This window comes from Nostoc sp. JL34, assembly GCF_017114945.1.
Lineage (GTDB): Bacteria > Cyanobacteriota > Cyanobacteriia > Cyanobacteriales > Nostocaceae > Nostoc.
On the sequence record NZ_JABXKQ010000057.1, the window covers coordinates 1 to 57,671 of the forward strand.

Sequence of the window (57,671 nt, forward strand, 5' to 3'; positions counted from 1 at the left end):
CGGTTGATGGTTAAGAGGCTTGCTGCACCTTCTTAGATGTCAAATGGGTTCTATAGTATGCGATCCTAATTTCTTGATAAAATTTCCATGTTCAGCAGACTGCAAACCTGCTTGTAAAACCTTCAAGACACCCTGCATATTACCTGCTAATAACTCCGTCGCCGCTAACCACAACCCTGGAAATACCCGACTTTGCAAAACGCCTTCATTATCAGGTATTAATTCCAAATATTCACCCTGTTCAAGAAAAAACCAAGTCAATTTTTGGTCTAAAACTTGCCAAACAATATATTCTTTGACACCGTTGCGACGATAAGCCTGTTTTTTGCCATGAAGATCGATAGCCGCACTACTAGCAGCAATTTCCACAACTAACTCTGGCGCACCTTCAATATAATCATCTTCACTCAGCCGCGTTTGACCACCTGCTTCCGGTAGAATCAACAGAACAACATCGGGTTGAGGTTCGTTGTCTAAGTCTAAGCGGACGGTAGGTTCAATTCCCAACGCTACACCAGGAGTTGCAGCTTCGTAAGTACCAAGGCATGTCAAAATCCAAGCATGCGGTTGACCGTGACTTCGGAAACGCAAAGCAGCAGGCATAATATAGACAATCCCTTCAGTTAATTCAGCTTTTTTCAGGTTAGGGGTGGCATTATAGCGACGCTCAAATTCGTAGCGGGTGAGTTTGTCGCCATTTTCCAAAGGAGGAATTGTCCAAAGCTGGGAGGGTGTCTTCACCATAATTGTTGTGAAAATGAGCTTGTGTACATCTTAGCGAATTAGGTAAAAACGCAACCGACTAGGGAATCAGGGACTTCTGACCTCCTAAAAGGAGAGAGGCTTTGAATCTTACTCCCCAACGCTAGCAGGGAAGGGGCTGGGGGTTAGGTCTAATTTACCGGAACATTAAGATTTTTTTACAAAATCACCAGCAATGTTGTTGAAATTGATAGCTGTATCCTAAGCAGTAAAAAGGTTTCAGTCATATCGCCTCCCCTAAAACCCGCAACAAACCTTATTTTTTTTCAGCCAGCAGGTTTGAGAAAATCAGAAACGATTTAATAATCAAGCACTTATAAGTAAATGGGCTGAATTAAAGATAATACCTCTCTCCAAACCTCTCCCCTTCTCTACCAACGACACGCTGGGCGATGCCTAGGGCGGTAAACTAGGCACTGAAGGGGTTGATGGTAAGCTCTATCTTATATTTTTTACGCCCACTTACTTAGTTATTTGAGTTTAAAAGGGAGACACAAACATGAAATTGGCTTACTGGATGTATGCTGGCCCAGCCCACATCGGCACTCTGCGAATCGCTAGTTCTTTTAAAAATGTTCATGCGATCATGCACGCCCCCATTGGCGATGACTACTTTAACGTCATGCGCTCTATGCTATCGCGGGAGAGGGATTTTACTCCGGTGACAACCAGTGTCGTCGATCGCAACGTTTTGGCACGCGGCTCCCAAGAGAAGGTGGTAGATAACATCGTCCGCAAGGATGCCGAGGAACACCCAGATTTGATTGTGTTAACTCCCACCTGCACCTCCAGTATTTTGCAAGAGGATTTGCACAACTTTGTCGAACGGGCGCAGTTGGAAGCGAAAGGAGATGTAATGCTGGCGGATGTGAACCACTACCGCTACAACGAACTGCAAGCCGCCGATCGCACTTTGGATCAAATCGTCCAATACTACATTGAAAAAGCTCGGAAGCGCGGCGAATTGGCTGAGGGCAAAACAGCAAAGCCTTCGGTGAACATTATCGGTACTACCACCCTCGGTTTCCACAATAATCATGACTGCACCGAACTCAAACGGCTGATGGCTGACTTAGGAATTGAGGTAAATACCTTAATTCCTGAAGGTGCTTCGGTAAATGACTTGAAAAAGATGTCCCAAGCCTGGTTTAACCTGGTGCCTTACCGTGAACTCGGTTTGACTACAGCCCGTTACCTGGAAGAACAATTTGGCACACCTTATATAGACATTACTCCAATGGGTGTAGTGGAAACTGCCCGTTGTATTCGTAAGATTCAGCAGGTAATTAACGCTCAAGGTGCAGAAGTTGACTACGAAAACTTCATCAATGAGCAAACCCTCCATGTCTCTCAGGCTGCTTGGTTCTCCCGTTCGATTGACTGTCAAAACTTGACTGGCAAAAAAGCTGTGGTTTTTGGTGACAATACCCACGCCGCCGCCATTACCAAGATTCTGGCACGAGAAATGGGGATTCATGTTGTTTGGGCTGGAACCTACTGTAAATATGATGCCGATTGGTTCCGCGAACAGGTGAGCGAGTATTGCGATGAAGTGCTAATCTCTGAAGATCATGGTGCAATTGGAGATGCGATCGCTCGTGTCGAACCCTCTGCCATTTTCGGTACGCAAATGGAACGCCACGTTGGTAAGCGCTTAGATATTCCCTGCGGCGTAATTGCTGCACCAATCCACGTGCAAAACTTCCCCATTGGTTACAAACCATTTATGGGTTACGAAGGCACAAATCAGATTACAGATTTGATCTACAATTCCTTCACTTTGGGAATGGAAGATCACCTGTTAGAAATCTTTGGCGGTCATGATACCAAAGAAGTTATTACTAGAGGAATTTCTGCTGATTCTGATTTGAATTGGACAAAAGATGGTCAAGCAGAATTGAATAAGATTCCGGGATTTGTTCGCGGCAAAGTGAAGCGTAATACTGAAAAATTTGCCCGCGATCGCGGTTTCAAAGAAATCAACGCTGAGGTGTTGTACGCCGCGAAGGAAGCTGTTGGGGCTTAGTTTCACGATTATCTATCACTAAAAATAAAGGACACTCATTATGAGTGTCTTTTTTATTAATAATAATTTTCCAAAATCAATATCATAAATAAATACGTATATTCTCGGTTACGTATTAATCCAGATATTACTTACAACAAAAATATTAATTGATAATAGCACTATGCTGATAAAGTTTGAATCATTATTTACTCGATATAAAGGTCAAAATCCCAAAACGGCTTTTGCCTTTTTCCGATACCCTCTCGTAGAAACATGGGAAAAGCCTTTTGAAGAACTAGCTCGTTTAGCAAAACCTGAACAATGGGGATTTGAACGTTCTGAGTTTAAGGAGCAAAAATATAGCAACCAACGATTTCCTATACTCACAAATTATCTCAATTATACATTTCTTCGAGTTCAGGAGCTTGGTTTGATAGCTTATTCTGAAGATGAAGACAAAGCTTGTTTTAATACAGGACTCTTAACCCCAGAAGAAAAAGAAATTTTCGCGACATTTTTTGCCAACAAACAGTGTGATGAAAAAAACAATCCCCTTGGACTTTCTATACTTTTGCAGAGTCTTATTCATTTAAATTAGAATCTTTTCCAAATCGACCTAAGATTAATAGTTATGTAACAGATCCTAGTACTTTAGTTTTTGATACGAACTTAGAACTAGATGTAAATTATGAGCATATAATCAAAGAAAATTCAGATCGGCTTCCAATTCAAATTCAAGACAACCCAAGACTAGCACTCACATCTATTAAAGGAGCAGTTGAATCCCTCAGAGATAAGGTTGCAAGAAACTATAAACTTGCGATACCCCATTGGTATGAAAATAGAATACAACTACTACTTCCTCTGCACTTAACTAGCGATATTCAAGCTGATTTAGCATTGGTTGTTGATAAGGATAAAAGCAGAGGTATGTATCTTGCTCGAACTGTATTAACAATGGATATGGCCTACATAGATGCAAGATTAATTACACGTCCTGACAGAGATTGGTTGAATCCATAAATCTACTGTTCTTACTTATCTGATTACAATTGGACGAAAAAAGTATAAAATCAGAGATTACAAAACTTTATTTTTAAATTGTAATTATTTTATCTTTACTTTTGTTGAATAAAGTATAAGGAAGTAATTGGCTTGTTGTAATATCAAGGACTAATTATGCGCTGAAGTCCAGTCAAGACAGGTTCATACTCGTCAGGTGTCAAACTCCCCCGATAATCAACAATACGGTTAACATCTAAAACTCTGACCTGATCTAATAAAGCAATAGATGGCGAACTTAATCCAGCAACTCCTGCTGCAAAACGTGGATATAAATCTGGTGAGGCGATTGCCCACATTTGCCCTTTATCAGTAGTCATGGGAATTACAACTATTAATGAAAAGCGAGGTATTCCCAAGCGGTTTGGGAACCCTACAACAATTGCAGGTCTATAACCTTCTTGCTCACGACCTTGAGGGTTTTGTTGAGGAAAACGTGCTGTTACAACATCCCCAAACTGTAAAGAACGAGTTGTCATTCTTCAACAATCATTACTCCCATCCCAGGAACATATTTAATAGGCAAACCCTTATCTAGTTCGCCTGGTTGCCAATCATAAGGTTCATAGCTACCCAAATTTGATAAGTCAGTCCCTAGCCATCCTGCATCAGATTCTTCATCTAATTCTTCACTGACTACAGGTAACTGAGATTTTTGACAATTCTCCTTTCGCCATTCTAGAAACTGTACGAAATCTAGAACTTCCTGCTGTGCATTGTCTGGAAGGCGTTCTAGTTTTTTCAAAATCTTTTCTTTGAGAGAATCCATGCTTGCAGCCACGATGTTTACTGAACAGTGTAACTCATAGCCCCTATCTTTCAGAATAGGCTTTTTTGCCAGTTTTGAATTAGGCATGACTTGACAGATAATTTTAGTTACTTTTATTACATTGGCGAAAGAACGCTTGCGCCTCCAACCAGTCAAGCTATTATGTACTATAAAGCCTACAGCATTAGGAAATATCCCACCATGTCGAACCAGACAAACTTGACTGATGCTCGTAACAATCTAGCCGAACTCTGCGCTCAAGTGGTTGCAGATAGAGGAGTGGTAATTATTAACCGACAAGAAGGCAAAAGCGTCGCCCTAATTGCTGTTGATGAACTAGATAGTTTACTAAAAACATCTCATTTACTTCGTTCACCTAAAAATGCAGTTCGTCTATTAACTGCTTTGGAAAGAGCCAAAGCTAGAACTTTAAAATCTCAAAATATTAACGAACTAAGTTAAGAATTGGGAATTGACGAAGGAGGATGAAACCTAACCCAAAAAAATAAACTTTGAGATGCTGTATTTCATCCAGAATTTGGTTAATAACTACCTAAATTTGATGTCTATCTATTGTAAAAACTTAGTGCGATCGCTTGTATTTTTCTAACAATTGCAACAATTAATCATAGCCGTCCACATCAATAAATTTAATAATGTTAGTTCGGTTTTGTCATAAGACTGAAAAGCTTCTTTCTTTTCAGTCCGTGATAATTTGTTGTACAGTTGGGTTAACTGAAGCTTAATTTAGTTTTTGTTTTTGGATTTGTTCCCATTCCCGTTGAATACTTTGTAATGCCTTCAAGGTGCGATTTAAACGGGTTTTCTTTAACTCAGGAGTCTCTTTTTGGAATAAACTCGGAGAATTTATTACTTTATGTAGTTCAGATTGAGTGGAATGCAAGCGATCGCTCAAACAGCGTTCAAAGATTTCACCATTACCACTGCTCACATTTTCTACTAGTTGACGAAATATATACTCTTTAGAACTGATTTGACCATTGAGGACGGTATTAACAATTTCCTCGATTAACTTGTGGTAGGAGTCAGATAAGGAATCAGATAGTGCGCCTGGCGTAGGTTCTGCGGCTAGATTAGTTGTTTCAGAAGTAGAGGGATCGGATATTTCTTCTTTAGTTGGCGTTACGAAAGTTTCCTCAGAACTAGGGGATTCTTCTTTAGTTGGTGTTGGTAAAGTTTTCCGAGAATTTGTAGGTGAAGAATTTGCTTTAGAATTAGATAAGTAATAATCTGCTAAAGAACCGCAGAGAAACTCTTCACGAAAGCGGTTTATTTTGGCAAGTGACTGGATTTTGTGGTAACGACGTTTCTGATACCATAAACCAGAAATTAGTAAGCCTGCGATGACTCCTATGCCAACTCCTGTCATAGCAACCTTGGCATCTTCTAAAGCTTGATTTTGTTGCCCAGATTCGACAGTCGGATTGGAAGATGCACTTTGAGCAATAGCATAGTTACTCGCTGAATTTAGTTGCACGCTAGTGGCGATCGCCGCAACCGACAGTATAAATCTAAATATTAACTTTGATTTCCACATAATTTGACAGTTTAAAAATATGTTGTCTATTTCTGGAGACTAATGCCTCCCCAAGGAGTGAATAGTTAATAATCAAACTAATTAGATCCCTCTTTTACTAAAGAAGTTCCACTCCAGTTATATAAAAAATAAACTTTGTCAACAGTAGTTTGCGGAAGATGTTCTTATTTTTTAACATTATTTATGCGTTTAGGAATCTTGACAAAGCCATATTTAATCCCATTTCTCAAACTATCTGCATCAGGTATTTCATAAAATGGTTATGATTTATAGCGATCGCATAATCAAGCATAATCGAGTTCGGTAGGCAATAGTCGAGGATGTGCGATCGCTGCTAGGCTCTCGTTGCGATCGCATATTGCTGGGCATAAGGTCTATGATGACATGAAACAGAGGTCACCTCCCAAACATGAGGCGTAGTAACAGGTGGATGCTCAGTGTAAAGTCTTTGCAGAAGTAGATGAAGATATTACCTTATAACGATGCCTGTGGCGATCGCATTCTTTCGCGCAGAAATTTACTGATAAATAAAAATTAAAACCGAACAAATATCACAATACAAAATTATTACTTCGGGGATCTAATAGGCAGAATAACCCACTAGAGCTTTAACCGATGTGTCTCCGGCAACGAAGTAAAAAAAGCATCATAAAAGCCTCGCAATCTCGCGTATTAAAAAAAAGCAGATGCATGTTACTGTTTTAATCTCATTGTCTTCCCTTCGCGCCTTTCCCTATGCATCTGCACTATTTACACCCCCAACACCTTGAAGAATTAGTCAAGAGTAGTGGTATAGACTTACACTTAGTGCATCTCAATTTTAGATCGCTCCAAGGCGTAACAGCTTATGAGTACCTGTTAATTTCTGAGCTACTTCCCCGCACCAATACCGGAATGGTGAAAAGTAGTTGGTTGCAGCGTTACGCTCATATTACTGAAGGTGGTTGGTGGTGTTCAGGACTAGACCCTCTGAATAATTGGCAAATGATGGAATGGGGATGTTTTAAGCCAAACCAACCCCGACAAAATCACAATGGTAAGTCCATCAAGTACGAGCATCCCCCCAGCACGCCAACACGAGTATTTTGTTTGCGGGTAACATTGCAAGTATGGCAGCAAGTCGCTGGGCGTTACAATCTGGTCATGCCTGAGAATATTACCATTACTCCTGATGGTGAGGCTGGAGGCTTTTGGCAATGGGTGATGCAACAGAACATTCCTCTCGTCATCTGCGAGGGTGTAAAGAAAGCAGCTACCTTGTTGACGCAAGGATATGTAGCTATTGCCATTCCCGGAATTACTAGTGGTTATCGGGTTGTTAAAGATGAATTTGGCAAAGTTACCCGTCGTCAGCTAATTCCCGATTTAGCCGCGTTTGCGATTACAAAGCGTAGCTTTTACATTTGCTTTGATTTTGAAACTCAACCCAAGACAATCACTGCTGTAAATAATGCTATTTCTCAACTTGGTTGTTTATTTCAGCAAAAAAATTGCACTGTTAAAGTCATAGAACTTCCAGGAATAGAAAAAGGGGTTGATGAGTTTATTGTTGCTAAAGGTGCAAGTAGTTTCGATAAACTTTATCGCCAAAGTGTTGATTTAGAAATCTATCTTGCTCAAACTAAACCCCACACCGAGTTAAGCATTCCTGCTGCACTCACTTTCAACCGTCCTTATATAGGTGAAATACCTTTCCCCTCCTCTGGATTAGTAGGAGTAAAATCAGCGAAAGGAACGGGAAAAACTACAGCATTACAAGGCGTTGTTCAGCAAGCAAAAATTAGAAAACAACCTGTTTTATTAATTACTCACAGAATTCTCTTAGGAAAATTTTTGTGTGAAAAAATTGGTATTCAATGGGGAACATATAAAGAAGATGCTGAGAAAAGGATTGATAAAACACTTACTCCTGCTCCTCCCATTCTCCGTTCTCCCTTTCCTCAGCCCTCCCTTGGCTTGTGTGTTGATTCAATTTGGAAACTTAACCCGGAAAATTGGCGTGGGGCAATAGTAATTTTAGATGAAGTAGAGCAATCTTTATGGCATCTGTTAAACAGTAATACTTGTAAGCACAAGCGGGTAAAAATATTAAAGTTATTCCAGCAACTAATTGCTACAGTTTTAACCAGTGGGGGGTTAGTAATTGCCCAAGATGCTGATTTATCAGACGTTTCACTTGAATATTTACAGGGATTGGCAGGAATTAAATTAACACCTTGGGTAGTTCTCAACCAGTGGAAACCTCAGCATGGTTGGGACGTGACTTTTTACGATTCACCAAATCCTACACCGCTAATTCACCAACTGGAGTTAGATTTACTTGCTGGACGTAAATGTTATGTTACAACTGATAGTCGGGCTGGGCGTTATAGTTGTGAAACAATTGAACGTTATCTGAAAGAGCGGCTACAAAAGTTACGGCGACAATTTCCTAAAACTCTGGTAGTTAGTAGTCACACTACAAATACACCTGGTCACGCAGCAGTTGATTTTATCGCAGCCATTAATCAAAAAATATCTGAATATGACGGTGTTTTTGTTACCCCTAGCCTTGGTACGGGAATTAGTATTGATGTCCAACATTTCGACCGAGTTTATGGTATTTTTCAAGGGGTAATTCCTGACTCGGAAGCAAGACAAGCATTAGCAAGAGTCAGGGATGATGTGCCGCGTGTTGTCTGGTGTGCTAAACGAGGTATTGGTTTAATTGGTAGTGGTAGTACAAATTACCGCTTGCTATCTGATTGGTATCAGGAAAATCAAAAAGAAAACTTAGCTTTACTTAGTCCCCTACATAAAATAGATGTGGATTTACCTTTAGTTTATGACCCAATTCATTTACGAACTTGGGCAAAGTTATCTGCAAGGGTAAATGCTTCTATTCGCCTCTACCGACAATCAATGCAAGATGGTTTGATTGCTGATGGACATCAAATTCAGGTGCGGAGTAACGCAGTTCACAATAATATTATTCGAGATTTACGCCTAGCCTTTTTAGCAACTGATGCCGATGATTTAGCAACCCGTAGAAGATTAATTGTAGAAATTGTCAAAGTTCAAAAAGATTGGGCACAAAGCCGTCAAAAAGCTAAAGAAATTAAACGTAAAATTAAAGAAATTAAGCAGCAAAATCAACTATCAGTAGCAGCTGCCGTAGCCAATGCTAAAGATATCGATTATGTGGAATATGAGCAACTATTAGTGAAGCATTCCCTAACAGATGGAGAACGCAACCAAATCAACAAATATGTTCTTAGACAAAGGTATGGTGTAGAAGTTACTCCTTGGCTAAAATTGCAGGATGACCAAGGATATTATCCTCAACTTTTAATTCACTATTATTTAACTCACGAAAGCGAGTATTTTCACGTTAGAGACGAGCAAGAGTGGCATCAGCAATTGTCTTGGGGTGAAGGAAAAGTTTTTCTCCCAGATTTAAAGACTTACACGCTCAAAGTTGAAGCTATGAGAGCTTTAGGAATGCTTCAGTTTCTCGAAGCAAAACGGAAATTGACTGAGAATGATCCAGATTTGATATTGCTAAAAAATGTTGCTTTTCAGCATAGTAAGCATATTAAAAGAGCGCTCGGTATTAATTTAGTCGGAGAGAAAGAGCAGGTTTCGGCAATAAAAATACTCAGCCGACTGTTAAATTTGTTGGGTTTGAAGCTGAAGCGAGTTAATGAGATTTATCAAATTGATTTAGAAACTCTATATGATGGCAGGGAGAAAATATTTGCTGTTTGGCATCAACGAGATGAATTGATGTTGGCTCATGTTAAGAGTGTTGGCTATGAGTTGTCTGATTATTCTTCAGATTGGAAGTTTGAAATTATGCAAACGAAGTCTGAAAAGTCAAACTATATGGTGTATGTCCCTACTCTTCCGTTAGCAAAAGTACCTAACGACTGAAGTCGCAGCTATAAAAACAAAGTCCGCGTTTGCGGACTCGCTAACACTGCACTATCTTAGACTTCTCTTTGCGTCCCAACGTCTCTTTTTCTTCGATCAATCTTTCGTTGTTTATGTCGCTTAACTCAGGAGTTCTCCTGTTTCTTGCAGGGAGTGCAAGCGGCGGTAAATACCCTCGTGACGCAAAAGTTCATTGTGGCTACCCACTTCTACAATCTTTCCTTGCTCCAGAACTACAATTTTATCGGCTTCCCGCACTGTACTTAAACGGTGGGCAATGACAATAGTGGTACAAGTACCCTGAATCGATCGCATCGCTAGCTGAATTGAACGCTCAGACTCATAATCTAAACTAGAAGTAGCTTCATCAAAAATTAGCACATCTGGTTCCACTAACAACGCCCTAGCAATTCCCAAGCGTTGTCTTTGTCCTCCAGATAGCCTGACACCTCGTTCGCCCACGATGGTGTAATAACCTTGGGGTAAGTGCTGCACTACTTCATCGACTCTGGCAATTCTACAGGCTTCCTGAACCTGCTCCAAACTGGCATTCGTTCTACCATAAGTCAGGTTATCCAATATAGTACCGTTGAAAACGTCTACTTCTTGGTGAACGATCGCTAGCCTTCGTCTATATTTACCCACATTCAAAGTGCGAATATCTTGACCATCAATCAGAATTCGACCTTCTTGAGGTTCAAAATATCGCAACAGCAATTTCACTAAAGTAGACTTACCAGAACCGGAACGCCCCACTAATGCCACTGTTTGGTATGGCTCAATCAACAAGTTGATATCTTGCAAAACTTGACGGTTGGCATCATATCCAAAACGGACGTGAGACAATTCAACTTTTCCAGTAAATTTATAAGGTGATTCTGTCTGGTTGCTCTCTTCTAAAAGACTAGCTGAATCAGATGCAGTTGGCTCTTGGAGAAATTCGTGAAACCGCAGCATAGAAGAATAACGACGGGCAAAAACTTCTGCCAAAGTACTAATAGGTTCTAATTCGGCATATGCCATGCTGGAAAGAGTTAAGGTCATGACAAAATGACCAAGAGAAATTCTCCCATTTACTGTTGCTGCTAAAGTCAAACCCAGGATAGTAAACATGCAAAACTGAATTACAGTTCTTTGCCAAGTACCCAGTTTTGTATAACCTTTGTGGATGCGATAATTAAGCACCATTAGTTCACGATTTAAACGTTGTTTTTGCCGTTTATGTTCTCTAGCTTCTGTAGCAAATGCTTTCACTGTTTTGATATTGGTGATCAGTTCAGAATTGCGGCTTTCGGTGTTCTCTGCATATTTATTCAGACGACTTTCGGAGCGAATCAATTGCTGTAAATTCTTCAAGCTGAAGCTGAGAATAATAACAAAGGAAATTAGATATAAAATCGCAATTCGCCACTCAATCACCAAAATAAACACAAAAATTCCCAGTACACGAGCCAGTTTAGGAATCAACTGTCCGGCGATTTCGGGATATGCCCAAGTGTGGTTTTCAACACCCCTAGCTACTCTTCCAGCAATGCGTCCGGGGTTATTTTCATCATAAAATTCCAGTGGGAGAGTAAGAATTTTGGCGATGGCTGCTTCGGTTTGATCTCGACGCGACCTGAAAGCTATATCCCAGTGAAACCAACCAGTCAGCCAAGGTTGAGTTGGCGCTCTCACTACGGTGACAACGAAAATTAAACCCAGTAATAAACTCAAAGATAGAGTTTTATCAACTGGGTAATTGGTGATGTCAGAAAAAGTTGCGATCGCACTTTGAAGTGGTTTATCCAAAGGTTGAGCAGACAAAACGTTTAAAATCTGCCCGATCGCATAAGGAACAACCAAATCAATAATTTCATAAACGCTGGATGCAGCGATACTAAAGAGACTCAGCTTCCAATCAGAGCGAAAATAAGTGACAATATCTTGAAATTTGGCCATGATGCACACCGTCCAAGAGCGCGATCGTAAACTTGGAATTTATATACTACAAACGTATTACAGGTTAGTCAAGAGCTAGATGACAAATCACTCTTTGGGACTAGTTGATAGTTCTTGAGGGATAAATTCTAGGCGATAGCGGTAGAGAGCAACTGGTCGAGAACCAGCTTTAAAGTAATCTGGGTCTTGTGGTGAAAGATAGACAGCAGTAACTTGATCTGCCTCAATTACTGGATTAGATGTAGGAAGTTTATGATAAGCGGTGGTAGATTCTACAGAGTTTAAATAAGGGCGTGAACCACCTTTAAATAGTTGTTGAAACACTTCTGTGGTAATGAACTTGCTATCAAAGGTAGTTTCTGTAGCCCGTGCAGTCACAATGGAAACTAGTTGGCGACTGCTACGCAAAAACGTAATCTGACGATTAGGTGAATCTGGATCTACTTTGACTAATAACACTGCTTCATCCCCTAAATAAGCCCTTGCCAAATTCAAGCTATTAAATGCTCTATCTGCTACTAAGATGGGGGATTTGTAATCTATCTGAGGAAATATTTTGAACCCGGAAATATGTGGTTGCTGTTTCACAAATCTTACTACAAAACTCACAGGCTGATTTAATTGTCGGCGATTACCTTCAAACCCTGGTGTTACGATCTCTGGTGCTAAAGGCGCAGCTAAATCTACTAATGTACTTGTAAGTTTCCAACTACCAGCCATCCATTCTGGGTAAACTAAATCACCTGAAGCCGGTTGCACTGAAGTTAATTTTTCCCATTGAGGAAAATTTGCTAACCGTTCAGACAACTCTCCTGCAAAAGCTTCACCACTCCACAATAGGACAAAAATCAGTAAGCAAAAACTCCAAATTCTCTTCATTACAAGCATCAGCAGTTTTGTATTTAACGTTTATTATTTCTCGATTAAAAATTAAGTAATTTTGTATAAAAAACTAAAACTTTGTAGTAAGATACTTAACCCTACAATGCCAAATTTATCGTGACAGCATGACATTAGCACTAGGCATGATTGAAGTTTATGGCGTTCCCACAGCAGTAGAAGTGGGAGATGCTATGTGTAAAGCTGCCCGTGTGACCCTTGTGGGTTATGAAAACACTGATTTGGGACGAATTACCGTGTTAATTCGAGGAGCTATAGGCGAGGTGAATGTAGCAGTGACAGCAGGATTAAAAGCAGTGCTGCGAGTTGACGGTGGCGAGGTACTTTCTGATCACATTATTCCCCGCCCCCACGAAAATTTAGAATATATTTTACCGATTCATCGCAGCGTTAATATCGAGCAGTTCAGTGCAGATATCCGATTTCCTCCACCCTTATCAGTTTAGCTGTATTAAATTTCTGCTGGCAAAGGTTGCCAAACTTCCCCATACTTCTCTTTTAAAGTTTGCCAAGCTTCCACTTGTCCTGGTTCATATTCTCCCGGTTTACCCCATTGTAAAAAGAGGCTTAAAGCAGACTCCTGTTTATCATCTAAAAATCGGATGGCATAGGTTGTAAAGTTACCCCTCTTCGCTTCACCTGTTTCAAATTTAACCTGAGTGATTTTATCCATATTCAAGTGAAACTCAAAGCCTTCAGTATGCATATTCGCATATTTACCTTTAGGCAATTCTGCATAAAATAACTTTTCTATTTTTCCTCGTGCTTCTAACACAGCAGCACTACTAGTAACAATTAAACGCAAAGTTCCCAAAGTCTCGCAAGCTTCTAAAAATTCTTTCAATGTTGTGGTCATTTGTTATTTGTCCTTTGTCATTTGTCATTGGTTAAACGATGATTCCTAACTAATGCCCCATGCCCATTCCCAATCCCTATTTTTCGTATTGTTCATAAGCAGCGACAATACGCTGAACTAGAGGATGGCGCACGACATCTTTTTGGGAAAATTCGCAAAAGGCAATGCCTTCAACATGTTTTAAAATTTGTAAAGCCGCTCCTAAACCCGATTGTTGGTGAAGTGGTAAATCAGTTTGTGTCATGTCGCCTGTAATCACCATCCGCGAACGGAAACCCAAACGAGTCAAAACCATTTTCATCTGAGCGGGTGTAGTATTTTGAGCTTCATCGACAATTATAAAAGCGTTATTGAGAGTGCGTCCCCGCATATAGGCGAGTGGTGCGACTTCAATCACACCGCGTTCCATTAAACTGGGTATTTTTTCTGGGTCGATGAATTCATAAATAGCATCGTAAAGTGGGCGAAGATAGGGATTAACTTTCTGCTGTAAATCTCCAGGCAAAAAACCGAGTTTTTCACCGGCTTCGACGGCAGGGCGAGTTAAAATTAGCTTTTCCACTTGGTTGGCAAGGAGTGCTTGGACGGCGACAACAACAGCGAGATAAGTTTTACCAGTTCCAGCAGGCCCAATCCCAAAGGTGAGATCGCGTTTACGGAGTGCGTCGATATATTGGCGCTGGCGAAAGGTTTTGGCACGGACTTCTTCACCCCGGCGACTTTTGGCGAGAATATCTCGTTGTAAATCTTGCAGTTCCCCTTGCCGATCGCTATCTATGGCTTGACGGGCTGTTAAAATATCGGCACTGGAGATAGTATTGCCTTTAATCCAGAGGTCTTCAAGCGATCGCACTAATCGAGAAGCCAAATCAATTTGCTTTTCAGTACCAGAAATCACTAATTCCTGTCCGCGTAGCACTAAAGTGGCCCCTGTTTGCCGAGATAGGATTTTGAGATTTTCTTCTCCATCTCCGGCTAGAGCGATCGCACTGGTAACATTCGGCAGCTGAATTGTTAAGGCACCTGCCATAGTATTTCTTAATTGGTGAGGATCTGTTTTTGACAAAAGTTAATGTTTTCTCGCTAACGGCGAAATTACGCTTTTATTACTTACATTTTGAAAAATCTTTGCCACAAATTAATCGCCTATTAGGGCGTACAGATGTACATTGGTGTCAAATTAACGTTAACAGGGCGGTTATAAACCGCGTCTACACAAGCAAAACCCACCTGCGTGGGTTTCAAAATCTCAATTTCTCCTTAGTCCGCGGAGGCGGACTACCCTACGGGAAGCCGCAGAGCGTCTATGTTTGTGTAGCTGCGAATTCTATTCGCCTTTTTGACTTTCCATCTTTACAAAAATTCTGAGCGGAGGTAACAACAACCGCTCAGACTTGCTCTCTAGTTTCAACCTAGCGGAGGCGCGGTTTAACGATGGGTTTAGGCCCATCATTTGCACGCGGTTCTCTCTTAGTCGGCGGTGGCGATCGCTCTTCTGTGTCTTCATCAAAAGACATACCCTCGCGGCCCGGAGTGGTGCTGCCGTAGATATCCAGGTATGTTGATTGCCCAGCTGCGGCGGCGGCGGCGGCAATTACTGTACGAATCGCCTGAATATTGCGTCCCCCTCGACCAAACACTTTTCCTTTATCTGTGCTTTCAAAGGCGATGCGAACCCAAACCCGGTTGAGGGGCTGAGAAATTTCACAATCGACGCTTAATGTCTCTGGAGATTCCAAAAACGGCTGCACCAAAAACCGAACCAGCTCAACATAGTTGGGGCTAGCTGTTGGGAGTTTTGTTCCGAAATTATGATGCGGCTGTTGCACTGACCTGCTCAAAAACATTAGCTTTTACTAGAATGCGACGAACGGTGTCAGTGGGTTGAGCGCCTTGTTGTAGTCGCTTGACGATACCGGGAACGTCTAGTCGCACTTCATCAGTTCTGGGGTTATAAAAACCCAATTCTTCTAAGGGACGGCCATCGCGGCGAGCGAGGTTGTTAATGGCGACAATGCGGTAACTTGCTTCCCGCTTTTTACCGAATCGTTTCAAGCGCAGTTTGATCATGGTTGAAGAATCATTCTCCTGTTGTTAGATATTAGTTAGCAACTAATTGGTGAGGAAGTAACTTAAATCTGGCTATTGCCAAGAAATTGAGAGTTAGTTTCCTCTGCTGATAAATTCTGAGGTCGAAATGCTAATTTTAGCACTGCCTAGCATTTGCTGCTATTTGTCATTAGTCATTAGTCATTAGTCATTAGCAAATTACCGATGCCCCATGCCCAATAACTAAAGATTGCCAAAGCCTTTTTTCTTTTTATCTTTGGGTTTTTTCTTTTTCGTGACTGGGGCGCCATCATAACCTCGCCATCCGGGGGCTGTGGGACGATTACCAGCACCTGCGAAGGCATTACCCATGCCGCCACCGCCGAACATTCCCGGCATTCCACCAGGGAAGCCACCTTGACCCATTTGCTGCATGAGCGATCGCATTTTTTGGAAATCACCCACCAGTTTCGTTACATCTGACTCTCTATACCCTGAACCAGAAGCAATCCGCCGCCGCCGACTGGGAGAACTGGCTAATAAATCGGGGTCATGGCGTTCTTGGCGAGTCATGGAGTTAATCATCGCCTCACAGCGCTTTAACTGCGTTTCTCCCTGTTTGAGTTGATCGTCTGAAAGCTTGTTCATCCCTGGAATCATCTTGATCAAGCCTCCCAGAGAACCCATGTTCTTCAGCATCCGTAACTGCTTGAGAAAGTCAGTAAAGTCAAACTTTGCTGACAAAATTTTCTCCTGCATTTTCTCAGCATCGGCTAAGTCAAACTCTTCTTGGGCTTTTTCTACCAGGGTCAACACATCGCCCATCCCCAGAATTCGCGATGCCATGCGATCGGGATAAAACGGTTGCAGTGCCTCGACTTTCTCCCCCACACCCACAAATTTAATCGGCGCTCCCGAAATCTTTCGCACTGAAAGCGCTGCACCACCACGGCTATCACCATCCATCTTGGTGAGAATCGCCCCAGTAATTCCAATCTGGTCATGGAAGGTGCGGGTAAGATTAGCCGCCTCTTGACCAGTCATCGCGTCCACTACCAACAGAGTTTCATGGGGTTGGACAGTTGCTTTGATGCGGGCTAATTCCGCCATCATATCTTCGTCAATTTGCAGGCGTCCAGCAGTATCAATAATTACTGTGTTGACACCTTCTGCCCTAGCGCGTTCTACACCTTGTCGGGCAATTTCTACAGGATCGGCGTCACTTCCTAGTTCAAATACTGGTACGTCAATTTGCTTACCCAACGTTAGCAACTGATCGATCGCTGCTGGGCGATATACGTCTGTCGCCACTAACAAGCAGCTACGCTCTAATTTTCTCAGATGTAAGGCTAACTTAGCAGTCGCTGTAGTTTTACCAGTCCCTTGCAACCCAGCCATGAGAATAATCGTAGGCTGTTCCGGGGCTTCCGCTATGGGAACATTTTCTTCTCCCATCACCTGCACCAATTCATCATGAACAATTTTGATGAACTGTTGGTCAGGTCGCACGCCAGCAATCACCTCGGCTCCTTGTGCCTTGGCTTCGACTTCGCTAATAAAATCTTTGACTACCTGGAGATTGACATCTGCTTCCAACAAGGCGCGGCGCACTTCGCGCAATGCATCTTGAATGTTGGATTGAGAAATTTTGTCCTGTCCCCGCAGTTTTTTCCAGGCGGATTCTAAACGGTCAGATAGAGCATCAAACATAATGTAATTACAGGTAGTTCGCCAATGGAGAATTCTAAACCGCCGATGAATGCGATTCCGAACTTCCGCTAAAGTTTAAACGTGCTATCTACCAGCTTAGTATTTTTCACTGCGACTGTAGCAACCAGATACGGATTGGGGATTGGGGAAGAAGCAGGGGAGCAGGGGAGCAGGGGAGCAGGGGAGCAGGGGAGCAGAGGAGCAGGGGAGCAGAGGAGCAGAGGAGAAGTTGCAGTAAGTTTTTCCCTAAGCAAGAACAGCACCCCGCCCCTCTGCCTCTTTTCTATAGTGGGAATTGGGGACTCTGATGATTGAATATTGGCTACTGCTGCGATCGCTAATTCGTAATATTATCAGTTAGGTAGCTACAGTAGCCAAGATGTCGCAGCGAATCAAAGTATACTCGTACTCGATATACCATTCGTCAAATTCATATATTGGTATTGCTCTTGCCGAAAAAGCATTGCAGGGTTTACCTGTTGATATTGAACGACGACCAATTTACATACCAAAGGAGCGTGGGATAAAGGTAGCCGACTTACAAGGACGAAGTGAAAACGCCCTTTTATCGTCCTATCACAAAGAAGATTGTCTGCGGTGGGCGAAAAAGTACGGCATTGAAATTCGGCTCAAGGAATTTGAAGAATTTGGTAGGTGGGTGAAGCGCTGGGAGAAAATGAAGTTTGGTCGCGAAGAACTTCCCGCGAGAGCGTATTACGCTGCTTGTGGAACTGGGAAGGAGCATCTGCTTGATGCCGCGTTCTTTCGAGCGACGTACATTGACCAACTTGATGTCAACGATGAGTCTGTGATTAGAAAAGTTGCAAATGATGTTGGGCTGAATGGCGATCGCATTCTTGAGTTAATCTACGGGGAAGCAGCAAAACTTGCAGCAGTGGCAGCTTTGGCAGAATACGAACAATTTGGCTGTCCCGGAGTCCCGACTTGGGTAGTGGAAGGCGAGAGATTTTGGGGAAAGGATCGTGTCGATTGGGTAACAGAAAAGGTAAAAGAATTAACACTGCCGTAACCAGAATAGCATTAGGGACGCACATCTGTGCATAGGTGTCAACTTAATGTGAAACCCTTGTCAATACGTGATATTGAGTTCATTCACTTACCATTACTCACCACGTCACCCCACCCCAGTTTTGTCTAAATCCAAAACCGCCCCTCCCCTTGGTAAGGGACTTCCAACAAATAAATTACCCAATCTTGTGGGGTGGGCATCTTGCCCCCCCTATATGTATGGGCTCTCGTGTCGCCCACCCCACAATAAGTAGTTGAGTATTTTTTTATTTGTCAGTCCCTAAGGGGAGGAGTAAAGCGTATGTGGGATAAGCGTTTGAGCTTAAGTTGACACCAATGACATCTGTGCGCCCCTAATCACCTATATTCCACCCTGCGAAAGTTTCGGGTTATGAAATCTACATTACTTAGTAATGATTTAGGTTAATGCCAGCTTCTTTTGCCATTGCTTCTAACCCATTAATTTGTAGGGTTTTGATTGCTTTGGTAGACAGCTTTAATTTTACCCAGCGATTTCCGCCTTCCCACCAAACACGCTTGTTTTGCAGATTAGCGTGCTGAAGGCGTTTAGTACGGCGGTGGGAGTGGGAAACAGCAAAAGCGTTATTTGCCTTTTTACCAGTTAATTCACAGCGACGGGACATAACAAGTATCTCCAGATTGTTATTTTAATACAGCCTTTCCATTTTAGGTCTTAGGCAACAGAAGTGGAGAAAGGAGTGAGGGGGAGCAGGGAAAAGTGAAGTTGCAGTAAGTTTTTCCCCTCTGCCTCTTGTGCCCAATTCCCCATGCCCAATGCCCAATACCCCACTCAACACTATTTACTCGCTTGTTCTGTCAGCTTGGTAAGTACCTCATTTGATCGCTCGACGAAGGATTTCATTCCCTCAGCGTCAAATCCTTTCTGAGACATCAGCGCTAAATCGTAGACGTGTTGGCAAATCAAGTTGACTAACTGATCTGTAGGCGATTCACCGTCACCTTGAATGATAGTACCTTGGTTAATATTTACCAGATTTTGAATCAGCGGGTGAGCAGTATTCACCAACAAAATGTGGTCTTCAGGAAAATCTGCTGTTTGCTGCTGCATCATGGCGCTCATTTCCCGCATCCGGCGAAGAATCTCTGGTAGAAGAACGATCGCAGGTGGTGTTCCTTGAGGATCATCTGATTTCAAAGCTTCAGTACGGATGTTGAGTTTGGGTTTGTTGAGGGATTTCTCAAATAACTCTTTGATCATCTCACTGCGAGTTTTGTTCGTCTTGGGATCAACAATTTCCGTAGCTTTGTCTTGTTCCAGCAGAGTATTATCTAAGTCTGAGTCTACCCGCGTAAACTTGACATCCTGATATTCCCGCTCTAGGAAGTTGATAAAGTGGGTATCGATGAAGGAGTCCATAAACAGGACTTCCAAACCTTGATTTTTGTGCAGTTCTATGTATGTAGCTTGGGTTGCTCCATCGGTGCTGTAGAAAACTCGATTTTCGTTGCGTTCTTTGTTACGCTCTAGATACTCTTTCAGCGTAGTATAGGGAGCGCTGGGGGCTGAGTTTTCAGAACTGGGTGAAGGAGTGACATCTTGCCAAGCATCCCCGTCTGAAGACTGGACTTCAACCACTGGAGTTTCAGCAGCGACTTTTTCTGTCAGCTTGGCGGTGGTGCGGAAGACGATGATATCTTCGATTTGTTTTTTGAATTTCTCGTCGTTGAGAACGCCGAATTTGACAAAAGTGCCGAGGTCTTTCCAGGCGCTAATGTATTGTTCACGATTATCGCGGAAAAGCTCTTTGAGGCGATCGCCTACTTTTTTGGCAATGTAATCACCAATTCTCCGCACGGTGCGATCGCCTTGCAAGGCACTCCGCGATACGTTTAGGGGAATATCGGTGCTATCAATCACACCCCGCATCGGCATCAGAAATTGCGGGATAATTTCTTCGCAGTTATCGCTGACAAAAACTTGATTGCAAAATAGCTTGATCTGCCCTTTAGTAACATCGACATCCGGCCTCATTTTCGGGAAATACAAAATCCCGTTGATGATAAAGGGATAGTCAGTATTGAGATGTACCCACAACAGGGGTTCTTCTTGAAAAGGATATAGGTAGCGGTAAAACTCTAAATAATCTTCTTGAGTTAGGTTACTTGGAGACTCTCGCCACGGTGCTTTTTGTTTATTTACTACTTCACCATCTAGCTTAATTGGGACTGGCAAGAAGTCGCAGTAAGTCTTGACAAGATTTTTAATTCGTGCTGCTTCGAGAAATTCCTCTTCTTCTCCTTGCAGGCTGAGAATAATAGTAGTGCCGCGAGTTGTTCGGGAAGATTCTTCGAGAGTGAAAGCTGGAGAACCATCGCAAGACCAGTGAACCGCCTGCGCCCCTTCTTGGTAGGATAGGGTATCAATTTCTACCTTTTGCGCCACCATGAAGGAAGAGTAGAAACCGAGACCGAAGTGGCCGATTATCGGTTGATCTGATTTGCCTTCATACTTATGAATAAATTCTTCAGCACTAGAGAAGGCAACTTGATTGATATATTTCTTAACTTCTTCTGCGGTCATCCCGATACCGTTATCGGAGATGGATAGAGTTTTCTTATCTTTGTCAATGGCAAGTTCAATTTCTGGTTCGCCGATGTCTCCAGCGTAGTCTCCGGCGCGGGATACCATTTTTAGCTTTTGGATGGCGTCTACAGCGTTGGATACCAGTTCCCGCAAGAAGATTTGGTGATCTGAGTAAAGCGACTTCTTGATGATCGGGAAAATATTCTCAGTATGAATACTGATAGTGCCTTGTTCTAGCATAATTGGTAGTTTTCGATGTTAGTATCTGAAATGATGATAGTGGCTAATACAGCCTATCCCTCTGTTTTCCAGGATAAACCCGGAGAACACAGAAGGGCATGATACCAATTAGGATTTTAAAAGCATAGCTTAGGCGATCGCTCCTTTTTTAAGCATTGTTTGCCCCCATTCTCTGATTCGGATTTCCCTACCCGCACCTCCCGATTTTGACCGGAGGTCTATTAGTCTAGTTGAGACTGCTGTCTAAGTATTACTAAAATTCTTCTCCAACACCAAAAAATAGTGGTACGGATAACTGGGGTCGATAAATTCTTGTTTGACAGTTAACCCAGCTTTCGCAACAGAGTTTAAAATCCGCTTTTTGGGATATCCTTTCAAACCCATTTCCCAGTAGTGTTCGTCACAGACTGGCTTTGTACTCCAGAATTTTGGCATATTGAGTAATAAATGCCTTGGTCTGCCTGAGAAAGAGGTTTTCACCTGAAATGCGAGGTATTGGGTGCAATAGGGAATCGAAATCACCAAAAATTTCTTGGTTGCAATGGCAAGTTTTCTTAATGCTTCTTCTGATTGTTCGTAGGGGAAGTGTTCCAGCACTTGAAACAGGACGATTGCATCAAATTTATCTTTTGGTAATGAAAAATCTGTGGTCAAATCCAAAATTATTTCTGGCTTTAAGTTGGGATCAACATCAGCGGTGGAGACGTTGTATCCATTATTCTTGAGGATGTCTGTTAACAGAGAATTAAAAATCCCAATTTCCAGAACGTTTTTTACCTGATTACCCAGCGAAAAAATTAGACGCAACTGGTGATGGTAACTGATGAGGCGATTTTTGGATAAATATTCTGAATTTCTAATATCTAAGGAGGTAATGAGTTGCATAAATAAGCCTACCTAATCTGATGGACTGACAAATGTGGTGGGTATACAACTACAGGATTCCCGGAAAAATTGTGAAAGTAACAGTACCTTGACCCGACGACAGATTGATAAACAGGAACACACTAGGGCAAATTAAAGTTGTTTGGGCTACCAGGGTAATGTTATTTATCCCTGCCTGAGCTTCCACAATCTTATTTACTATGATTGGAAGAATATATTGATTTTTGAGCGATCGCTATGAAACTTGATTGGCAAAGTATACTTAAAAGGCGATCGCTAACCTTAACCAAAAACTCACACTTAAAGTCAGAGGCTGACAGGTGTGGAGATAATCAAAAATTAACCTTCATAATAATCCCTCCAATTCTGCGAATTTACGCAAACGCGGTAGACACTGACGCTGATAAAAACTGCTTAATGTCGGAATTGACAGCCCAAATTCCTCAGATAATTCTCTCCAGCTAACTTCCGGGGGTAGGCGTTTGAGAATTAACACCTGACAATTCACATCTGGACGCCCTTTAATGTAAGTACCGCACAGTTCTCCATCAGAATCTGTCTGCGCCCATATCTCCAAGTCTTCCAGAATCGGAGGTGCTTGGGGGCTAGCTGGGAGATTATCTACAGGATCAATGATTTCACTTGTTCCACCCGATGTAGACTGACGAATTCTCAGAGGGACTGTTGTGGCTTGTTCTCGATTCTGATTCAGGTAAAAGTCTTGTAGTCTCCTTTTTAGGTAAGCATTCAGCCAGGTAATGACACTACCATAATTGGGATCATAGATTTGGCCTGTCAAACCTTCACAAACATTGCGACAGAAATACAACCAAGTTTGTTGTAGTGCGTCTTGATAGTAGGGAGTACTTTCCCTCCAGAGTCTATTTGCTGTCAAGCGAATAATTTGCGTGAGCAGCTTTTGACGCTGAGGGCTTCCAGGTGAGTGTTGGCAGGCTTCTGTAACTAAGCAGCGTAGCTGTTCATCGAATTGAACCATGACAATCTATCTTGGCGAAGAAAGCAAGAATATCTTAGTATTGCGTATAACAACGCGCTAAAGAGTTACCTTTCGTCAAGATACCGGATCTTTTTTCAAAGGAAATGGTGGATGGGGAAGGTGGGGCCCTCTCTGGGGATAAAGGGTAATGGGCATTGGAAGGTAAGATTCCTGCCCTATAAGAATCTATTTTGTGCGATCGCAATATTTACTCAATTAGCCACAGTTTCACCATGTATTGATTTGACTTTAGCTTAATCTAGGTTCCGGGGGGTTAGGTGAGGAGTATTTCCAGCAATACCCCCACTCCCATACTCTCCTGAATTATAATCTCAGCCAAGATAGGAAACTTTCCCACCAAGAATATCTCAGATTACCTACACTCAACTTCATTTTGTTGCGAATATCTTGGATTTTCCAGTTGGTTAGTTTAGCTAGAGTTTGCGCCTCTTGTTCAAAACGCTTGGGCAAAGATCGTTTATATTCTCTACCCGCTTGACATTTAAGTTCGCCTTGGAACGGATGTTGCAAAACATAACGTCCTTGGAAAGATTCACTGTTGGCAGTTTGTTGAAATATCAAGTCTTCAGGGAATTTATCGCGGGTGTAGCGGACATGCAAGCGGGAGATGAAGACGTTACTTCTCGGAAGGGGACGACGAAAGCCTGGGCGTACTGGCACATCACTTGCAGAATTATCATCTAGCCAAAATACCCCTGCTTGCTTGAGTTCCTCTGAAGTCAGGGGTTCAGCGGAACAAGGATCGCAACTACCCATATCCCAAGCGTATTCCAAAAAACCAACTTTCCTGTCTTCTTTGGTGTAAGCAGTTTGAAACATGGATTTGTAAAATTCACCAAATTCATTTTTGACAAACAAGGGAATATTTGCGTCGGAGGGAATTTTCACCGTCCGATAGTTAGTGATTTCTGCCTGTCCTTGAGGCGAGAGGATGTAGACAATCAAATCCTGCTCTGTCGTAGCATTGATCATGCCCAAACGAATTGGCAGCATGAATTTAGGCGATTGGTAGGAAATTTGTAGCGGACGGAGAAATTGGTAGCCAGATTGCTCGAATTTATCCAAGTTGACTTTGGCAACAAAGAATTTCATTGAGGAGCGAATGTAAGGCTGAAGTAACTGTTTCGCACCTCTGGGGATTTTGTAGCCACTGCGTTTGAGCCAAGTTTCCAGTCCGCCAGATTCTTTAGCGCTGAGGATCACAATGTCGTATTCGCCAACGTTAAAACGTGCTTCGACTGTTACACCCAAACTAGCATCGTCCCTTGCACTCCCCGCCTCACTTCTAGCTGCTGCCGGCGCTGGTGCTGCTGATAACTCATTAGGGTAAGCTGGGGCACAAGGATCTGGGTCAAAATATTCTACCAATCGCGGCGCACTAAAAGCATCTAGGCGCTCGATAATCTTGGCTTGGGTGACGCGAACTTGCTCTTTTTGCAGCACCGTTGGCACTGGTACTACCATTGCAAAATCTTTGACTTCGCCTTGAAAGTCGTTTGCCATTGTTAGGATAGTGCGATCGCCATCCCGTGCTATTACCACCTGAGAAGCTTTGTTATACAGTTTTGTATCAGCTTTGGCTACATAAAATCCACAAAATGCCCAAGCTGCGGGGGCAAAGCACAAAACAGCTACAATTGCTAACAATAATGGTGTTAAAAGTCGAAAAAACTTCATTATTTTATACCTCTATCTTTTTTAGTGCTAGAGACTAGAGACGCGATGAATCGCGTCTGTACAAGAGTTAGGAGTGCTGAGTAAGAAGTTCTTCCCCTGCTTCCCGATCTTTCTCTTGCCAAGCAAACCTTGGGGCTAACCAGAGAACATCTAGTAAGATGCTCAATGGTGCAAGGGCAAACAGCGCCCAGAAAACTGCTGTGGAAACAAAGAAATAATTTCGCAGGATAAAAGTTAATCCGGCGATGCAGATTGCCCAAACTACACGCCCAATTCGGGAATTGGGAATTGATCGCGGATCGGTAATCATAAATAGGGCGAACAGCAGCAAAGATCCACTCATCAATCGATGCCAGTAAACATCCCAAGTCCAACCTAGCCAGAGGTTGCGAATGGCTTCCAGCAAAGAGTAGGAACCTAAAAAAGCTGCTGTGGTGTCCCAGCGACCGATGCGCTGCAAAATCATGCCACCAGTGCCGAGGAATAATAGCCCATACCACCACTCTTCACCCCATTGTCCCGGCGAAACCCAAGCATCGGGGGTCAAAATCAAGGCAGATATGATGCCAAAATTGGCAGGATTGAAAAAATGCTTATCGCCGACTTGAAAGATAAATTTGCTGGCGATCGCAAGTGCTGCGGCTATTGCCATTGTCGTCCAATGGTCAGCCCGCAACAGTAAACTCAGTCCCAGTGAGGTAATTAAAGCACTGCGAAGATTTGGGCTTTGTTCTTTGTTGTTTGCTAATGACCAATAACCAATGACTAATGACAATATCCATTGAGTTGCTACACTTGTGGCGATCGCTACCCCAATCAATTCTGGTCGCAGCGTCCAATCTCGTGTACCGATTCCCAAGACTAGGAACAAGCTGAGAAATAGAATCTGATAATCTCGTATATCTTTGAGCAACATTAATCCTTAAACTCCGGGATTACCCGTAGATTTCTCATCAATTTAGACGAGAGATAGCTCAAATAGTATTGCTGTTACAGATTTTGTTACAAAGCGTCCCTGCTCTCCGCATCTTCTTGGTAAACGGGAGAGAGGTTTGGTATAAAAGGATGTCACAAGCTCATGAACTCAAATCAGCCCAGCATCAAACACACTTACAGCTAATCCTATGCTTATCGATATTGTGGAGATGGGATTAATCAAGATCATTTCACTCTGATGAGAACTGCCGAAAGATATTTTGTGCTTCCTTGCCCCTCCTGTGGCAATCGCTTACCAAGGCATCCAATTTGGCTAGAATATTGAGGCATTGTATGCGGTGCGATGTCTACGACGGGCTACGCCTACGCAGTTTCCTAAGCAACACCTACAAAAAGTTGTCAGCAGCAGATAAACGCAAAATGCAACTAGCTCCCCTGTTCCCAATTTTCTACCGTATTCTCCAACCGAATTTTCCCAACTGCCTTTGGGGTGGAAATTCTCATACGAAAGCGATCGCACTCACATTCGATGATGGGCCCCATCCTCAATACACGCCCGAAGTCTTGGCAGTGTTAGATCGTTACAAGATTACAGCGAGTTTTTTTTGGTTGGGTGTTTGCGTCAACCGTTCACCAGCTATTGCTAAAGCCGTTAGCGATCGCGGACACTGGATCGGATTGCATGGCTACGATCATCGCTCTTTTCCCATGCTTTCCCCAAATGACTTGAAGGACAGTTTAGAAAAAACCCAAGCTGCCATTTATAATGCCTGCAACCTGCGACCTCAACAAGTGCGAGATGTCCGCCCACCTAATGGTTTCTTTACACCTGCTACTTTAAATTTTTTTTCTCAGTGGAATTACCGCCCAGTTATGTGGAGTGTCGTACCAGAAGATTGGGTATGTCCAGGTGTCACCACCGTGGTACAGCGAATTATGCAGCAGATCAAAAATGGTTCAATAATTGTTTTGCATGATGGTGCTTGCGGTGGAGAAGATGTTGCTGCCACTATTCAAATTCTCATTCCACAACTGCTACAACAGGGTTATGAGTTTGTAACTGTTGATACTCTATGGCAGCAAGCTCAGGCTAACTAAAGTATTAGCCTGTCAAGTTAAATAAAAATGTGGTGCTGGTGTGTTTAGTACTCAAACCTAGCGATCGCTTATTTACATATTTTGCATAATTTGGCAAATGTTTATCTGCGATTACGACATTGTAGTGGATAGCGCTTACCCCGCCATGTCGTCCAACCATCTGCTATTTTAGTACTACTGTTGTATTTGAGATACCAGTTATCTTGTTCTGCACCTAAATAACGAATACCTAAATCCTGTCTTTGTGTGCTGGAAAAACGTTTTCCTAGAGGAACCCACGCACTACCGTTATCACTAAACCGCCCGACGAGACGGACACCAGAACTAGTAGAGCAAACATCACCGTTACAACTAGTTTGTGGATCATCGACTACTTTCCACTGCATTTTCGCTGGTCTACCGTCAATATTACAATCCCAGAGACCAAAGAACCACTCACCAGCAATTTGACTGGCTTTAACATGACTAGATGCCAATACCAAACTTGCAGGAACAATCGCCAAACCCAAAAGCCATTTTGTGATGTTTTTCATAATGCTTCACCAATACCTTAAGCTAATCTAAAGTTTCTATTCACTTATACTTTCTATTCACTTATAGATATCAGTATTACTGTTTATGCAGATAATAAAAATGTAAAGATTTAATATTTTTTGTGCATAGACTGCGACACCTTCCTGTTTGTACAACTGAACGGATTAATCAATTACAAACGGGTGAACTGTTGCAGATTTCAAGGAAAGTGAGGTACACAACTATTCGTCTGTTACCCAGGTATAAAGAGTGTTTTGTATTTAACTAACGAATTTTAAAATCTATCTGACCTGAGTGCATTTCTCTTATGCAGTGAGGATAATTCAGAACTTCTAAAAGTAAAAATTGAGCACGTTAACCTAGTACCGACACTTCTCCATCTGCGTTTATTGTTTAATATGACCGCAGAATGCATGAAGATTTTCGTACATTTTCTGGGAGTATCAGCGACCAAAGGCTGATATCCCAGTAACTGATGCTAGTTCCTAGAGTTGATGTGCGGCTAGAAAAGCTTCGACTTCAGCAGCAGTAGGTTGAGAAGCGATCGCACCTGCTTTAATAGTAGTCAGCGCTCCAACAGCACTGGCATAAGTGACAATGCGTTTTGCTGTTTCTGCATCCCGCAAGCTGTGGATACCATACTGACTCAGTTGATGGATGAATCCTGCCAAAAAGCTATCTCCTGCACCAGTTGTATCAACTACAGGGATGGAAAACGAGGGTAATTTGCCTTCGTTCTCACCCAGACAATAAGTGCAGCCGTTTTCCCCATCTGTCACTAGTACTCCCTCAATCGAAGCGAGACGATAAGTGATAGCTCCGGGATCTGCGGTTTCAAATAGCCATTCAGCTTCTTCTTTGGAGAGTTTGAGGAAATCAACTCGCTTAAATAATTCTGGAATTTTTTGATGGGCGATGTTTGGTTCATCCCAAAATACAGGACGCCAGTTAACATCCAACACAATTTTTAAGTCATAATGTTCTGCTAACTCTAAAGCGCGGTTTATTGCCGCTTCACTTTCAGGATAGGCTAATTCCAAAGTACCCAAAACTAGAAAATCTGCCTGTTGAAACAGCGAATCTGACAATTGTTTAGCTTGCAGGCGAGTATCGGCAAATTCTGCGGTATCGTACTGACCAAATCCGGCAAAGGTGCGATCGCCAGCCAGATCCCGTGTAACATAAACTTGCCGCGTTGGTGCTGTGGGATGGCGTTGTACTCCTGTCGTATCTACACCTACATCTTGTAATAGCTTGACCAGTGAATTCCCAGGCTCATCTTCGCCAACGGCTCCGATAAATCCTGCTGACATTCCCAGCTTGACTAAAGCACAGGCTACATTAGCTGGTGCCCCTCCTGGGTAGGGAGTCCAAGATTTCACTTCTTCCAGCTTTAGCCCTAATTGATCGGCTAAACAATCAAACAAAATTTCACCAAGGCACAAAACACGGGGATTGCTCATCTCATTTTAAATTTTAAATTTCGATTTGGGATTAGGAATTTACAGTATAAAATCTACAATAGTTTCTACTAATCTGTCGCCAGTCCTTCATAGAATTAAATAGCAATTTTTACTACTTCTATAGCCTGTATATGCTTCTAATCTTCGATTATTTGGGCTAAGTGCTTAGGGGACATATTTATCAAAATGAGCTATATTTATTACTTAAAATGTCGCGTAGTTTAAATCTTTGCAAACTTGAAATCCAAAGAAAATATTGACAATCATATTACTGCTAACACTTGAAACCCCTACCAAGAAAAGAATCTTCTAGAATTAGAAAGAGCGATTAAGTACATATACCAAGGGAGGATAGAAATAGTCATGGCTGGTGGCAAGTCTGAGACCCCCGTTAGTCTGTCAGACAGAGAACTGCAAATTATCGACCTAGTGGCCGCTGGCTTAACTAACCAAGAGATTGCAGGAAAACTGGAGATTAGCAAGCGTACAGTTGATAACCATATCAGTAATATTCTCACCAAGACCGAGACAGATAATCGAGTAGCTCTTGTCCGCTGGGCTTTACAGTGGGGCAAAGTCTGTTTGAATGATGTCAATTGCTGTACTCTACCGAAGCAGATCGAATGAACAATTTACTAGTAGAAGTGTAATTGCTTTGGTCTGGTAAATTACAAGCCAATTTCAAGTTTTACTGATTGTTCCCCTCCTTACGCCTAAGTTTTCAGTGTGAACACTCTACCAAAAGTTCCGAGTCCTTCACTCAGCCGGAGTTTATGTTAGTGGAGCCAGCTGACCCTCGGACTCGGAAACTATCAAAGATTAGAATTCTTTTGCAAATTGACTGGGGACTGGAGACTGGGGACTGGGGACTGGGGACTGGGATGGGAGAACAATCTAAAATGCCCCATGCCCCATGCCCCAGCTAAACAATCATCTACAAAAATTAGCAACAATTCAGTGGTGCAAGCGTTACATTTGAAAGAAATCTATGTTGCCCCATCGGCTTTGGGAGTAGTGTTTCAATGAATACTTCCGCTTCTTTTCAGGGTAGCTCGTCTCCCTTTCAATTTTTTAACTTTGATTTTACGACACCTGTATCTGAGAAACTTCCGAGTATTGAAGACCAATTTTCAGACTTTCCGCAACCCACACAAGATGCCGACTTACTCAGACAGCTATCATTTATTCCAAGGTTGAAAGAAATTTTGATGCTGCGGCAGGTTCACGCCTTAGAACACGCGACTGTTTGGGTTCTTAGCGAATCAAAAAGTGCCTATCCTGCCACAGGAGAATCCACTAAAGTTCAACTAGATAATGAACTATTAAGCGGTTTGTCTACTGAGCAGGGTTTCTACCTCTATGGTGAGGTAAATATTAGTGATTTGCGGCGTGCAGTCACACTTGCTCGACATCGCATCACCAGTGGAGAATGGGATTTGGCTGTACATCCCCGTTGCGGCACAAATTTATCAGTAGCAATGCTCTTAACGGCTGGACTAGCTGTCGGTGTGCATCTGTTGCTACCATTTCGACCAATCGAGCAACTCATAGGTTTGGGGTTAGCAGCAACGACAGCCGCTGAACTCGCACCTGATTTAGGTTCTATGGCACAGCGTTATCTAACAACTGCCATTCCTTTTAACCTAGCAGTTGAAAATATTACCCGTACACGCGACGTTTGGAGGCGTGAGGCACATTTTGTTAAAGTGGGCTGGCAAGAGTAGGTATGAGGAGAATGAGGGAGATGAAGATGATATTGCTCCCCCATTTCCCCATTCCCTACTCCCTACTCTCCACTTCCCTAAAAAAATTATGAGAAAAATTTATTTCTTACTCCCCGGTACAGATAGCAAATTTGCCTGTGGTGGTCTTTGGGCTGAATTAAAAGCGCTTAGTCTGGCTCAGAATTTCTGTAGTGCTGATGTTGTAACTTACCGTCAACGGGAAAAAGATAAGCTTTTTATTGATGATTTGCTAAAAGATAAAAATTTAAATGATGTAATTTTTGTCATCAGTTGGGGATTTGATATAGCTCAACTCGTGGCTAAACTTAAGCAATACAATGTGGTTTACCATGCACATAGTCCAGGTTATCCATTTAGGCTACCTGCAAGTATTCCAATCATGACCGTTAGCCGCTATACAATGGGATATTGGGGAGAAAAATCACCCAATTCTCTGATTTATTATTTGCCCAATCAAATTTCTGATGAGTTTCAAAATTTAGGTTTGGAACGGGATATTGATGTTTTAGTTCAGGCTCGAAAGTCTTCTGAATATTTAATTAAAGAATTGATTCCAGCGTTGCAAAAACGTTGTAAAGTATTGGTTGTTGATTCATACATAGAGGATTTACCTGGACTATTCAATCGAGCTAAAGTTTATCTATATGATTCCGCTGAGTACTGGGCACAACAGCGCCTTAGTGAAGGATTCGGTCTACAACCAATGGAAGCTCTTGCCTGTGGCTGTCAAGTATTTTCTAGTGTCAACGGTGGACTAGCTGATTACTTAGATCCGGGATTTAATTGTTATAAAATTGCTGGATATTCTCAAGAATATGATGTCCAACGTATTCTGAAGGTAATTGATTCTTCAGTAGCTCTTAGCTTACCTGAAGATTTTTTATTTGAGCATCGGACTGAAAACATTATTAAGCGCTTCCAAGTTATTCTGGATGAGTTAAATGAGTTTTTTGACCATAAAATACAGCAGCCATCTAATATTAAGAGTTTGACTAAAATACGGATGGCAAAGTTACTCGCTCAGAAGATATATGGAAAGCTGAAGAAGAAATATTTTAAGTAATAAAAACGAACCGCAGAGGCGCTGAGAATATAGAGAAAAGAGAGGAAATTGGATGAGTCGGCGGTTATTAGTTACTGGGGGTGCGGGATTTATTGGGGCGAATTTTGTGCATCACTGGTGTCAGGTTTATCCAGACGATCGCGTGGTGGTGTTAGATGCTCTGACATACGCGGGGAATCGTCTGAACTTGGCGCTGGTTGAGGGAAGAGAGAATTTTCGGTTTGTGCAGGGGGATATTTGCGATCGCACCATCATAGACAACCTATTATCAACGGAAAATATTGATACCATCGCCCATTTTGCCGCTGAATCTCATGTCGATCGTTCGATTCTTGGGCCGGCGGCTTTTGTGCAAACTAATGTAGTGGGAACTTTCACCCTACTAGAAGCTTTTCGGCAATATTGGGAGACAAAAGCACAGCCATCTAATTATCGTTTCCTGCACGTTTCTACTGATGAAGTCTACGGTAGTCTGAGCGCAGATGACCCAGCTTTTTCTGAAACGACACCCTACGCGCCCAATAGTCCCTATTCAGCTTCAAAAGCGGGTAGCGATCATTTAGTGCGTGCTTATTATCATACTTATCAACTTCCAACTATTATCACAAATTGCTCTAATAACTACGGCCCTTATCAGTTCCCCGAAAAGCTAATTCCCCTAATGTGTATCAACACTTTGATCGGGAAACCATTACCTGTTTATGGCGATGGTAAAAATGTGCGGGATTGGCTTTATGTGGGCGATCATTGTCTTGCTCTGGATGTGGTAATCAATCATGGACAACCAGGAGAAACATACAATATTGGTGGCAATAATGAGGTGGAAAATCTCAACTTGGTGCAACTTTTGTGTCAAATGATGGATGAATTAGCACCTGATTTACCAGTGCGTCCAGCAAAGGAGTTGATTACTTTTGTTAAGGATAGAAAGGGACACGACAGGAGATATGCAATTAATGCAAACAAAATTAAAACTCACCTTGGTTGGATGCCTTCAGTAACAATTGCGGAGGGTTTACATTTAACAGTTGAATGGTATCTCAATCATCGTCATTGGTGGGGGCCTCTGCTATCTGCGGAATATCAAGCTTACTATCGCAAAAATTATCTGTAGAATGACCTAAAACTCGGCTAACTTTAACGAGTAATGGTCTCAAATTTTTATGGGGAACTAATTTGTCATAATGTAAGCGACCAATAATTATGCCTGGATGTCTATTTTGATTTTGAGCGAATTCTTCAACCACCTTACGAGAAAAGACTTTTTTATTCGTAATAATAAATTCATTTAATGTCTGAGGATTTATTAACCAGTCAGCTGCTTTTTCGTTAGCTGCTCTTTCCTCATCATTCTCTTCTAACGCATCCAAGTTGTCTAAATAAGCTCCTTGATGTCCTAAAACAATATGTGCTAACTCATGCATGAGTGTGAACCAAAATGAATCTATCCGGTCATATCTCAATGTCAACGCGATAACGGGATTACTATTTAAATAAAAGGCTGCTCCATCCAAGTATGTTTTGCTTAAATGCGGCACAATTATAAAATGTACACCTAAATCTGCCAGCAATTGAGGAATCTGCACAATACTTTCTACTTGTTTAGCACAAGCAAGAATTTCAGGGATAGCAGCCTCAAGTTTTTTGCGTTCAAAACTAGCAATTTCTTGTTGTTTCGCTAGGTTTTCAACTCGTTTTAACCAAGCTATGCGAGAAGTTTCCTCTGGCTCTCGATGCTCGGAACAACGAAAATTAACATCTAGCTGGAGTGTTTCATCTAAAGAAGATATGCCGAAAAAATCACATACTTGCTGTTCTAAGTCATCAATTGAATTTGCTGCTTGAATCCACTTATTTTTGATTAGTTCAGAGATGGGAGCAATTGTATACAATCGACTTTTACGAGCTATATCTTGCTCTTTTTTTTCTTTTCCTACTAGATGAAGCCGATACTTTGCTTCAAGATTTGTCCAGAACTCTGGAGAAGTACCCAAGGCTTGAGAGAGTTCGATAGCTGTTTCAGGTGTAATTTGCTTGCTTCCCCGAATGATTTCATTGATGGTTTGAACTGGACGCCCCATAATTTCTGCTAAATCTTTTTGTGTCCAGCCACGGGCTTCTAATTCTCGACTTAAAATTTTTCCTGGTGTTGGTACTCTTGCTGGTGCTAGCTTCTGGCTCATATTGCTGTCTCCCCTGCTGACGAAAGTTAGTGGTAGTCTTCGATATCGATTATTGTGAGATAATTTCCCTGCTCATCCTCATCCACTGTCACAATTAGACGCCACTGATTATTCAAACGTAGAGAACGCTGTCCTTGTTTTCCTCGTTTTCCTGACAACTTCTCAAATCTCAATCCTTTTTGAGCATATAAGTCTCGCTCGTCTACAGCAGCATCAATAATCGCCATGACTTCAAAAAAGTCATCAACCACACCTGGGTATTTATGAGCATCTTTTTCTGCTGTGTAAAGTGCTTCGAGTTTCTTTTTTTTAAACTGAAAACGCAAAGCTTCCCCCAAGTTAAATGCACTGGATTCTGCATTATATAACAACTGGCTTCAGCCTTGGGGTGAATGACTGATACTTTAATTATAAATCTTATTGTGACAAGAGATTTAAGCAGTTTGTAAAGTTTGTTAGATAATCTTGAAAGTTAAGGCAAACCTATTCTGTAAAGGGCTTTGCTATTTTCCTCCAACAACATATCTTGCTTGAGCTTGATCGTCTTCCTATCACTATTAATAGTACGATTATACTATACAATCTAACTAAAGGCAAGTTATGCAAAGCGTCTTGTCCATCCCAGTTACGCAAATCAAATGCACAACAGCTTACTAAGACAGTCAGGGATTGCTGCCACAGTTTCTGTAGATAATGACTATCCTTGAATATAAGGGAATCAGATCAACGTAAATTGCCAGCAGGTGTAAGATGCTGCAACCAGAACAGATATTACAAGATCGTTATCAAATTCAACGCCAACTCGGCAACAATGGAATTCGTCAAACTTGGCTAGCAAAAGATTTACAAGCCTCTGATGGCGAAAATTCCACTGTTGTGGTCAAACTTTTGGCCTTTGGCGGTACTGTGCAGTGGGATGACCTGAAACTTTTTGAGAGGGAAGCACAAATTCTTAAACAGCTAAATCATCCCCGCATCCCTCGATATATTGATTATTTTTGTATCGACGATCGCACACTCTGGTTTGGCTTAATACAAGAATATATTCCTGGTGAGTCGCTTAAGGAAAAACTTGCTGTTGGCAAAAGGTTTAGTGAAAAGCGAGCGAGAAAAATTGCTGTTGAGGTTTTAAATATTCTCATCTATCTACATGAATTGAATCCAGGGGTGTTGCATAGAGATATTAAACCAAGTAATTTAATCTGGGGCGAAGATAATCGGATTTATTTAGTTGATTTTGGCGCAGTTCAAGATAAAGCGGCAAGAGAGGGCGTTACTTTTACCGTTGTGGGTACTTATGGTTATGCCCCAATGGAACAATTTGGTGGTCGAGCGGTTGCGGCTTCAGACTTATATGCATTGGGAGCGACTTTGATTCATTTGCTCACTGGAACTTCCCCGTCTGATTTACCCCAGCAGGATTTGCGGTTGCAATTTGTAGACCGAGTTAACTTGAGTCCCAGTTTTGTCAGTTGGCTACAAAAGTTAATAGAACCGGCTCCCGAACAAAGATTTACTAGTGCAAGCGTTGCACTGAATGCCCTCAAATCGGGTCTGGCTGTCAAATCTGTAAACAAGAACCAGCTTTTACCGCTAAAAGAAATCATCAACAATTCTGGATGTGGGATCAATAATCAGAATGAAACAGTCCCAGAGGAAATTCTCGGTTGGAATTGGGGCGCGTTTTTGATGCCTTGGTTGTGGATGTGGCCGAATCAAGTATGGTATGGTTTGTTCTGTTTTGTACCCAATGCTTGGTGGTTAATGGCGATCGCACTTGGTGCAAAAGGCAATGAATGGGCTTGGAAAAGTAGACGGTGGCGCAGTATTGAACAATTTAAAGCGCATCAGAGAGGCTGGGCGATCGCTGGTATTCTACTTGGAGCGCCCATTAGTATTATGTTGTGGGTGCGAGCGATCGCTTTGCTGAAATCTGCATTTTAAGGCACTCTTTTGGGTAAATATCAAGCGAAGATTTTTTAGCCAGATAAGTATAAGGGTTCAACAAATGGTTCAAATTCTTCAAGGAAAAGATATCACCCTAGCCCAACTGATTGATGAATTTGGCTTACAACTTGCAGACGACGAAGATTTTTTTTCAGAATGGCGGCATGATTTAGCTGAGTTGAGTGACTTAGAAAAGCAATCTCTCAACGAAGTCAAGGCAGAATATTTGCATCTATCGAAGTATCCTATTTTAGAACCTGTAGTCAAAATGGTGGTGCTATCTCCACTATTGCGTCTAGCAGGTTTTTATCAACCGCCTTTCTACATTGCTTCAGAACAAGAGGTAAAAATATCTTCTGAAGACGAAGGCACGATTATCAAAGGACGTATTGACATATTGGTGTTCCATCCTCCATTTTGGGTTCTCGTTATTGAAGCAAAACGAGCAGATTATTCTTTGGAGGTAGGAATTCCTCAAGCATTAGCTTATATGTTGGCTAATGCTGGTAATGATAAACCTACTTATGGTTTTGTAATCAATGGTCGGGAATTTCAATTTATTAAGTTGACGAAACAAAGTACACCGAGATATGCATTGTCTTACACACTGTCACTAAATCGTGGGGATGACCTACATACTGTTGTTAAAGTGTTAAAACGCATAGCTTATTTAATTCGTAATTCGTAATCTTGTAGGGTGCGTTATACCTTTGGCTAATGCACCATCGCAATACTTTAGGTATTTTACGCGTAGGCGTAGCCCGTCGTAGACATCGCTATAAAACATATCCCTCTCCGAGTCGGAGAGGGACAGACTTGAACTTTAGTTCATGGCAGCGAGAGGTTTGTCGAACTCACATTAAGTTGACTACCCTACCAACTCCATTTCTATCAACTGACTTGCGATTCAACTACACCCACGGGACAAGAAACATTTGTCCCTCCTAAACCACAATACCCGTTGGGATTTTTAGCCAGGTATTGCTGGTGGTAAGCTTCAGCATAGTAGAACTCAGGCGCATCTAAGATTTCTGTAGTAATCTTGCCATAACCTGCGCTGTTGAGGGCTTGTTGATAAGCTTCCCGCGATGCTTCTGCTAGCTGCTTTTGATTTTCGGAATATACATAAATTCCCGAACGGTATTGAGTGCCAGCATCATTACCTTGACGCATCCCTTGGGTGGGATTGTGGCTTTCCCAAAAGACTTTGAGGAGTTCGGCATAACTAATCACTTTGGGATCAAACACAACCAACACTACTTCATTGTGACCAGTTCGCCCACTACATACCTCTTCATAGGTGGGGTTGGGTGTTAAACCAGCAGCGTAACCGACTGCGGTGGTGTAGACTCCTTTAAGTTGCCAGAATTTGCGTTCTGCACCCCAAAAACAGCCCAAGCCAAAGATTACTTTCTCTAATCCATCGGGAAAAGGAGGTTTTAAGGGATTCTTGTTGACATAATGATCTGCTGGTACTGACATAGATTGTGCCCTTCCTGACAAAGCTTCTTCAGGTGTGGGCATAACTGACTTTTTGCCAAATCCGAATAGTGCCATTGATTTTGACTCTGATATATATCTTTACCTTATTTACCATTGTAAAGATTCTCGCGATCGCTTGGGGTCTTCTCAAAGTCATCATTATACTGTGCTAATTATTACAAATTTTTCTCAGTGTTTGCTCTTTCACTGGTTAATGCTATTCATCAAAGGGGGACTTGGCATCAGCAGCTACTCATGGATAAAATACCGAAAATTGACCGTCAAAGGGAGCATCAAGCGAACGAACGGACATTTCTGGCTTGGCTACGCACTTCTATTGCATTGATTGGGTTTGGTTTTGCGATCGCGCGATTTGGTATATTTCTGCGCCAGTTGAATATTGCGATTACTCAACAAGAACCTCCGGTAAATCCCTTATCCAACTCGGAAAACTTGGGTGTTGCTTTGGTAATTTTTGGAATTTCGACTATTGCCTTAGCTGCGTGGCGATACAATCAAATTTTCTGGCAAATTGAACGAGGTGACTATAGACCAAACAGGTTAATGGTTTGGATAATGACCGGAGTAGTAATTATTTTGGGGTTTCTCAGTCTTCCTTTACTCTTAAGGCGTGATAAAGTACCTTCTCGTTCTCCGCTTCCCATTCAACCACAGTCCCGAAATTTGCATTAAATACACTTTTTAGACGATCGCATTTTTTTGTGACTTTTTTGCCGATCCTCAATTAATCTTAGGGTAGGCATAGCCCAACCCAGGCATCGCTGTATGTCTGCCCAATTTCTTGTACTTGATATTTAGCAAGCTTTTAGGCTGTTTGTAATCAAAAAAATCGCTCTCCAACTTTAGCTTTCAGCTTGGGCTGAATCGTCATACACTGATTTTGAACTAATGAAAGCGGTTGCCCTCAAAGAAACGATGAGCGAAAGTAAGATATCAGAGATATTAGAAACCTTCGAGGCAGACTTGCTGTCGGAGTGGACTCAAGAACTAGCCACTGTGAATATTCGGAGAGGCTTGATTAAAGAAGGACAGCTAAAGGAGGAGTGCCGGGAATTCCTTAGTTTGTTTCGGATTGCCGTTGGGCGAGGCAACTTTACCAATATTCAGGCAGCGGCGTGGCAAGATATGCGAGAGATGCTCAACAGCATTTCTCGATCGCGATCGCAAAATGGTTTCACACCGTCAGAAACGGCTACATTCGTCTTTTCGTTCAAGCAACCCCTCTTCAAACGAATGCGTCAGCAATTGCAAGACCCCATTGAGTTGGGTGAAAATATCTGGTTAGCCACAAACTTACTGGATCAGCTAGGATTGCTGACAATTGAAGTCTATCAAAAGGCGCGGGAAGAGGTGATTTTGCGGCAGCAGGAAGAGTTGATGGAGCTGTCTACCCCAGTGGTTAAACTCTGGGAGGGAATTTTGGCATTGCCGATAATCGGCACCCTGGATAGTGCCCGGACTCAAATGATGATGGAGTCGTTATTGCAGAAGATTGTCGAAACCAGTTCCGAAGTTGCCATTATTGACATTACCGGGGTTCCCACTGTCGATACCCTGACTGCTCAACATCTGCTCAAGACTGTTACCGCCGCCCGTCTTATGGGAGCTGATTGTATGATCAGTGGCATTCGCCCTCAAATTGCCCAAACGATCGTTTATCTCGGCATTGATTTGACAAATGTAGTCACAAAAGCAACCTTAGCCGATGCCTTTCTCACGGCGCTAAAACGGTTGGGAACGACCATTACCCGCTCTCAATCAAAATAGGGGGAAGGAAGCAATGGAAAGTATTCCTATACTTAAAATGGGCAATTTTCTACTTGTGACGATCCAGGTAGATATGCACGATCGCCTCGCCATGACGCTACAGGAAGACCTGACAAACCGCATCACTCAAACCCACGCTCACGGTGTCCTGATCGATATTTCAGGATTAGAGATTGTTGATTCCTTCATTGGGAGGATTTTAGCCAACATTGCCAGAATGTCACGGGTGCTAGATGCTGAGACAGTTGTCGTCGGGATGCAGCCTGCCGTAGCAATCACCCTAGTGGAATTGGGGATGTCGCTGACAGGGATTCGCACTGCCCTAAACGTCGAAAAGGGTATGGCATTGTTGCGATCGTCACTCAATGAAACCACAAATCAAATTACTGCCACTAAATGGCGTGCAGATGACGATGCAGAAGACTGAAACGATTGACATTCAATCTTCTACAGATGTAGTTTTAGTTCGGCAGTCTGTGCGCCATCTGGCCGTGGAAATTGGCTTTGGCTTAGTAGACCAAACTAAAATTGTGACCGCCGCCAGTGAGTTAGCCCGCAATACCCTAGACTACGGGGGGGGCGGCACAGTCAAGCTAGAAATGCTTCAGGAAGGGCGACGACGAGGACTCCGGCTGATCTTTGAAGATCGGGGGCCGGGTATTCCTGATATCGATCTGGCGCTGAAGGATGGGTTCACCACAGGCAACGGCTTAGGTATGGGACTGGGTGGTGCTAAAAGACTTGCCAACGAGTTTGAGATTCAGTCCGTGGTGGGAGAAGGAACACGGATAATAATTGTACGATGGAAATAAAATGAGAGAGTCTGTCGCCGTCACAATTACTGAATCTAGCCAGACTGGAGAAGCCAGACGGGCAGCGATGGGTTTAGCAACTCGGCTCGGTTTTCAGGAAACAGAACGGGGCAAGGTTGGGATTGTGGTGACAGAAATTGCGAACAATCTGGTGCAGCACGCCCACGGCGGAGTCATGCTGCTGCGATCGCTCAAGGAAGATTCCAGAATTGGCATTGAAATCTTATCGCTAGATAAAGGACGGGGAATGGTCGATGTGGATGAGTGTTTGCAAGATGGCTTTTCCACAGCCGGAACCTTGGGCAATGGTATGGGTGCAATTCGTCGCCTTTCTGGTTTATTTGAAATTTACTCCGTTCCCAACCAAGGAACAGCGCTCTTGGCTCACCTCTGGTCAGACTCAGCACCCCATCAACCTGAGAAGATTTTAGAAATTGGAGCGATCTGTTTGCCAATACGAGGAGAAGAGGTTTCAGGAGATACCTGGGCATCGGAAGTCGATAGTTGTCGTAGCCTGTTGTTAGTAGCTGATGGTTTAGGGCATGGGCCTGCCGCGGCTTCTGCTGCTTCCGCAGCCGTGAGAATGTTTCAAGAACATCTTCATTGTTCTCCTGGTGCGATCGTCGAAGCTGCCCACGCCGCCTTGCGAAGTACCCGAGGAGCCGCACTCGCCATTGCTGAAATCGACTTTGAACAACAGTCTATCCGCTTTGCTGGCATTGGTAACATCGCTGCCAGCATTTTCTCCTTTACTGAGCACCACAATCTGGTATCTCACAATGGCACGGTCGGACATGAAATCCGCAAAATTCAAGAGTTCAGCTATCCCTGGTATGCCAATGGACTTTTAATTATGCATTCTGACGGATTAAGCGCTAAGTGGCAGATCGATCGCTATCCAGGCTTAATGCAAAAACATCCCAGCCTGATTGCAGGTGTGCTATACCGAGACTTTAACCGAGAGCGGGATGATGTGACGGTGTTAGTTGCGAAAGGAATGGGCAGTTAAGGGAGGGTGTCATCATTGGTGAACCAAATTAAATGAGTAATGAGTAATGAGTAATGAGTAATGAGTAATGAGTGGATTATTTTTTATTTTTCTTTCAATTTGTTGATTGAAGTTGTTAATATCTTAATAATTCTTTCATTCTCTTCTATCAGATTTTGAAATTTTGATTTTGACACTAACTCCGATTTTATCATTATTTTTATCCAATAAAGGGTTTCATTGGCTTCCTTTAAGGCTATATAATACTTATTGATAAAGTCTTTATTTGATTGTGCATATTTAGCTTCTGAAAAGTTTGCACCTATTGATGTCCCACTTCTTAAAAATTGTTTAAACAAGATTTTACCAGCGTCGTCAAAAGGTCTTTTATTTAGCTCAGAATAAGCTTTGATAACTCTTATGGCAAAATTTTCTGTTCTTTCTTGAATACTGACATTTGCGCTATAATTAATCATGAGTAAAAAAAGAATGTAGTAATTCAATTTTACTTTATAAGTAATGGGTATTTACTCATTACTCATTACTTATTAATAATTACTTATTACTTAAAGAACGCGAAAAATAAGTAGAAGGTTTAAGAATTTTGAATTGGAGTGAAGCGACTTGACAATTGTTTTTACGATCGCCATCCAATACGAACAGGATGTTGTGCAAGCTCGGCAACGAACTCGTGAGATCGCCGAGCAGTTGGGCTTTGATGCTCAAGATCGGGCGCGATTGGCAACGGCAGTTTCCGAAATTGCCCGCAACGCCTTTCAATATGCCCAAGGCGGTACGGTTGAATTTTCTGTGGCGGGAGAGCCGCAAGCGTTTCTGATTCGGATTCAAGATCGGGGTGGAGGCATTCCTGATTTAGCAGACGTTTTGGCCGGACGCTACACCTCTGATACGGGGGCGGGGCTAGGCATCGTGGGTACTCGGAGATTGATGGATTTCTTCGAGATTGAATCACTGCCGGAGCAAGGAACAACAGTAACAATCGGTAAAAGGTTGTCGAAGCGCACACCTACTTTCACCGATTCGCAATTGCAGCAGATTCGAGAAACCGTAATTGGGCGATCGCCTGAAAATCCCTATCAAGAAATCCAGCAGCAAAACCAGGAATTACTCCGGGCTATGGCAGAGCTACGGAAGCGCGAGGAAGAATTGAGCCAACTCAATCAGGAGTTGGAAGATACTAATCGCGGTGTGGTTGCCCTTTATGCAGAACTGGATGAAAAAGCCAGCTCCCTGCAACAGGTAAACGAGTTAAAAACCCGCTTTCTCTCGAATATGAGCCACGAGTTTCGTACACCCCTCAACTCGATTTTGTCCCTCTCTCGGATGCTGCTGGCACTGATGGATGGCGATTTGACCATCGAGCAAGAAAAGCAGGTGACATTCATCCAAAAGGCGGCAAGCGGATTATCAGAACTGGTTAACGACTTGTTGGATTTGGCAAAGGTGGAAGCTGGAAAAATTGAAGTGCATCCCAGTTCCTTTGAAGTTAGTGATTTGTTTGGCACGCTGCGGGGGATGCTGCGCCCATTATTGGTTCAAGGCTCCTCTGTAGCGCTGATTGTCGAGGAACCTGAAGGCATTCCGCCGCTCTATACCGATGAGGGGAAAGTCGCTCAAATTCTCCGAAATTTTGTCTCAAATGCCCTCAAATTTACTGAGCAGGGAGAGGTGCGCGTCACCGCTGTGCAAACGGGTCATAACGTCACTTTCTCCGTATCTGATACAGGTATCGGCATTGCTCCCACCGATCAAGAACGGATTTTTGAGGATTTTATGCAAATTGAGTCCCCTCTGCAAAAGCAGGTGAAGGGAACTGGATTAGGATTGCCGTTATCACGCAAGCTAGCGGAGCTACTCGGCGGCAGCATTTCGATGAAAAGTCAGATGGGTGAAGGCTCTACCTTTACAGCCTTGATTCCCATCGTCTACCCAAATGCCACCGAATTGACTACCGGACTGCAACCAATCGTATCAGTTGAGCCAACTCGCTTGCCCATTCTGGTGGTTGAAGATCATCCAGAAACCCTATTTATTTACGAAAAGCACCTTCAGGAATCAATCTATCAATTGATTGCTACCCGTACCTTAGCTCAGGCAAGGCTTGCCTTACAAAAACTTCGACCGGCGGCGATTATGCTAGATATTCTGCTGGAGGGGCAAAACGGCTGGACGTTCTTGCGAGAAATTAAAGGAGATGAAACAACCCGCACTATCCCTGTACTCGTTATTACCATCGTTGATAACGAGAAGCAAGCACTGGCGTTAGGAGCAAACGGTTTTCTAATTAAGCCGGTAGACAGATTGCCCCTGTTAAACAAACTTAATAGGCTAATTACTGAGAACAAGCCTCAAAAAATCTTGTTAATTGACGATGACCCCGCCTATCGGTATCTGGTGAAACAGTTGTTAATAAATACACCTTTGAACATTTTAGAAGCCACGAACGGACAGGAAGGATTAAATTTGGCACAACGAGAGCAGCCAACTGCGATCGTGCTGGACTTGGAGATGCCAGAGATCGGCGGGTTTGATGTACTCAAGCAGCTGAAGAACAATTCCGTCACTCAGTCGATTCCTGTGATTATTCACTCATCTGCCCAACTGGATGCAGAAGCGCACAGCCAGTTAGCGGCGCAAAGCATAGCCATTGTTTCCAAAGAAACAGGCTCTCAAACCACGGTGATAGCTCAACTTCAAGATGCGCTCGTCAAAGCCGGACTTGTTCTAGAGGTTTCAGGGAAAAGTCATGTCTGAGCCACGGGTTACGATCCTGCATGTTGACGATAACGAAGCCAATCGCTACGTTGTTAACCGGATTTTGCAAAATGCAGGCTTTAGTGTCCTGGAAGCGGCAACTGGAGTGACAGGCTTAGAAGCCGTTGTTAACTTTCAGCCTGACTTAGTAATTTTAGATGTCCAATTACCAGATATCAGCGGCTTTGAAGTCTGTCGCCAAATTAAAGCAAACCCGGAAACGACTTTTATCCCAGTGCTACAACTTTCTGCAAGTTTTGTCCAAAGCCAGGATAAAGCGGAAGGCTTAGATAGTGGAGCCGATGCTTATCTAGTGCAACCTGTTGAACCGATAGAACTGCTTGCTACCGTGCGATCGCTGCTGCGAATTCGCCGAGCGGAGGAAGCTGCTTTGTCCTCAGCACGAGAGTGGCAAACCACCTTTGACTCCATGAACGACGGCGTTTCTCTGGTAGACCGAGAAGGGATAATTATGCGCTGTAATCGAGCGATGATGCAGCTTTTTTGCAAGCCCTCCCACGAAATCTTAGGTTATGCCCACCACGAGCTGATGGGCGCAAAATTGGGAATCGGCGATGGCACTTGTTTTCGCCGTGCGAAAGAAACTCATCAACGGCAAATTCTCGAATTTCAGTCTCAAGAACGCTGGTTTGCCAAAACCATCGATCCAGTAATTGATGGGGATGGGACTCTCACAGGTGCCGTTTTCATCCTGTCTGATATCACCGAACGGAAGCGAGCAGAAGCCTTGCTGCAAGAGCAAAACGATCGCCTCAATCAACTAATGATTTCTTTGCAGCAACAAACTGAACAAGCGCAGCAAGCCAACCGCATCAAAGATGAGTTTTTGGCAGTGCTGTCTCATGAATTGCGATCACCCTTGAATCCAATTCTGGGTTGGGCAAGAATTCTACAAAAGAATCACCAGGACGCAGCCAAAACTCAGTACGCTCTCGAAACGATTGAGCGCAACGCGAAACTGCAAGCCCAACTAATCGAAGATTTACTCGATGTGTCGCGTATTCTCCAAGGGAAGTTGAGTTTAAACACAGTTCCAGTTGGTCTAACTTTTACCATCAAAGCTGCCCTTGAAACCGTGCGGCTTGCTGCTGAAGCTAAATCTATTCAGATTCAAACAATATTTGAACCGAACGTTGGACAAGTATTGGGTGATTCTAGTCGCTTGCAACAAGTTGTTTGGAATCTACTTTCTAACGCAATTAAATTTACCTCACAGGGTGGTCGAGTAGAGGTACGGTTAGAAACAATCAAGGATGAAGTAGATACTCATTCTGCGGAATACACTCAAATCACTGTCAGCGACACTGGTAGGGGGATCTCTGGTGACTTTTTGCCCTACGTTTTTGACTACTTTCGCCAAGCCGATGGGACAACGACGCGAAAATTTGGCGGGTTGGGGTTAGGATTAGCGATCGTGCGTCATTTGGTTGAATTGCACGGCGGAACTGTTCAAGCAGACAGTCCCGGAGAAGGGCAAGGAGCAGTATTTACAGTCAAACTTCCACCGATCGCTGCTTCAAAATTGAATCAAGTTAATACAGCCGATCGCGATCGCTCAGATTTAAATCTCAATGGATTGCAAGCGCTGCTTGTAGATGATGACAGAGATTCGCGGGAGTTTATTGCCTTCGTGCTAGAACAGTACGGGGCACAAGTGACTGAAGCAGACTCAGCACATGATGCTCTGAACAATTTGATGCAAACAAAATTTGATTTGTTAATTAGTGATATTGGTATGCCTGATATGGATGGCTACACCCTAATTCGTCAAATTAGAAAGCAGTCACCCGATCGGGGCGGAGAAATTCCAGCGATCGCCCTAACTGCTTATGCGGGAGAAATCGATCGACAACAAGCACTAACTGCCGGATTTCAACAACATATTTCTAAACCAATTGAGCTAGAAGTATTAATACAGGCTATTTTGACGATAGTAAAGGTCTAGAAACCTGAATTTTAAGGTTTTTGGCACTAACTGAAACTATATCAATTTATAAATATCCGCCAATCAGACCATATAACAATCCAAACAGTACAATCAGAGTCACAATAATATAGGTAAAATCTTGTTGTTGCAAGTATGTGAATAGCGAACAGGCGACTCTCACAACTGGAGTAGCAATCAATACTAATAGTCCTAGTTGAATAATGCCACGGCGACGACCAGATTCAACAGATATCACTACCCCTGATGGACTACGAAACTCTGGTAACTCTCCCCGAAAAAACTGATAATTGGGAGCCTCATTTCCGTGGCGAATTAAATACAAAATTCCCCCCAGCAAAACTAAAATGGTGGCAAGAATGACCCCAATTCTTAACAGATTGCCGAGAAATTGTTCAAAGCGTTGTTCAGATTTATTACGCCTGCTTTTCGCCATTCTAAAGCCTCCCCGTTAAACCTTTGTAAATCATTTCCACCGCTAGCACCAAAATTACAACGCTGAAAATATTTCGCAAAAGCTCCACTCTGGCTCTGACTAATACCCGCGCTCCTAATAAAGCACCAAATAGTACTCCTAACATCACAGGCATTGCTAATCCGGGATCGATGTAACCCCGATTCAGATATATGCCAGCGCTAGCCGCAGCTGTCACCCCAATCATGAAATTGCTAGTAGTGGTTGACACTTTAAAGGGAATATACATTATTTTATCCATTGCTAGCACCTTGAGCGCTCCCGAACCAATACCAAGCAATCCTGAAAGTATACCAGCGACAAACATCAATCCAAATCCAAAGGGGACACCGCCCACGTTATAAGCCTGTTCTCCCGTGGGAGTTGGATAAGTACTGTTCAGATGAAGACGAATTGCTAGGGAATTTGGCGACAAATTGTTGAGGTGTTCGGGTTGGCTCTGACGGGATAAGTATGCCGAATAAAGTAAAACGATTCCAAACACAACAGCAAGCGCTCCCGTGGAAATTTTCGCTGCTACAATTGCCCCAAATATTGCACCAAATGTTGTTGCTACTTCTAGGAACATTTCCAGCCGCACATTTGTATATCCTTCTTTAACGTAAGCAGATGCGGCTCCACTAGATGTAGCAATTACAGATACTAATGAAGCACCGATCGCATAACGAATATCAACCCCAAACACCAATGTTAAAAAGGGGACAATTACGACTCCACCACCTAACCCAGTTAGTGCCCCCAAAAATCCGGCAACAAATGAGCCGAACCATACCAATAGAGAAAATTCTAGGATGTTCAAATTGCTTCCCCCGCCACAAACTTTTTTGCTTGAGACAAGAAAGCGAAACTCAACCTGATTGCTGCTTGGTTGATTTCACCCCCGAATATTCTAGGAAGTTTCGCTAATATAAACAAATATTTTTGTTTGTTTAATTGATAATTAAAAGTGATTAATAAGTCATAAGCTTTTTGGTAGAGAAATTGGCTGTAGCCCTACTTAATCATTCGTGAATAAAGAAAACCCCAATTTATATTAAGAAGCCGGATTTCTGAGCTTCTCAGTAGATTCAGAAATAACGGTTACACAGGCATTCACTAAGGGTAACAACGGCCCTATTTGCTCTTGTCCATTCACTGCTAAATCGCTGTGACACAAATAAACTCTCTCGGACACACGAGATAGTAAATCTGTCAAAATCCTTTGCAGTCGTTTTTCTTCTGCCAATTTTTCATCTTCTGCTGTCCAAGGTTCGCCTAACCTATCTCGCAGGAAAAACGGCGCACCGAACAAAGTTGCTGCACCACCTTTCGCCCACAGGGGTGAACCAGCATCTAGCCAAAAATGCCAACGGTGCGATCGCCTACTAGATCGATATTGAAATATAGTTGCTAGTGTGACAGCCTTTCTCGCTCCACCAATGGGACGCACAGGGTAAGGGTTGGCGGTAATCGTACCACGTCGCAGTAGTTGAATGAATTCAATAATAGTTGTGTGAGGCGTTGTTTCAACTGGGGCAATTTGTCGTAATCTGGTGTCAATTTCCCAGTAGTGTTGGGCAGTTTCTAATAATTCCCGCAATGCTGCTAGTTGTTCGTAGGGGAGATTGCTCCCATTCCACAAAAAACGCTGAATTGCTCTGTCCAAGAGAGAAATAGGACTAGGAATTAACCGCAATTCTTGTTGCGATCGCTGCTGTTCTAACCACTGTAATATCTCATTATAGGCTGTAGTCGCTGCATAGCCGATTCTATCCCAGCGCTCGAAGGCTGACACTGGTAGCAAATTAGGGCGATCGGGATGGGGGACAAAGCAGTAATCTGCAATCAAACCAGCCCGTACCGGATCAATATTAGTAGAGACGCGATGAATCGCGTCTGTAGAGTTTTCTGGTAGTTGTTGTTTCCTGCTCAATACAACCAGCATTTCTGCGACAGCATCCCGATCTACGAGGCGTCCCAAGCCAGGATAAACTAGTGCCAGCATGGTGAGTAAGGCGCGAATGATCGGTGAACTAATTAGGGGACGTTGGTCATTCAGTGATTCTACTGGGATATTTTGTTTAACGAGGATTTCTACTAGAGTATAACGAGCGATCGCATCTAAACCTGGTGCAATAATCGCCACTTCTTCCGGTTCCACTTGCTGCGATTGAATGGCATTAGCAATTACTTCGGCTGTTTGTCGCAATAGTTGGGCACGGGAGGTGGTTTGAATTGAACGCACAATCTCAGGTAAGCTCAACAGTACCATCGGTTCTGTGACTAATTCCACCATCTGTTTAGTAAGTTGCTCACTCAGGGACTCTGGAGGCGGCCCGGTTAAAATTTCTACCCGACAACGCTCTGCTAACCCTTCTAGGTAGTTGGGATCTGCTCCCAATCCCAATCGCACTGCACCGTCAGGATTGTAACTAAATGCGCCAACTGCACCTCGATCTAATAGCAACTCAAACAAAAGACGCGCTACGCTAGGATAGTCATCGACATCATCCGCTAGTACTGCCTGATAGCGTTTAGTTAGGTGCTGCTGGTAATTGCGATCGCTCAATAAATATTGACTATAGAGTTCGGTAATAATGCCATAAGTTAGTAATCCCCTCTCTAAACACCAGTTACGCCAATCTAACAGCAAACATGCCAAAAATTCCGGCTCTAAAGTCGTGGTATTTTCCCCCAGACCCCTTGCCAAAATCTGGGCAATATCTTCGCAAGGTGTACCACTATAAGCTGCTAATTGCAATAAGTCTAGGATGCGACGCACCAGGCGAGACTCATTTACTCCCGCAATTTGTAAAATTTCTTCGTCTAATTGCGGACGCCAAAGTTTGGTTGCTAACTCTTGTTCGGTTTCTGGTCGCAATCTTACCGGAAACTGTGCTTTCAGGTTCAACGAGTTAATTAGCAATGGCCAAAATAAAATAACTTCATCCTGAAAAAAACCTAGTGGCGTCTTGGCGCGAACCGGATATTTACCAAAGGTTGATGTAACAATTATATCTCCTAATTCGCGACGATTATCATCATTGGCAGCTAAGACCAAAACTCCCGGTTCTGTTTGTTTAAGATATAAAAATTCGGATACATGACTACCTTTTTTACGCCCTGACTTTTTAGTATAAAATGATTCATTATATTGGTTTTCCAATTTTACCCAATGACAAAATTGCTCTACCAAGCGAGCTGTCTTACCACTACGGCTAGTGCCAACAATCCAAACCGAATGAGAAACCACAAACTTTCTCCTTGTAGATTTGCTAATATACCTCGTGCGTTAACTTAAGGTTAAGAATCACCAAACAATGCTGGATGATTGTCTGCAATGAAAAACTCTGTTTTTGGTCAAAAAATCTATTCTTTCTTACTTGCTGCTTATCGGCGGTACTTACAGACTCCTGAACGTTCCTTACATGAGGCTTACGATGCAGCATTAAAGATTCAGGAAATAGAAGATAAGCATTTCAATGGTAATAAAATAGACATTGACTCAGCCACGTACAGTAACAGCGTGATGGATTATTTTGAGTCAGACCTCAACAAGCTATTAAAAATTGCCAGGATGCGGCTAACGGAGTTTAGAGCAAGCCGTTGGTTTCTAAATGAAGAGAATCAAAAAGCTGCCGAGAAAGCAGGTATAGAGCATCCTAGCCCTTCTTTGGTTTTGGAAAAGCTAAATTTCATCGATCAAGTTATATCCAAATACACAACAAGTTCCGATCAAACAACTTCCAAAGCTTTAGTAGTCCGACCTCCAAATCTACCAGTTAACTCTGTGATATCTGATGAGAAATCGCTGCTCGTCAATACTCCAACGTTACCACCCAAAATACCAACTCAAGACTCGGATAATAAATCAAAAATAAAGCGTAAAACCGATACAATAGGCGTTTTACCCCGCTCTATTTTAAGTACTATCAGTCGTCTCCAAGTTGAATTAGACCCTAATTCTGAACAAGAGGTAATTCAGAATTTTCGTCAGACTCAAAGAAGAACAATAATATCTATCAGGTTTATTTTACTATTAATTATTGTACCACTTTTGACGCATCAAATAGCAAAAGCTTTTGTAGTCGGCCCAATTATTGATCGCTTTAGAAGCAATGAACAAATGCAGATATTCCTCAATTCAGAAATGGAAGAGGAAGCTCTTGTAGAATTAGAAAGATTTGAAGAAAAGCTCAAGTTTGAAAATCTCATTATCAAAGCTCCTCCACTGTTGCCTGAGCAGATGGAAGCTGAAATGAAAAATAAAGCGAAAGAGCTTGCTGAAGAATTTCGTCATGAAAGCTCTGGTGCTATCAAAAATGTTTTTGCAGATATGTTTTCGGTGATTGCTTTTATCTGGCTTTTGTTAGTTAGCAAGTCTTCTATTGCTGTACTCAAAGATTTTTTTGATAATATTGTCTATGGACTTAGTGATAGTGCGAAGGCATTTATCATCATTTTGTTTACTGATATTTTTGTAGGATTCCACTCTCCTCATGGCTGGGAAGTCCTTCTAGAAGGAGTATCACGCCATTGGGGATTACCAGCAAATAGAGATTTTATCTTCTTATTTATTGCCACGTTCCCAGTGATTTTAGATACCATTTTCAAATATTGGATCTTCCGATATTTGAACCGGATATCGCCTTCTGCTGTTGCTACTTACCGTAATATGAATGAATAGGGATTGGGTGGGAAAAATTTTAGTAAAATAATTAACGGCGTTGCATATTTGCAGGATGATTTTGCTAGTTTTGTGGGATGGGCATCTTGCCATTGGTGTCAAGTTAAGCTCAAACTTCCTATGTCAATAAGCATTTAGGCTTAAAAATTCGGTTTGAAAGGGACAAAAAACGAACTTTTTCATGGACTATTAATGCTTTGTTTATTAGCATCACTCCCAGCTTGCGTATAAAAGTCAGAAAAAAGTTCACCTTTATACTTCGTTCCTAACAAAACCTATCGTTGACAAATGGGTTTTAACCTTAAGTTGACACTAATGGCATCTTGCCCGTCCCTTGTATTTCAGGGCTCTCGTGTCGCCCACCCTACAAGAATCATCCCTTGATTCAGCAACGCCCAATTAACTTACGGGAGCATTCCATTTTGGGATATATATATGCGAGCGAGACGCTCGCATATATATATGGCAACGAGCAAAATGCTCGCATTACAAAATAAATCTGCCAAATTGGGATGCATCCTAAGTTAAAGCAACAATACCTCTGCCAAATTACGAAGGTTCAACACTCGTAGAAACAGGATGAAGACGACCTAAAGCAGTAAGCTTGGCAAAATCTGGATTAATAAAATAGGCTCAGGCATTTCAGAAAGCATTTTTAAAATTTCACAGACATATCGAAAACCGCGCTAGTTAGTCTTAAGGTCAATAATGCCGGAGTGGGGATTAGGGACTTTCAACTAAAAAAATATCCCATCGCTCTGGCGAGCTGGCGTTGCAGGGGAGGAAGAATCTAACCATCGATCATCTTCGCTCCCAAAATTGCATAATTTAATTTCTGGAAATCCCTTAAGGAGACGACCTGACTTTTCACGGTAAGCCCTCAAACCTCCAAAAAGCGTGGCTTTTTCCACAGACTAATTCTCAATAGCTTTGAGTTAATGAAAAGAGCTAACAGAAAAATCAGGGCTTAGGAAATCTTTAAAATGAGCTTTTCCATATACCGTGAAAAGTCAGATATCTTCTTCTTTTGACGAAGGCATTGCCCTAAATAAACTAGCCCTTATTTAAAATTTGCGTGAATTTGCTTAAAAATATTGGTATTATGAGTATAAAAAAAGTTACATTCTTGTGAAGAGTCTCGAATGTTAAATGTTTATCGGAGAAATAAGATCGTGACAATCGTAAATGTACTAAAAAAGTTATCAATAGCTTCTCCTTTCATCCTGACAACAGCTTTAGTTATGGAGTCAGGGCTTACTACCAAATTGAGACAATTTAGTTCAAATGTACTCACGCTTGAAAAAAGTGATGGGTTTTTTTAGTCTTTTTTTATAAAGTATATAAAAACATATTAGGTCTACTGTATTTTTGGTTTTTGATTTTTGAATTTGAGTAAAGTGGGATAATCTCAAAAATTTTAAATTTTGATGAAAAAGACACTTGCTGGGTTAGGAAAGCTAAACAAATTTATCGCCATCAGCCTACCGCTGCTTCTGTCGATTTTCTTAATGCGTATGGAATCTTTGGCGTATCGGGAACTCAGTCCGCCAGAATGTCGCGTGAAAAAGTGGGATATACCAGTATCCTTTACACAAAAGCAAAAAGCACCATTAATCGAAAGACTACCAATTACTTGTTGTCAGAATGATCGTTCTTGTTTGGATGAAGTAATTTATGGCAAAATACCAGAGAAAAAGGCACTGATCGGTGCGATCGCTCGTAGTCTCCAATACCTGCAAACAGCTAATGCTGCGGCTGCTTATCAAAACTATCCGGTGGCTGGGATTACGCGCGATCGCGTCATCAAAAGCTTGCAAAGATTCCGCGAACTCCTATTAAAAACTAATTCTGCAACAGAATTACATCAAGCCATTGAGCGGGAATTTGTTCTTTACCAGTCAGTCGGTAAAGATAACCAAGGTTCCGTTTTATTCACCGCCTATTATGAGCCACTTTATGCAGCTAGTCGCGTCCCGACAACAGAATATCGCTATCCTGTTTATCGCTTACCTCCTGATTTCAACTCCTGGACTAAGCCTCATCCGACACGTGAGGAGTTAGAAGGAGCAGATGGTTTACAAAGTGCAAAAGGGAAATTGCGAGGATTAGAGTTGTTTTGGTTTCGCGATCGCCTCGAACCATATCTAACTCAAATTCAAGGTTCAGCGAAACTTCAGCTTCCCGATGGTACTCAAACCACAATCGGCTTTGCAGGTAATACTGCTTATAACTACAAAAGTATTGGGCGAGAATTAATAGATGATGGCAAATTACCGCAAGAAGGTGTAACGATGCCAATTATTCTCGATTATTTCCAAAAACATCCCCAAGAATTAAATATTTATATTCCGCGCGATCGCAGCTTTGTTTTTTTTCAAGAAAATCACGGTGAGCCAGCTCAAGGTTCGATCGATGTACCATTAACAGCAGAGCGTTCTATTGCTACAGATAAATCTCTCATGCCTCCTGGTGCTTTAGCGTTGATTCGCGCTTCCATTCCCTTCGTTAATCCTACCGGAAAAATGCAGGAGCGCATTATTAGTCGCTATGTTCTCGATCAAGATACCGGAGGTGCAATTAAAGGTGCGGGTAGAGTGGATTATTTTTTAGGTACTGGGAAAATAGCAGGTGATCGCGCTGGTGTTACAGTCAGCAATGGACAATTATTTTATCTATTACTCAAGTCTAAGAATTAAACACACTCGGATTTTAATACTAAAATTCCCGACTTTTTAGATAAGTCAGGAATTTTAGCCTTTCGGCGTCAATGAAGCACCAATTTCCAATGAATGAAACGCTTGCAGTATACGAATTACGCTACTAGGCTTCTAAATCCATTTCAGCATCGTCATCGTCATGATCGTAAGGGATGTCGTCAAGATCAATCATTTCTGAAATTTCTTCTACTTCATTTAGATACTCAGATTCTTGATGTTCACGCTCGATTAGACGACCAGTTGATTTTAGCCATTCCAAAAGAATAAACTCATTACTTGTACGAATTACAGGCGCTCGCTGGTTACGAGGTTCTTCACGCAGAGGACTTATAGGCATAAAAAAAACTCACTTTGAATTACAGTTTACCGTGCAAAAACATCAAAATTGTACATTCAGGTAAAAAGTCTTGTATTACAAGCCTTTCCTCAACAGACAAAATTATCAACTATTAAGTTTTTTATTCTCTTGTCCGTCTAGTTATTTACCATTACAATGTCTTTGCGTCAGTCCTAATCATAAATATTTAAGTGGACGCGATCTTACAAAGCACTTGGTAGCTTGGCGATAGTTTCATACATATCAGAGGGCAATGCAGACAGTCTGTTTGCTACAGCTACTGCATCAGCTAAGTTACTAAATTGACACCGGACTATATCTTGTCCATTTCCTGAAGGGAATCGCTTCCTAGCTTTGTTAGATACAGCACAAATAATCGCTAAAGCTTTGGCGAACCCATCTTTTGTCAATATTGTTTCTTGAGCAAACCCTTCAACGGGGATAAGGCAAACCTCAAACCGATAGCCAGGTCTGGGAGAAACAGCTATATCGATATATGGTTTATCTTCTTTTCTGATTCGGCGTAAATATTTGGCTGTCGAATTTGTATCATGCAAATCAGTCCCAAGGGCGTAAGTAAAGAAGCAATCTTCTGTGAGTGACTCAGGACGGGTAATTATATCCGCTGGCATAAGTTCAAATAGTATCCGTATGTTGTGTAGGTTTGTGACACACTAGACTTGTGCGTTCTTCTTAGCACATTTTTTTGACAGTTAGATGTATCAGTGTCACGGATGGGTCATAGTCTCAAAGTTAATAGAGCTAAAACCTTTAGAGATAGGAGTCTTCAAGATTTCATAAACGGAAATTTTAGTTAGGCTAACTGTGTTGGGATACATTGCCCTTATCCATACTCTGAGAAGACCTCTTTTCGGTCATTATCTTCAACCTCATTGGATAAATTAACAATATTAACTGACATCAAACACCTTCAAAATCAAAGGGTGTAGAGATTTAGATTCGGATAGGCGTCTATTCTAGTCAGTTACATGACCGAAAATATTTCTCAACTAGATCAATTATAACATAGTTGACGGTTGAACTTTTTTCAACTATTCTGACCCATAGATATTAGTCCACCAATAATAGTAACGTTGTATTGCATTGCAACTTTAGAATAACTAGATATGCCTATTAACTAGTTTGAATTTTTACCAAACACAATTCAGCCAGAGGATAAATACTTAGTGCGATCGCCTGATTTGCGAGTGTTCATCGAATAAAATTTAGCTGTATTAATTAAATTTAACTATCTCAGTAAAAAATTTGTAGTAACGATACTGCTAATCTTGCCAGATATTGCCTACACAGTCTTCTGAAGGTGAAATACAAAACTGATACTTTAGTATGCTGCCAAAAATTATCTCGCTTTTCCACTCCATCCCCCAACCTTTATTTGAGACAAAATCCCTGCTATAGAAAACTGTGGGATTAAAAACCAGGTATACTTATTTTTTAAATAAAAATTAATATATTATTAACTTAACTTAATAAGAGTCTGTATATAATGTAGAACTTTACTGCAAACTGCATAATTTCATTAAAAATGAATCTTCAATCATGTTAGATTGTAAGTAACTGTAAAATTTTAGACAACCAACACTCATAGTACACCATAGGAAAATTAGCAAATGTCTAGACAAAGTTCTCATGAGAGAAACTTTTTCAAAGCTTTAACTGGTAATGCAGTCAAAGGATCTCATAAGTTAAGACTGGGACTGAAATCCAGCCTGATTATTCTGGTTGAATCTGTACCTTTTTTGATTGCTTGTGCTGTACTTGTAAGCGTTATCAGCCTAAAAAGTCCTATCCTGCTCTTTTGTTTACTAGTTGGTAGTTTAATTGCAGTCATTACCCAACAGATTGGGCAGCAGGTAAATTTACCAAGGCGATCGCTAATATTATTACAAATTTTAGCAGCAGCGATCATTCTGAGTTTATATTGGTTAGACTGTTTTGCAGCCCCCGCACAAGCCCAGTTTTTTGGGGAAGCTGAAAAGTTTTTCAAAAAAACCTTAACAACAAACAATGCTGGTGCTAGCGACACACCAGTGAGCTTGATATTTAATGTGTTGCGGGCAATTTACTTACTTTATATTGCCATCTCCTTAGTTGGTGTGATTAATGCAGTGCGTAAAGATGAAGATTGGCAAAGCATTGCCAGAACTCCGCTATTAGTGGTTGTTGCTGTTACCATTGCTGATGTACTCACCCGCTTTGTCATAGGCGATAGCAGTAAATAATTTAGATATTTCAAATGTCTCAAGAGCGGGAACAAGAATTTCGTCCAGTCAATCAAGTTCTGGGAAGTCAACCTTCATTAGGGCCAATTCCTGCCGATCAAATTCTTCCTTGGACGGTAATCGCCTTAGCCTCCTATTTTATTATTAATGGAATTTTTGGAGGACTTTTCCAAGAAGAGTTTCAAAAATGGTTGTGGACAGTACTAATGACTGGTTGGGGAATAGGAACTTGGTGGATTTTAACTGGTGGAAGGAGTTGGAGTTTTTTAAGTAAATTTATTGGCGTTCCCGCTTGGACAAGAGGCTTTGCTCGTTATCAAAGCTTATTGGAAGTTAACCATGAAGCAAAAAATCGGAAAACAAAGCGTCGGCGTCGCCGGAAGTGAAAGTAGATTAACACCATTTGAAGATGCCTTGCACTTGGCGACGATGCTGCGTGTCGCAATGAATGGGCGTGATATTGGCGCTTACCTTTTAACTAAAGGCACTCAAAAAGATCGGTTTTGCTTTGTTTTTGGTTTTGATTGTAAGGGAATTCATACTACCTTAAGACCTGAACAAATCGATACACTTTTTAATAACATTGAAGCCGGATTAAAAGATATTCCTAGCGGTGAGAGGATGACACTGCACTTGGGTTCTTTTAGTTCAGATAAAGAACGTCAAAAAGAACTAGCTACATTAATTAGAAATGCGCCATCACGAGACATCAAATATTTGTTGATGGCAGAGAGAGCTAGAGTTCAAGAACTGACTATTTCTGGGATTCGTAAACCCAAATTTTTGCGGATTTATGTCACTTACACCATTGAATCTAACTCGCAACATGCAGATGACTGGATAGAAAAGCTTTTAGTCAAAGCTGAAGCCTGGTGGTTGAAATTCAAAGGTGATCTTTCAGAAGTAGAAAATCAACGGATCGAAACTTTGATTACAAATGCTTACAATCAGGGTTTTCTCCGCTGGGAACAAATCTTATCTAACAAAATGGGATTGGATGTCAAGCCTTTGACTGCTGATGAACTCTGGGGGGACATCTGGAAAAGATTTAATGATACGCAGCCAATAGATATTCCCCAGTTAATGACTTTAGATGAACAAGGACTGCACGAGCAAGTTAATTCAGATTTAGCTAGTACGAAATTGCTTCTAGATAATATCCACGGCACAACTTTGCTGATGGAGTCTAGTGTACCTTGTGCCGATCGCCGCTGGGTTAATGTTAACAATCGTTATATTGGCGCCCTCTCATTTCTGGAAAAACCTGGAGGTTGGCCGAATAAATCGGCTCAACTGCGCTATTTATGGGAACTGTTAGCGAGAGAAACAGTAGTAGATACAGAGATTTTTTGTGAGTTGACTGCTGCAAATCCAGCATTGGTGAAAACAACTCTGCAAAGAGTGCTGAAGCAGTCAAATATGACGACAATTTTGGCTCAAGAAAAAAGTAAAACAATTGATGTCAACGCTCAATTGAAATTGAAAAAATCGGTAGCAGCGCAAGAACAATT

54 protein-coding genes and 2 pseudogenes (1 of these 56 running past the window's edge) are annotated in these 57,671 nt (G+C 42.1%); 27 read left to right on the forward strand and 29 right to left on the reverse strand.

All coding sequences use genetic code 11. The annotated features are described in order from the left end of the window. Positions 1–39 precede the first annotated feature (39 nt). A complete protein-coding gene (locus HWQ44_RS12035) occupies positions 40–744 on the reverse strand; it encodes a Uma2 family endonuclease (RefSeq protein WP_292718741.1) in 705 nt (234 codons plus the stop codon). A 517-nt stretch (positions 745–1,261) separates the two neighbouring features. On the opposite strand from HWQ44_RS12035, the gene bchB reads away from it, so the two are divergent. From bchB to HWQ44_RS33550, 3 genes and pseudogenes are all read left to right on the forward strand, one after another. Next, a complete protein-coding gene (gene bchB, locus HWQ44_RS12040; protein ID WP_292718743.1) occupies positions 1,262–2,788 on the forward strand; it encodes a ferredoxin:protochlorophyllide reductase (ATP-dependent) subunit B in 1,527 nt (508 codons plus the stop codon). A 163-nt stretch (positions 2,789–2,951) separates the two neighbouring features. Continuing rightward, on the forward strand, positions 2,952–3,368 hold the full coding sequence (locus HWQ44_RS12045) for a DUF3825 domain-containing protein (RefSeq protein WP_292718745.1): 417 nt from the start codon (positions 2,952–2,954) through the stop codon (positions 3,366–3,368). Positions 3,369–3,373: 5 nt separating this feature from the next. Then, positions 3,374–3,793: pseudogene (locus tag HWQ44_RS33550) on the forward strand (DUF3825 domain-containing protein); the annotation flags it as partial. A 143-nt stretch (positions 3,794–3,936) separates the two neighbouring features. On the opposite strand, the gene HWQ44_RS12050 reads toward HWQ44_RS33550, so the two are convergent. Both HWQ44_RS12050 and HWQ44_RS12055 read right to left on the reverse strand, forming a co-directional pair. Beyond that, positions 3,937–4,311, reverse strand: a complete 375-nt coding sequence (locus HWQ44_RS12050; protein ID WP_292718747.1) for a type II toxin-antitoxin system PemK/MazF family toxin — start codon at positions 4,309–4,311, stop codon at positions 3,937–3,939. Next, positions 4,308–4,613, reverse strand: coding sequence for a DUF2281 domain-containing protein (locus tag HWQ44_RS12055; RefSeq protein ID WP_292718748.1), 306 nt, complete (start codon positions 4,611–4,613; stop codon positions 4,308–4,310). The genes HWQ44_RS12050 and HWQ44_RS12055 overlap by 4 nt, the downstream gene beginning before the upstream one ends. Positions 4,614–4,802: 189 nt before the next feature. On the opposite strand from HWQ44_RS12055, the gene HWQ44_RS12060 reads away from it, so the two are divergent. Next, entirely contained in the window at positions 4,803–5,063 is a 261-nt protein-coding gene (locus tag HWQ44_RS12060; RefSeq protein WP_292718750.1) for a type II toxin-antitoxin system Phd/YefM family antitoxin, read from the forward strand. A 280-nt stretch (positions 5,064–5,343) separates the two neighbouring features. Here HWQ44_RS12060 and HWQ44_RS12065 read toward each other — a convergent pair whose 3' ends face one another. Next, positions 5,344–6,159, reverse strand: a complete 816-nt coding sequence (locus HWQ44_RS12065) for a hypothetical protein (RefSeq protein ID WP_292718752.1) — start codon at positions 6,157–6,159, stop codon at positions 5,344–5,346. Positions 6,160–6,894: 735 nt separating this feature from the next. On the opposite strand from HWQ44_RS12065, the gene HWQ44_RS12070 reads away from it, so the two are divergent. After that, the gene (locus tag HWQ44_RS12070) at positions 6,895–10,071 is read left to right on the forward strand and encodes a plasmid replication protein, CyRepA1 family (protein ID WP_292718754.1); all 3,177 of its coding nucleotides are present in this window, start codon (positions 6,895–6,897) and stop codon (positions 10,069–10,071) included. Positions 10,072–10,191: 120 nt separating this feature from the next. Here HWQ44_RS12070 and HWQ44_RS12075 read toward each other — a convergent pair whose 3' ends face one another. After that, the gene (locus tag HWQ44_RS12075) at positions 10,192–12,012 is read right to left on the reverse strand and encodes an ABC transporter ATP-binding protein (protein ID WP_292718756.1); all 1,821 of its coding nucleotides are present in this window, start codon (positions 12,010–12,012) and stop codon (positions 10,192–10,194) included. Positions 12,013–12,099: 87 nt separating this feature from the next. Next, on the reverse strand, positions 12,100–12,900 hold the full coding sequence (locus tag HWQ44_RS12080; RefSeq protein WP_292718758.1) for a DUF6816 family protein: 801 nt from the start codon (positions 12,898–12,900) through the stop codon (positions 12,100–12,102). Between the two features lie 119 nt (positions 12,901–13,019). Here HWQ44_RS12080 and HWQ44_RS12085 point away from each other — a divergent pair, with 119 nt between their 5' ends. Then, a complete protein-coding gene (locus HWQ44_RS12085; protein ID WP_292718760.1) occupies positions 13,020–13,358 on the forward strand; it encodes a carbon dioxide-concentrating mechanism protein CcmK in 339 nt (112 codons plus the stop codon). 5 nt (positions 13,359–13,363) lie between these two features. Here the strand turns inward: HWQ44_RS12085 and HWQ44_RS12090 are convergent, their stop codons facing one another. Beyond that, positions 13,364–13,768 carry a ChuX/HutX family heme-like substrate-binding protein gene (locus tag HWQ44_RS12090; RefSeq protein WP_292718762.1) on the reverse strand — a complete coding sequence of 135 codons (405 nt, stop codon included), beginning with the start codon at positions 13,766–13,768 and terminating at the stop codon, positions 13,364–13,366. Positions 13,769–13,844: 76 nt separating this feature from the next. Beyond that, positions 13,845–14,798, reverse strand: a complete 954-nt coding sequence (locus HWQ44_RS12095) for a PhoH family protein (RefSeq protein ID WP_292718764.1) — start codon at positions 14,796–14,798, stop codon at positions 13,845–13,847. 29 nt (positions 14,799–14,827) lie between these two features. Here HWQ44_RS12095 and HWQ44_RS12100 point away from each other — a divergent pair, with 29 nt between their 5' ends. Continuing rightward, positions 14,828–15,136, forward strand: a complete 309-nt coding sequence (locus HWQ44_RS12100; protein ID WP_292718766.1) for a hypothetical protein — start codon at positions 14,828–14,830, stop codon at positions 15,134–15,136. A 44-nt stretch (positions 15,137–15,180) separates the two neighbouring features. Here the strand turns inward: HWQ44_RS12100 and HWQ44_RS12105 are convergent, their stop codons facing one another. From HWQ44_RS12105 to ffh, 3 genes are all read right to left on the reverse strand, one after another. Then, positions 15,181–15,615: a KH domain-containing protein gene (locus HWQ44_RS12105; protein ID WP_292718768.1), complete on the reverse strand. Its 435-nt coding sequence runs from the start codon at positions 15,613–15,615 to the stop codon at positions 15,181–15,183. Next, entirely contained in the window at positions 15,578–15,838 is a 261-nt protein-coding gene (gene rpsP, locus HWQ44_RS12110) for a 30S ribosomal protein S16 (RefSeq protein WP_012409382.1), read from the reverse strand. Before rpsP ends, HWQ44_RS12105 begins: the two co-directional genes overlap by 38 nt. Positions 15,839–16,060: 222 nt before the next feature. After that, the gene (gene ffh, locus HWQ44_RS12115; protein WP_292718771.1) at positions 16,061–17,527 is read right to left on the reverse strand and encodes a signal recognition particle protein; all 1,467 of its coding nucleotides are present in this window, start codon (positions 17,525–17,527) and stop codon (positions 16,061–16,063) included. A gap of 379 nt (positions 17,528–17,906) precedes the next feature. Here ffh and HWQ44_RS12120 point away from each other — a divergent pair, with 379 nt between their 5' ends. After that, positions 17,907–18,557, forward strand: a complete 651-nt coding sequence (locus HWQ44_RS12120; protein WP_292718773.1) for a DsbA family protein — start codon at positions 17,907–17,909, stop codon at positions 18,555–18,557. Between the two features lie 406 nt (positions 18,558–18,963). Here HWQ44_RS12120 and rpmB read toward each other — a convergent pair whose 3' ends face one another. From rpmB to HWQ44_RS12150, 6 genes are all read right to left on the reverse strand, one after another. Then, a complete protein-coding gene (gene rpmB / locus HWQ44_RS12125) occupies positions 18,964–19,200 on the reverse strand; it encodes a 50S ribosomal protein L28 (RefSeq protein ID WP_292718775.1) in 237 nt (78 codons plus the stop codon). 173 nt (positions 19,201–19,373) lie between these two features. After that, positions 19,374–21,362 (reverse strand): molecular chaperone HtpG, encoded by a 1,989-nt coding sequence (gene htpG / locus HWQ44_RS12130; protein WP_292718777.1) that lies wholly within the window; start codon positions 21,360–21,362, stop codon positions 19,374–19,376. Positions 21,363–21,605: 243 nt separating this feature from the next. Further along, a complete protein-coding gene (locus tag HWQ44_RS12135; protein WP_292718779.1) occupies positions 21,606–22,247 on the reverse strand; it encodes a methyltransferase domain-containing protein in 642 nt (213 codons plus the stop codon). A gap of 346 nt (positions 22,248–22,593) precedes the next feature. After that, the gene (locus HWQ44_RS12140; protein ID WP_292718781.1) at positions 22,594–23,244 is read right to left on the reverse strand and encodes a sigma-70 family RNA polymerase sigma factor; all 651 of its coding nucleotides are present in this window, start codon (positions 23,242–23,244) and stop codon (positions 22,594–22,596) included. A gap of 324 nt (positions 23,245–23,568) precedes the next feature. Further along, positions 23,569–24,942: a DUF2330 domain-containing protein gene (locus HWQ44_RS12145; RefSeq protein ID WP_292718783.1), complete on the reverse strand. Its 1,374-nt coding sequence runs from the start codon at positions 24,940–24,942 to the stop codon at positions 23,569–23,571. Between the two features lie 67 nt (positions 24,943–25,009). Then, the gene (locus tag HWQ44_RS12150; RefSeq protein WP_292718785.1) at positions 25,010–25,858 is read right to left on the reverse strand and encodes an RnfABCDGE type electron transport complex subunit D; all 849 of its coding nucleotides are present in this window, start codon (positions 25,856–25,858) and stop codon (positions 25,010–25,012) included. Between the two features lie 440 nt (positions 25,859–26,298). Between HWQ44_RS12150 and HWQ44_RS12155 the strand changes: the two genes are divergently transcribed. Beyond that, positions 26,299–26,976 (forward strand): polysaccharide deacetylase family protein, encoded by a 678-nt coding sequence (locus HWQ44_RS12155; RefSeq protein ID WP_292718878.1) that lies wholly within the window; start codon positions 26,299–26,301, stop codon positions 26,974–26,976. A gap of 101 nt (positions 26,977–27,077) precedes the next feature. On the opposite strand, the gene HWQ44_RS12160 is transcribed toward HWQ44_RS12155, so the two are convergent. Together HWQ44_RS12160 and HWQ44_RS12165 are read right to left on the reverse strand one after the other, a co-directional pair. After that, positions 27,078–27,509 (reverse strand): DUF6006 family protein, encoded by a 432-nt coding sequence (locus HWQ44_RS12160; protein WP_292718787.1) that lies wholly within the window; start codon positions 27,507–27,509, stop codon positions 27,078–27,080. Between the two features lie 486 nt (positions 27,510–27,995). Then, positions 27,996–28,973: a carbohydrate kinase gene (locus HWQ44_RS12165; RefSeq protein WP_292718789.1), complete on the reverse strand. Its 978-nt coding sequence runs from the start codon at positions 28,971–28,973 to the stop codon at positions 27,996–27,998. A 363-nt stretch (positions 28,974–29,336) separates the two neighbouring features. On the opposite strand from HWQ44_RS12165, the gene HWQ44_RS12170 reads away from it, so the two are divergent. From HWQ44_RS12170 to rfbB, 4 genes are all read left to right on the forward strand, one after another. Next, a complete protein-coding gene (locus HWQ44_RS12170) occupies positions 29,337–29,600 on the forward strand; it encodes a helix-turn-helix transcriptional regulator (protein WP_292718790.1) in 264 nt (87 codons plus the stop codon). A 395-nt stretch (positions 29,601–29,995) separates the two neighbouring features. Then, positions 29,996–30,697 (forward strand): DUF6391 domain-containing protein, encoded by a 702-nt coding sequence (locus tag HWQ44_RS12175; protein ID WP_292718792.1) that lies wholly within the window; start codon positions 29,996–29,998, stop codon positions 30,695–30,697. 88 nt (positions 30,698–30,785) lie between these two features. Beyond that, positions 30,786–31,781 carry a glycosyltransferase gene (locus HWQ44_RS12180; protein ID WP_292718794.1) on the forward strand — a complete coding sequence of 332 codons (996 nt, stop codon included), beginning with the start codon at positions 30,786–30,788 and terminating at the stop codon, positions 31,779–31,781. Between the two features lie 52 nt (positions 31,782–31,833). Next, complete coding sequence (gene rfbB, locus HWQ44_RS12185; RefSeq protein WP_292718796.1) at positions 31,834–32,895, forward strand: dTDP-glucose 4,6-dehydratase; 1,062 nt, start codon at positions 31,834–31,836, stop codon at positions 32,893–32,895. Here the strand turns inward: rfbB and HWQ44_RS12190 are convergent. Then, a complete protein-coding gene (locus tag HWQ44_RS12190; RefSeq protein ID WP_292718798.1) occupies positions 32,822–33,964 on the reverse strand; it encodes a HigA family addiction module antitoxin in 1,143 nt (380 codons plus the stop codon). The genes rfbB and HWQ44_RS12190 overlap by 74 nt on opposite strands. A gap of 26 nt (positions 33,965–33,990) precedes the next feature. Beyond that, entirely contained in the window at positions 33,991–34,335 is a 345-nt protein-coding gene (locus tag HWQ44_RS12195; protein WP_292718800.1) for a type II toxin-antitoxin system RelE/ParE family toxin, read from the reverse strand. Positions 34,336–34,714: 379 nt separating this feature from the next. On the opposite strand from HWQ44_RS12195, the gene HWQ44_RS12200 reads away from it, so the two are divergent. Both HWQ44_RS12200 and HWQ44_RS12205 read left to right on the forward strand, forming a co-directional pair. After that, positions 34,715–35,908 carry a serine/threonine-protein kinase gene (locus HWQ44_RS12200; RefSeq protein ID WP_292718802.1) on the forward strand — a complete coding sequence of 398 codons (1,194 nt, stop codon included), beginning with the start codon at positions 34,715–34,717 and terminating at the stop codon, positions 35,906–35,908. Positions 35,909–35,972: 64 nt separating this feature from the next. Next, on the forward strand, positions 35,973–36,599 hold the full coding sequence (locus HWQ44_RS12205) for a type I restriction endonuclease (protein ID WP_292718804.1): 627 nt from the start codon (positions 35,973–35,975) through the stop codon (positions 36,597–36,599). 203 nt (positions 36,600–36,802) lie between these two features. Here HWQ44_RS12205 and msrA read toward each other — a convergent pair whose 3' ends face one another. Continuing rightward, positions 36,803–37,468, reverse strand: a complete 666-nt coding sequence (gene msrA / locus HWQ44_RS12210) for a peptide-methionine (S)-S-oxide reductase MsrA (RefSeq protein ID WP_292718806.1) — start codon at positions 37,466–37,468, stop codon at positions 36,803–36,805. Between the two features lie 180 nt (positions 37,469–37,648). On the opposite strand from msrA, the gene HWQ44_RS12215 reads away from it, so the two are divergent. The 5 genes from HWQ44_RS12215 to HWQ44_RS12235 all read left to right on the forward strand — a co-directional run bounded on the left by HWQ44_RS12215 (position 37,649) and on the right by HWQ44_RS12235 (position 41,002). Further along, entirely contained in the window at positions 37,649–38,086 is a 438-nt protein-coding gene (locus HWQ44_RS12215; RefSeq protein WP_292718808.1) for a DUF202 domain-containing protein, read from the forward strand. 216 nt (positions 38,087–38,302) lie between these two features. Further along, positions 38,303–39,181, forward strand: a complete 879-nt coding sequence (locus HWQ44_RS12220) for an STAS domain-containing protein (RefSeq protein ID WP_292718810.1) — start codon at positions 38,303–38,305, stop codon at positions 39,179–39,181. Between the two features lie 13 nt (positions 39,182–39,194). Beyond that, a complete protein-coding gene (locus tag HWQ44_RS12225) occupies positions 39,195–39,608 on the forward strand; it encodes an STAS domain-containing protein (protein ID WP_292718812.1) in 414 nt (137 codons plus the stop codon). Continuing rightward, positions 39,547–39,993, forward strand: coding sequence for an anti-sigma regulatory factor (locus HWQ44_RS12230; RefSeq protein WP_292718814.1), 447 nt, complete (start codon positions 39,547–39,549; stop codon positions 39,991–39,993). Before HWQ44_RS12225 ends, HWQ44_RS12230 begins: the two co-directional genes overlap by 62 nt. A 1-nt stretch (position 39,994) precedes the next feature. Further along, positions 39,995–41,002, forward strand: coding sequence for an ATP-binding SpoIIE family protein phosphatase (locus HWQ44_RS12235; RefSeq protein ID WP_292718816.1), 1,008 nt, complete (start codon positions 39,995–39,997; stop codon positions 41,000–41,002). A gap of 83 nt (positions 41,003–41,085) precedes the next feature. Here HWQ44_RS12235 and HWQ44_RS12240 read toward each other — a convergent pair whose 3' ends face one another. Further along, the gene (locus tag HWQ44_RS12240) at positions 41,086–41,457 is read right to left on the reverse strand and encodes a four helix bundle protein (protein ID WP_292718818.1); all 372 of its coding nucleotides are present in this window, start codon (positions 41,455–41,457) and stop codon (positions 41,086–41,088) included. A 148-nt stretch (positions 41,458–41,605) separates the two neighbouring features. Here HWQ44_RS12240 and HWQ44_RS12245 point away from each other — a divergent pair, with 148 nt between their 5' ends. Both HWQ44_RS12245 and HWQ44_RS12250 read left to right on the forward strand, forming a co-directional pair. After that, positions 41,606–43,756 carry an ATP-binding protein gene (locus HWQ44_RS12245; protein WP_292718820.1) on the forward strand — a complete coding sequence of 717 codons (2,151 nt, stop codon included), beginning with the start codon at positions 41,606–41,608 and terminating at the stop codon, positions 43,754–43,756. Next, the gene (locus HWQ44_RS12250; protein WP_292718822.1) at positions 43,749–45,722 is read left to right on the forward strand and encodes a response regulator; all 1,974 of its coding nucleotides are present in this window, start codon (positions 43,749–43,751) and stop codon (positions 45,720–45,722) included. The genes HWQ44_RS12245 and HWQ44_RS12250 overlap by 8 nt, the downstream gene beginning before the upstream one ends. Positions 45,723–45,768: 46 nt before the next feature. Here the strand turns inward: HWQ44_RS12250 and HWQ44_RS12255 are convergent, their stop codons facing one another. The 3 genes from HWQ44_RS12255 to HWQ44_RS12265 form a co-directional block, all read right to left on the reverse strand. Beyond that, complete coding sequence (locus HWQ44_RS12255; RefSeq protein ID WP_292718824.1) at positions 45,769–46,158, reverse strand: DUF1634 domain-containing protein; 390 nt, start codon at positions 46,156–46,158, stop codon at positions 45,769–45,771. A gap of 1 nt (position 46,159) precedes the next feature. After that, complete coding sequence (locus tag HWQ44_RS12260) at positions 46,160–46,996, reverse strand: sulfite exporter TauE/SafE family protein (RefSeq protein WP_292718826.1); 837 nt, start codon at positions 46,994–46,996, stop codon at positions 46,160–46,162. Positions 46,997–47,230: 234 nt separating this feature from the next. Further along, entirely contained in the window at positions 47,231–49,429 is a 2,199-nt protein-coding gene (locus HWQ44_RS12265) for a recombinase family protein (RefSeq protein WP_292718828.1), read from the reverse strand. 78 nt (positions 49,430–49,507) lie between these two features. Between HWQ44_RS12265 and HWQ44_RS12270 the strand changes: the two genes are divergently transcribed. Next, a complete protein-coding gene (locus HWQ44_RS12270) occupies positions 49,508–50,863 on the forward strand; it encodes a proton extrusion protein PcxA (RefSeq protein ID WP_292718830.1) in 1,356 nt (451 codons plus the stop codon). 549 nt (positions 50,864–51,412) lie between these two features. On the opposite strand, the pseudogene HWQ44_RS12275 reads toward HWQ44_RS12270, so the two are convergent. Next, positions 51,413–51,588: pseudogene (locus HWQ44_RS12275) on the reverse strand (IS4 family transposase); the annotation flags it as partial. Between the two features lie 702 nt (positions 51,589–52,290). Here HWQ44_RS12275 and HWQ44_RS12280 point away from each other — a divergent pair. Further along, complete coding sequence (locus HWQ44_RS12280; protein ID WP_292718832.1) at positions 52,291–53,559, forward strand: MltA domain-containing protein; 1,269 nt, start codon at positions 52,291–52,293, stop codon at positions 53,557–53,559. Positions 53,560–53,683: 124 nt separating this feature from the next. Here HWQ44_RS12280 and HWQ44_RS12285 read toward each other — a convergent pair whose 3' ends face one another. Further along, positions 53,684–53,917, reverse strand: a complete 234-nt coding sequence (locus tag HWQ44_RS12285) for a DUF3134 domain-containing protein (protein WP_196514950.1) — start codon at positions 53,915–53,917, stop codon at positions 53,684–53,686. 203 nt (positions 53,918–54,120) lie between these two features. Continuing rightward, positions 54,121–54,549, reverse strand: a complete 429-nt coding sequence (locus HWQ44_RS12290) for a hypothetical protein (RefSeq protein WP_292718836.1) — start codon at positions 54,547–54,549, stop codon at positions 54,121–54,123. A gap of 999 nt (positions 54,550–55,548) precedes the next feature. Between HWQ44_RS12290 and HWQ44_RS12295 the strand changes: the two genes are divergently transcribed. The 3 genes in view from HWQ44_RS12295 to HWQ44_RS12305 are tightly spaced (at most 14 nt apart) and all read left to right on the forward strand, a layout consistent with a single transcriptional unit that may run on beyond the window. Then, positions 55,549–56,160 (forward strand): hypothetical protein, encoded by a 612-nt coding sequence (locus tag HWQ44_RS12295; protein ID WP_292718838.1) that lies wholly within the window; start codon positions 55,549–55,551, stop codon positions 56,158–56,160. 14 nt (positions 56,161–56,174) lie between these two features. Further along, positions 56,175–56,546, forward strand: a complete 372-nt coding sequence (locus HWQ44_RS12300; RefSeq protein ID WP_292718840.1) for a hypothetical protein — start codon at positions 56,175–56,177, stop codon at positions 56,544–56,546. Next, on the forward strand, positions 56,500–57,671 hold the start of the coding sequence (locus tag HWQ44_RS12305) for a hypothetical protein (protein WP_292718842.1). 1,576 nt of this gene lie beyond the right edge of the window; the window shows 1,172 of its 2,748 coding nt (coding positions 1–1,172); it begins with the start codon at positions 56,500–56,502; its stop codon lies off the right edge, out of view. The genes HWQ44_RS12300 and HWQ44_RS12305 overlap by 47 nt, the downstream gene beginning before the upstream one ends.

Excerpts from the sequence above, each read along its gene's own strand:
- HWQ44_RS12035 (WP_292718741.1), bottom strand. The coding sequence starts at position 744 with ATGGTGAAGACACCCTCCCAGCTTTGGACAATTCCTCCTTTGGAAAAT.
- bchB (WP_292718743.1), top strand. The coding sequence starts at position 1,262 with ATGAAATTGGCTTACTGGATGTATGCTGGCCCAGCCCACATCGGCACT.
- HWQ44_RS12045 (WP_292718745.1), top strand. The coding sequence starts at position 2,952 with ATGCTGATAAAGTTTGAATCATTATTTACTCGATATAAAGGTCAAAAT.
- HWQ44_RS12050 (WP_292718747.1), bottom strand. The coding sequence starts at position 4,311 with ATGACAACTCGTTCTTTACAGTTTGGGGATGTTGTAACAGCACGTTTT.
- HWQ44_RS12060 (WP_292718750.1), top strand. The coding sequence starts at position 4,803 with ATGTCGAACCAGACAAACTTGACTGATGCTCGTAACAATCTAGCCGAA.
- HWQ44_RS12065 (WP_292718752.1), bottom strand. The coding sequence starts at position 6,159 with ATGTGGAAATCAAAGTTAATATTTAGATTTATACTGTCGGTTGCGGCG.
- HWQ44_RS12070 (WP_292718754.1), top strand. The coding sequence starts at position 6,895 with ATGCATCTGCACTATTTACACCCCCAACACCTTGAAGAATTAGTCAAG.
- HWQ44_RS12075 (WP_292718756.1), bottom strand. The coding sequence starts at position 12,012 with ATGGCCAAATTTCAAGATATTGTCACTTATTTTCGCTCTGATTGGAAG.
- HWQ44_RS12080 (WP_292718758.1), bottom strand. The coding sequence starts at position 12,900 with ATGCTTGTAATGAAGAGAATTTGGAGTTTTTGCTTACTGATTTTTGTC.
- HWQ44_RS12085 (WP_292718760.1), top strand. The coding sequence starts at position 13,020 with ATGACATTAGCACTAGGCATGATTGAAGTTTATGGCGTTCCCACAGCA.
- HWQ44_RS12090 (WP_292718762.1), bottom strand. The coding sequence starts at position 13,768 with ATGACCACAACATTGAAAGAATTTTTAGAAGCTTGCGAGACTTTGGGA.
- HWQ44_RS12095 (WP_292718764.1), bottom strand. The coding sequence starts at position 14,798 with ATGGCAGGTGCCTTAACAATTCAGCTGCCGAATGTTACCAGTGCGATC.
- HWQ44_RS12105 (WP_292718768.1), bottom strand. The coding sequence starts at position 15,615 with ATGTTTTTGAGCAGGTCAGTGCAACAGCCGCATCATAATTTCGGAACA.
- rpsP (WP_012409382.1), bottom strand. The coding sequence starts at position 15,838 with ATGATCAAACTGCGCTTGAAACGATTCGGTAAAAAGCGGGAAGCAAGT.
- ffh (WP_292718771.1), bottom strand. The coding sequence starts at position 17,527 with ATGTTTGATGCTCTATCTGACCGTTTAGAATCCGCCTGGAAAAAACTG.
- HWQ44_RS12120 (WP_292718773.1), top strand. The coding sequence starts at position 17,907 with ATGTCGCAGCGAATCAAAGTATACTCGTACTCGATATACCATTCGTCA.
- rpmB (WP_292718775.1), bottom strand. The coding sequence starts at position 19,200 with ATGTCCCGTCGCTGTGAATTAACTGGTAAAAAGGCAAATAACGCTTTT.
- htpG (WP_292718777.1), bottom strand. The coding sequence starts at position 21,362 with ATGCTAGAACAAGGCACTATCAGTATTCATACTGAGAATATTTTCCCG.
- HWQ44_RS12135 (WP_292718779.1), bottom strand. The coding sequence starts at position 22,247 with ATGCAACTCATTACCTCCTTAGATATTAGAAATTCAGAATATTTATCC.
- HWQ44_RS12140 (WP_292718781.1), bottom strand. The coding sequence starts at position 23,244 with ATGGTTCAATTCGATGAACAGCTACGCTGCTTAGTTACAGAAGCCTGC.
- HWQ44_RS12145 (WP_292718783.1), bottom strand. The coding sequence starts at position 24,942 with ATGAAGTTTTTTCGACTTTTAACACCATTATTGTTAGCAATTGTAGCT.
- HWQ44_RS12150 (WP_292718785.1), bottom strand. The coding sequence starts at position 25,858 with ATGTTGCTCAAAGATATACGAGATTATCAGATTCTATTTCTCAGCTTG.
- HWQ44_RS12155 (WP_292718878.1), top strand. The coding sequence starts at position 26,299 with ATGCAACTAGCTCCCCTGTTCCCAATTTTCTACCGTATTCTCCAACCG.
- HWQ44_RS12160 (WP_292718787.1), bottom strand. The coding sequence starts at position 27,509 with ATGAAAAACATCACAAAATGGCTTTTGGGTTTGGCGATTGTTCCTGCA.
- HWQ44_RS12165 (WP_292718789.1), bottom strand. The coding sequence starts at position 28,973 with ATGAGCAATCCCCGTGTTTTGTGCCTTGGTGAAATTTTGTTTGATTGT.
- HWQ44_RS12170 (WP_292718790.1), top strand. The coding sequence starts at position 29,337 with ATGGCTGGTGGCAAGTCTGAGACCCCCGTTAGTCTGTCAGACAGAGAA.
- HWQ44_RS12175 (WP_292718792.1), top strand. The coding sequence starts at position 29,996 with ATGAATACTTCCGCTTCTTTTCAGGGTAGCTCGTCTCCCTTTCAATTT.
- HWQ44_RS12180 (WP_292718794.1), top strand. The coding sequence starts at position 30,786 with ATGAGAAAAATTTATTTCTTACTCCCCGGTACAGATAGCAAATTTGCC.
- rfbB (WP_292718796.1), top strand. The coding sequence starts at position 31,834 with ATGAGTCGGCGGTTATTAGTTACTGGGGGTGCGGGATTTATTGGGGCG.
- HWQ44_RS12190 (WP_292718798.1), bottom strand. The coding sequence starts at position 33,964 with ATGAGCCAGAAGCTAGCACCAGCAAGAGTACCAACACCAGGAAAAATT.
- HWQ44_RS12200 (WP_292718802.1), top strand. The coding sequence starts at position 34,715 with ATGCTGCAACCAGAACAGATATTACAAGATCGTTATCAAATTCAACGC.
- HWQ44_RS12205 (WP_292718804.1), top strand. The coding sequence starts at position 35,973 with ATGGTTCAAATTCTTCAAGGAAAAGATATCACCCTAGCCCAACTGATT.
- msrA (WP_292718806.1), bottom strand. The coding sequence starts at position 37,468 with ATGGCACTATTCGGATTTGGCAAAAAGTCAGTTATGCCCACACCTGAA.
- HWQ44_RS12215 (WP_292718808.1), top strand. The coding sequence starts at position 37,649 with ATGGATAAAATACCGAAAATTGACCGTCAAAGGGAGCATCAAGCGAAC.
- HWQ44_RS12220 (WP_292718810.1), top strand. The coding sequence starts at position 38,303 with ATGAAAGCGGTTGCCCTCAAAGAAACGATGAGCGAAAGTAAGATATCA.
- HWQ44_RS12225 (WP_292718812.1), top strand. The coding sequence starts at position 39,195 with ATGGAAAGTATTCCTATACTTAAAATGGGCAATTTTCTACTTGTGACG.
- HWQ44_RS12230 (WP_292718814.1), top strand. The coding sequence starts at position 39,547 with ATGAAACCACAAATCAAATTACTGCCACTAAATGGCGTGCAGATGACG.
- HWQ44_RS12235 (WP_292718816.1), top strand. The coding sequence starts at position 39,995 with ATGAGAGAGTCTGTCGCCGTCACAATTACTGAATCTAGCCAGACTGGA.
- HWQ44_RS12240 (WP_292718818.1), bottom strand. The coding sequence starts at position 41,457 with ATGATTAATTATAGCGCAAATGTCAGTATTCAAGAAAGAACAGAAAAT.
- HWQ44_RS12250 (WP_292718822.1), top strand. The coding sequence starts at position 43,749 with ATGTCTGAGCCACGGGTTACGATCCTGCATGTTGACGATAACGAAGCC.
- HWQ44_RS12255 (WP_292718824.1), bottom strand. The coding sequence starts at position 46,158 with ATGGCGAAAAGCAGGCGTAATAAATCTGAACAACGCTTTGAACAATTT.
- HWQ44_RS12280 (WP_292718832.1), top strand. The coding sequence starts at position 52,291 with ATGAAAAAGACACTTGCTGGGTTAGGAAAGCTAAACAAATTTATCGCC.
- HWQ44_RS12285 (WP_196514950.1), bottom strand. The coding sequence starts at position 53,917 with ATGCCTATAAGTCCTCTGCGTGAAGAACCTCGTAACCAGCGAGCGCCT.
- HWQ44_RS12290 (WP_292718836.1), bottom strand. The coding sequence starts at position 54,549 with ATGCCAGCGGATATAATTACCCGTCCTGAGTCACTCACAGAAGATTGC.
- HWQ44_RS12295 (WP_292718838.1), top strand. The coding sequence starts at position 55,549 with ATGTCTAGACAAAGTTCTCATGAGAGAAACTTTTTCAAAGCTTTAACT.
- HWQ44_RS12300 (WP_292718840.1), top strand. The coding sequence starts at position 56,175 with ATGTCTCAAGAGCGGGAACAAGAATTTCGTCCAGTCAATCAAGTTCTG.